This window comes from Paraplanobispora siamensis (assembly GCF_016863175.1).
GTDB classification, from domain to species: domain Bacteria; phylum Actinomycetota; class Actinomycetes; order Streptosporangiales; family Streptosporangiaceae; genus Planobispora; species Planobispora siamensis.
The window spans coordinates 111571-162919 of sequence record NZ_BOOJ01000023.1 but is presented as its reverse complement, the minus strand read 5'-3'; the positions used below and the strand labels follow the sequence as shown (position 1 = coordinate 162919).

Genomic DNA, 51349 nt, shown 5'->3' with positions numbered 1-51349 from the left:
GCCACAGCTCCTGCGCCTCCTTCGCCGGGATCCACGGCGACTCATGCACCACCACGCCCGCCGGCCCGCGATGCGTCCGCCGGATGAACATCAGCCCACCCGCCTGGCAGAGCTCGTAGAACGTCGCCTTGCAGTCACACGTGTGCTCCCTTATCCGCACCCGCGCCGCCCTGGCCTGCTCCCCTCTCCAGTCGATCCGTTCGTGCTCCGCCTGAAGAAGCCCCACGTGACGGCTGTGATGACGGCCCACCGCCATCACAGCCGCCTCGTGAGGTCCCATCTCCCGGCCGGTCACGAGACGACAATAGGCCACCCCGTCATCAATGGTCTACCACACGTATGTATTAGTTAAGAGGATGTACCTTTTACACTTACACGTACCTTTTGGTCTATCATTCGGGAATGCTCGACCGCGAAGGACCAATCCCGGTCTACAAACAGATCGCCGAGGAAATCCACGCGCGCATCCGGTCAGGCGAACTGGGCCCGGGCGAACCGGTGCCCAGCGAGGCGCAGTTGGAGATCCAGTACGACATCGCCCGGACCACCGCGCGGCGAGTCGCGAGAGAGCTTCGCGACCAGGGTCTCGTCTACACCGTCCAAGGCGAGGGTACGTTCGTCGGAGAGCCCGGCACACCCCGGCCCGACGATCAGATTCCGATATACCAGCAGATCGCGACGGGCCTCCGGGAACGCATCCTGCGCGGCGAACTGGTACCGAACCGGCGGGTGCCGAGCGAGAAGGACCTCATCAGGCAGTACGGCGTCGCGAAGGCCACCGTCCGTCAGGCCATGGAGTTCCTGCGGAACCAGGGCTGGGTGTTCACCATCCCTTATCGAGGCACATACGTCTCCCCCCGCGACAAGTGGCCTCAATCCCCATAAGTCAGCAGAAACGTCTCCGCTAGTACGGTATCCGTATCTTCTAGTTCCCCTCCCGTTCCCCTCGATCGATTTTTCACTTACCATGCGTAAGTGCTCGATCACGAAGGCGACACCCACCTCTACGTCCAGATCGCCGACATCATCAGGGAGCGGATCGCCAGAGAGATCCTCCTCGCCGGTCATGCCGTACCGAGCGAATCGGAGCTCCGCGAGGAGTTCGGCGTCGCCAGAACGACCGCCCGCCGAGCGATCCGGACGCTCCGCGACGAGGGACTCGTCCATGCCGTGCAGGGCGAGGGCACGTTCGTCGGACCGCCCGACGGAATCCGGCGCAGGAACCGGCCCACGCCGATGTACCGGGAGATCGCGGATGATCTGATGCGCACCATCCTGCGGGGCGAACTCCGGCCCCGTCGCCCGCTGCCGAGCGAAGCCGCGCTCGTCCATCGGCACGGTGTCGCCCGCGAGACGGTACGGCACGCGATCAGGATCCTGCGCGAGGAGGGCTGGATCTACACCGTTCCCCAGCGGGGCAGCTTCGTCTCCCCGCCCGAACGATGGCCTGCCGGGACGGGGCGATGAGGATCACCCGGTGAGAGGCGCGTGCCGGGACGCCTCCCGGTCTCCGTACGCCGTGGCGGAGGAGTCAGGACGACCGGGCGTGGAGGACTTGCAGGGCTCGGTCGGCGTGGATGTTCATGTTGGCCTCGTCGTGGATCACTTCGAGGATGCGGCGGTCGACGTCGATGACGAACGTCATCCGGCGGGTGAGGAAGGGGCCGACAGCGTAGCTGCGGCGGGCGCCGAGGCTGCGGGCGACGACGCCGTCGGGGTCGGACAGCAGCGGGAAGCCGAAGTCGTAGGTGTCGGCGAAGCGCTTCTGGCGCGGGACGACGTCGCGGCTGATGCCGACCGGGCGGGCGCCGACCTTGGCGAAGTCGCCGGCCAGGTCGCGGAAGTGGCAGCTCTCCAGCGTGCACCCCGAGGTCAGGGCCGCCGGATAGAAGAACAGCACCACCGGCCCGTCGGCCAGCAGGTCGCCGAGTTTGCGGGGTGTTCCGGTCTCGTCGAGCAGTTCGAAGTCCTCGACCACATCTCCGACCGCGACACTTCCGGCCACGACGTCCTCCCGGTGGTGCTCGAAACCCTCCGGCGGGCGCTTGTGGCGGATCTGGCCGGAGGGTCGGTGTCCTCGGATCCTGCCCCGGCGCCCGCGCTCGGCCCTGCGGCGGGGCGGGGTCCCGGAACAGGATCAAGGATGGTGCCCCGGGTTCAGTCGAGCAAGAGCTCCGCCACTATCTCTCCTTCGAACACCTGCCCGGTCGGCCGGAATCCGAGCTTGAGATAGAACTCCTCGGGACCGTACTCGTGCTGTTCCCAGAGCACGGTGACGCGCTTGGCGCCCCTGCGCCGGGCCTCCTCGCAGAGCTCCCGCACCGCGAAGCGCCCGTAGCCCTTGCCCTGGTGCTCGGCGGCGATGTTCAGCCGCCAGATGCCGCACTGGAAGAAGTCGATCGGGGAGTCGAACTCGAAGTTGCCCATGATGAACCCGACCACCTCGTCCCCGTCGCAGACCAGGCGGGGCCAGGCCGTCTCCCGGGAGGCGTAGGCCTCGGCCAGGGAGCGCTCGACCGGGGCGACGGTCCCCTCCTGCTCCGGCCGGATCCTGATCTTCAACGCGGCGCCGAGGTTGTCCCGGGTCACCTGTTCCAGGCGTAATGATGAGCTCATGCGGCGACGGTAGACCCCGTCACCGACATTCCCCGCACCCCGATCCGCCGCCACCTACGATCTCGGGGGACGGCGGGCGTCAGAACACCGGGATGATGTGTTCTTAGCGATCATGGGGCGCCCTGGCTGGAGTCGTATATTCAAGATCCTTCGGACGCCTGTGCGTCACTGGTGCGTCCGGAGTCCCCCAGACGCTTCTTCCACGCCTTCTTGATATCGGCGTGCGCATGCGGGTCATGATGCGAATACTGCTCGGTCGTCTTGATCGTCTCGTGCCCGAGGATGTTCTGCACCTGAAAGATCGGCACGCCCATCTGCACGAGCCGGCTGGCCGCGGTGTGCCGATTGGTGTGCGGCGGCGCGTACGCCACCCCGGCCGCCGCCACCGCCCGCGTCCAGTGCGAGTGGAACGTCTTGTAGTTCACCGGCCGCTCCGGGCCCGTCCGCGGGCGGAAGACCAGCGCGGCCGGATCCCGGCCCTCCATCAGGCGGGCCATCGCGCCCATCACGTGCGCGGGCACCGGGATGATCCGATCGGAGTGCTGGCTCTTCGGGTACGGCCGCAGGCCCTTCGGGGTGAGCACCCACCGGATCTCGATCAGCTCGCGCAGCCAGTCGACGTCCGAGCCGTGCAGGCCGGCCAGCTCCTCCCAGCGCAGCCCGGACCACTGCGACAGCTCGACCAGCGTCCGGTACGGCTCGAGGAGATGCTCCAAGATCCGAGCCTGCTCCTCATCGGTGAAGAAGCGACGCTTCTTCGCCGGCAGCGCGGGCAGCCGGACCCCGGTGCAGGGGTTGTTCATGATGATGGCCGGCGTCTCCTTGGTGGCCGCGCTCAGCATGGCGGAGAAGACCTTGTAGGCCAGGTGCACGGTCGGCGCACCGAGTGGCCCGCGGGAGCCGTCCCGCGCCTTGCCGCCCTCCTTGCTCAGGCGCTTGACCCAGCCCTCCACCTCCATGCGGGTGATGGAGTCCAACGGCCACTTACTCCAGTACGGCAGCACGTAGCGGTCGAGGTTCTTGCGGTCGCGCTCGGCGGTGGTGTCGGCCACGACCCGGGCCGCCCACCATCGCTCGTGCCACTCCTCGACGGTGGTGCGGCCGATGCGCGGATCGCGCCACTCCCCTCGCCGGAGCTCGGCCTCTTTCTCCTCAGCCCAGTTCTTGACGATGCGGCGCAGCTTGTCGGTCTTGGTGTAGCGCTTGCCGCCGGGCCCGCGCACGGTCGCCTGATACAGGCCGGACTTCAGCTTGCGGATGTAGGCCATGCGGCCTCCTGGGGGGTTATCGGGGGATGAGGTAGTGGCCGAGGTCGGAGCCGGCCACCGCGAGGGCGGCGGCGGCATCCTCGGACATGGCGGCGCGCACGACCTCGATGCACGCGACGCCGTCGATGTACTCGGCGGCGACCAGGCGCCCGCCGGGCAGGCGTCGGACGCGGTTGACGACGCCGATCGGTCCGGACCCGTGCCGCTCGGCGAGCTGGTGGAAGGGGGCCATCAGATCATCGGCCATGCGCTCGAGCTGACGGAGGAGATCGACCCCGGCCGCGATCTCTCGGGCGTCCACGCGGACGCGGATCCGGCCGGGGCGGTAGATGATCAGAGCGGGGGCCTCCAGGTCATCGAAGAGGTCAGGGTCGGCGAGTCGTCGGAAGCGGAATGTTCCGGGCATCCCTTGGTTCATAACGCATAATCACCGTTCGTACGCGTTCCGTATGCATCACCGAGTCTGCCTCATGTCGCGCCGATATTTGAGGATTCATCAGAAAGTCGGATTAGTCCCCTTCCTCGTCTTCCTCCGCCGCTAGTGCGGCCTCTGCTACCCGCCGGACCCGCCGGCGCGCGGCCTCGCTCAGGCCGTTCCGGACCGGCAGGATGATCACGTCGTCGCCGTGACGGATCTCCTCGACCTCATACTCCAGCCACTGCGCTGCAGCCATGCGCTTCAGCTCCTCCAGCTCACGGCTCCTGCCGGCCTTCAGCGCCTCAGGGTCTGCGCCCATCCCGGCCGCCAGGGCACGCAGGCGCCACAGCTCCGGCATCGGGCCGCGCCCATCGAGCAGGGCGTCCAGCCATTGCCCGTAGATCTGCTTCGTGGGATTGAGCGGATCAACGCAGCTGGTCACGAATCGGTTCTTGCTGACACCTCTACTCTCGGCGCGCTCCAGGTACGTCCGGACATGATCACTCAGGGGGGTTCGCAGCCCCTCGTCCTGCGGCGGCATCCAAGTGCCTCTCTACGTCGCCCTCGCCTCACGGGCCCCATGAGTTTCTGATGGATCATCAACTCGCGAGACCCATCGGTGTCCGCTAAATCGGACACCGATGAGGCCAATGAAACCAGAGCTGGGCGGTCACAGTCAGATCACCCGACCGAAATGCTGGACACCAGACAGGAGAGCGCCCTATTGTTTGTGATGAATCATCAAGGGGCACCATGCGACATCGTGAGGCGCTAGGCGACAAAGATCACCTGATGCCTCGATCCCCGAACCGAACAAGGGAGTACTTTTCCATGCCCGTGCTTTCTGATGAATCATCAAAAAGGAGGTCCGTTTTCATGACTCCCACTCGGCCGCTACTCCTCACGATTCCTGACGCCGCTGCGGAGATCGGGATCCATCGCAACACCCTGTACCGGAAGATCGCCGCGGGTGAGATCGAGGCGATCGACATCGCTCCCCCGGGCTCCAGCAAGACCAGGATCCGCGTTCCCCGCGCCGCCCTGGAGGCCTGGGCCGAGGGCCGGCCTCGCATCGTCGACACCTCTGACCGGCGCCCGTCCGGCCGCTGAGGGGGACAGGTGACCCCCCTCGCTGCCCTCGACCAGCGCCACGTCATCGCCGTCCTGGCCCGCATCGCCTCCCACGACGGCCTGCCGGTCATCGCCTGGTACGTCCCGCCCTACACGCCGGGCCAGCTCGAGGGCCGAGTGCCTGCCGATGACGACGACGCCAAGCGCGCCGCGATCGCCGCCTACGCCGACTTCCTCGGCACCGCGATCACCTCCCGCCCCTACGAGGGCCACATCCGCCTCGCCGTCACGGCCGCCTACCGCGGCGTCGAGGTGACCGTCTACGCCCACGTCGAGCAGCGCGAGACGGCCCCCGCCCCCCACACCTGACCTCCCCCTCACCGCGACCGCCCATCCACGAGAGGACACCGGACATGACGACCTCCACCTACGAGACCGACCGCCCCGCCGAGGCCCTGGCACAGCCCCAGATCAACGTCCCCCTGCTGCGGCGGGTGCTCGCCCAGATCGAGGCCCACCCGCAGACCTGGTATCAGCAGACGTGGCGCTGCGAGAGCGGCATGTGCGCCGCCGGCTGGGCCGTCGAGCTTGCCGACGGTGAGTGGGCGTTCTCCCTCCGCCATTTCGCCGCCGACGCGGTCATCGCCACCCCCGAGGAGATCAGCGCCGGTCTCAGCTACGACCTCGAGGGCAAGACCGTGGTCGACGCCTGGCTGCGCGCTGAGCGTCTGCTGGGCATCTCGCGTATCCAGGCGGCGGAGCTGTTCGAGGCGCGTAACTCCCTCGACGACCTCCGCCACATCGTCGGCAGGCTGATCGCCGAGGTGTCGCGGTGACGGCCGTCGCCGCCGGCCGCCGGGTCACGCCGACCGCCCGCCTCGTCCTGCCTGCGAGCGCCGATCGCGCCGACTGGCTGGCCGCCCGCCGCCGGGGCATCGGCTCCAGCGACGTCCCCGACGTCATGGAGGTCGGCTACAAGACCCCGCTGCACGTCTTCTACAACAAGACCGGCGCCCTGGCCGAGGAAGACCTCGGCGAGCCCGCCCTGTGGGGCACCCTCCACGAGGAGACCATCGCCCGCGAGTGGGCCCGCCGCAACCGCAGCGTGGTGCGCCGGGTCGGCCTCATCGCCCACGACGAGCACCCGTGGATGATGTGCACCCTCGACCGGCAGGTCGCCGAGTGCCCGCTGTCCCGCGACGTGCGCGAGCGCTGCGCTCTGGAGGTCAAGCACCGCAACGCCTGGGCCGCCTCCCGGTGGAAGCGCGCCGTACCCGATGACGTCCTCGCCCAGACCCTGTGGCAGATCGCCACCTCCGGCTACGACCACATCCACACCGCCGTCCTCATCGGCGGATCGGACTACCGGCAGAACGTCATCCGCCGCAAGGGTAACGAGCAGCTCATCGCCGACATCGCAACGGTCTGCGGCCAGATGTGGGACCGCATCCAGGCAGGCCGCCCGCCCGCACCGTCCGGCGATCCCGAGCGGCTCATCGAGCTGTGGGACCGCCTGCACCCGAACCGGGAAGGCTCCGTCGACCTGGCCGCGACCGACGCCCACGAGCAGCTGCTCGCCTACGAGGACGCCCGGCTGCGCGAGAAGGCCGCCAAGAAGGAGAAGGAGGCCGCGAAAGCCGAGCTGATCCGACTGCTCGGCGACGCCGCGATGGCCTCCTTCGGCAACGACTACGTCTACGGCCTCAAGCCGACCAGCAAGGCGAACGCGGACCTGGACCGCCTCGCCGAGGAGTTCCCCGAGGCCTACGCCGAGTGCGTCTCCGAGACCCACTCCACCCGCCTCGACATCGCCCGCGAGTACCGCCTGACGGAGTCCCTGACATGACCCTCGCCGAGAAGGCCGCCAAGATGGCCCGCCCCGACGACCAGCCGCCGGCCGACTGGCCCGAGCCCGCCGCCCCGGCGTCGCCCGGGTCCATGATCGTCGAGCCGCTGCCCGACGTCGACATCCCCGTACCCGAGGGCGGCCCCGAGCAGGTACCCGTGCAGGTCGCGTGGGCCAACGTCATGGGCGAGGTCCGTGCCATCACCAAGGGGCAGCAGACGACCGAAGGCCCCCGGTTCCACTACCGGGGCGTCGACGACGCGCTCAACGTGTTCGGCCCCGCCTGCCGCGCGCACGGCGTCCTCGTCCTGCCCCACCGCGTCGAGCCGTCCTACCGGGACACCAAGACCAGCAAGGGCAACGCCACCCGCGAGTGCACCGTCCTGGTCACCTACCGGATCTACGGGCCGAAGGGCGACTACCTGGAGGTGCAGGCCGCCGGCGAGTCGCTGGACTCCGGCGACAAGGGATCGGCCAAGGCTCAGGCGGTGGCGCTGCGGACCCTGCTCTATCACGCCGGTCTCGTGCCGACTCGCGATCCGGACCCGGACGCGAACACCATCGAGCGCGGCGAGGCGAACATCCGGCCCGCCTCCTCCTACGTCGAGGAGATCGCCGACCCGCGCACCAGCCCGGCCCGTCTCCGGCAGATCCACCACGAGCTGAAGTCCACGAGCCAGCTCGGCGCGATGGTCACGAATGAGGTCGGCGACGACGAGCCGATCGGCCAGATGGTCGTCCGGATCGGCAAGGAGCGCAGCGCGGCGGGCGGCGCGTGATGGCCCTCGTTCTGAACTCCGCGGACTCCGCCGCCCTGCACTACCTGCACTCCGGCGCCGTGACCGTCCTGTCAGCCAGCACCCCCGACGACGGGCCCCGCGCCCCGCTGTACGTCCACGCGCTCGTCGCCGGCCACCGCGTGTTCCTGCGCACCGGCCGCTGGTCGTGCTCCTGCCCCTACGAGGGGTGCGCCCACATCGCGCCGGTGGCCCTGATCACCGGCCACTCCACGTCCGTCCGCCCGACCCCGTAAAAAGCCCCCCGCCGAGGCCAAGTCGGCGGGGAGCCGCACCAGGAAAGAGCATCCCATGACCCCAGGAATCGACACGCCCCCGGTCACCGCCTCCGCCCGCCTGCCCCTGCGCGGCTACGCCGAGGTGCGGGGCATCCACCACCGGCCCGACGGCCCGCCCGTCGGCACCGTCAGCCTCTTCGGCGTCGAGCTGGACCTGCAGCTGGCCGGAGCCCGCGCGGTGCGCGACGCGATGGACGACCTCATCGCCGGCCTGGAGCGTGCCGAGACCGCGCCGACCGTCCGCGCGCCGGAGGCCGGGCAGTGACGGCCACCGTGACCGAGCTGGCCGTCATCACCGTCCTGGCGATCGTCCTGGCCGGCATCGGCATCTACATCCGCTGGGAGCGCGCCGCCGCGTCGCAGGATCCCGAGATCGCTGACCCGGAGGCTGGCCCCCTCGACACCCCGGTGCGCATGCCCGCCGGCCACCCCGAGATTCACCCCGAGCTCGACGTCTACGACTTCTGGCTCGCCGCCCTGCACGACGAGATCTGGCCGGACGCCGAGTGGCAGGCCGTCGAGGACTGCCCCCGCCTGCAGCTCGACCCGTACGAGAGCGAGGCCGCCGCCCGCGCCGCCGTCACCGGCCGCGGCCAGCGCGCCGTGCGCTGCGCCTGCGGCGACTGGCACATCCGCTACGGCTTGCGCCGCCGGCGGGGCCTGTGGCGCCCGCGCCGCCGCCCGGCCCGCACCCCCTGACCCCTCGCCTTCCCGAATACCTGGAGAGACCGTGAACCCGATCGACCAGTCCATCCTCGCCGACTACGCCGCCAGACTGCTGGACACCCGCACCGACTGGGACATCCCGCACGAGTTCCACACCCTGCACTGGGACGGCGAGCGGCTGCGCACCGGCACCCTGACCATGATTGACCCGTCCGTGCCGCCCAGCGCCTACCCGCACCTCATGGCCAGCACCTCCGGCAAGGAGGCCGCCGAGCAGTGCAAGGCCGGCGAACGCACCCTGTACGGCTACGCGCTGATCGTCGAGGCGCACAGCGTCAAGGAACCGGCCGACCCGTCCCCCGAAGAGGCGGCCCGCTTCACGCGCGACCGCATCGAGCGCCGCTTCCATGAGCGCCCCGACGCCGTCGAGATCGCCGGAGTCCACCTCGTCGACATCCACGACCGGATGTGGGTCGCGACGCGCGAGCGCGCCAGCGGCAAGGTCGAGCACCACTTCTACCCGGACAAGGACGGCGCCCCCGGGGGCCCGCTCATCGCCGGCCTGCGCATGGCCGCCTACGCCACCGCATCGATCGTGTGGGGGATCCGATGACCGACGCCCGCTGCACCGAGGCGCTGGACCGCCTGCGCGAGGCCGTACGCCGCGAGGGAGGCGAGTGGACCACCGGCCGCGTCGCAGGCGTCCTCGGCGGCTGGCCCCACCGCCGCCGCGCGCACGAACTCCTGGCCGCCCTCGCCGAGGAGCACGTGCTCGCCCAGCACCCGGAGCGCACCTTCGTCTGGATCCCGACCACGCAGCCGACCGACGAGCGCCCCGCCCCGGACGACCGGCCCGGCGAACCACCGGCACCACCTCACGGAGCACCACGCATGATCGTCATGACCGCCCGCACCACGGGCGACCCCGACCACACCGGCCACATCCGCGTCGACGTCTTCGCCGGCCCCGACCGTCAGCACTTGCACCTCATCGGCGGCCTGCGCATGTTCCCCGAGGACGCCACCGAGCTCATCGCCCGCCTCGAGGCGCCCGAGCGCGACGTCTGCGAGCGCATCACTCCCGAGATCGCCGCCCACGTCCTGCACCACCGAGGTGACCTCGCCGGCCGCCGCCCCGAGGACGAGTTCACACGGCAGCTCATCGCCACCCTCACGGCCGCGCCGCCCGAGGAGCTCATCGCCCTGGCCGCCCTCTACCCCGGGTACGTCGCCGCGGTCCGGCTCGCCGGCGGACTCGAGGGCACCGTGCAGATCCTGCGGCAGATCGCCGCCGACTCCCTGCCCGCCCCGCGCGCCGAGCGCCGTCAGGAGGACGAGGGCGAGGAGACCGCCGCCCTCGACGCCGTCGCCCTGGCTGACGCCGCCGGGGGTGCGTGATGGACCGCATCGTCATCGCCCTGCTCATGGCCAACGGCGGCCGTATCCGGCCGGTGTGCCGTACCGGTGACTGCGCCTGGCGAGGCGGGGCGTGGTCGAGCAGGTGGCTCGCCGAGCGCGAGCGCACCGTCCACCGCATCCACCACCTGACCGCCCGGGGCGGTGCGTGATGTCCGACAAGAGCACCATCGAGTGGACCGATGCCACGTGGAACCCGGTCACCGGCTGCACCGCGGTCAGTTCTGGCTGTGATCACTGCTACGCCGAGACGTTCGCCGAGCGCTGGCGCGGTACCAAGGGTCATCACTTCGAGCGCGGGTTCGACGTCCAGCTCCGCCCCGAGCGGCTGGACCAGCCGCTGAAGTGGAAGAAGCCTCGCCGGATCTTCGTCAACTCCATGAGCGACCTGTTCCACGAGAAGGTCCCGGACGCCTACATCGCCCAGGTGTTCGCCGTCATGGCCGCCGCCCCGCACCACACGTTCCAGCTACTCACCAAGCGGCACGGACGCATGAGGTCCCTGCTCAACTCGGTGGATTTCGACCTGGCCGTGGCGGACGCGTGGTCCCTCCTCGGCACCTCGGCAGGCTCCCGCGACGGCGGGGACTCCACCCCGCCTCTGCCCCTGCCGAACGTCTGGCTCGGCGTGTCCGTCGAGGACCAGAAGCGGGCCGATCTCCGCATCCCGGCCTTGCTAGAAACTCCGGCCGCCGTCCGGTTCCTGTCCTGCGAACCACTCCTCGGCCCGATCAACCTCAAGCTGGCCGTTCGGACCCTGGGCAGCGAACGCGGCCACGGCCTCACCGCGTCCTACGTCCACGCGGGGGGCTGCTGCGATCGCTTCCACGGCATCGACTGGGTCATCGTCGGCGGCGAGTCGGGCTCCGGCGCCCGGCCGATGCATCCGGACTGGGCGCGGTCCCTACGTGACCAGTGCCGAGGCGAGGGCGTGCCCTTCCTGTTCAAGCAGTGGGGCGAGTACCTGCCTGCCCTCGTTGAGGACGACCCGCAATTCGCCGGTGGCCGGGCGTACAACTACCCGCGAGGAGGAGCACGCTCAGCAGCAGTGATCCGATTTGCTGGGCCGAGCGGCACGTTCCGTGCCAGCGAGACACGCGCCATGCGCCCCGGCGAGAAGACCAAGGGCTCCGTGCTGCTGGACCGCGACACGATCGCCGTGCGCATCGGCAAGAAGGCTGCTGGCCGCGAGCTCGATGGCCGCACCTGGGACGAGTTCCCCGCCGCCCGCGAGTCGGTCAGGGGTGCCTGATGGACCAGACCGCCATCGCCCCGCCCTCGTCCGTCGACGCCGTACGGCTGGCGGAGCGCGCCACGCACGAGCCCTGCGCGGTCTGCCTCCAGTGCCTGGCCTGCACGATGGCCCGCGGGTGCCAGTACTGGTGCGCCCCGGAGCGACTGTCATGACCAGCAGGCAGCGCGCCACCCCGCGTCCCCACCCCGACGACCTCGTGACCCGCGAGCGACGGCCCGCCTGCCGTGGCCGTGACGCCGAGGAGTGGTTCTCGCTCGGGCCCCGAAGCGGAGCCAAAGCCGTGTGTGAGCGCTGCCCGCTCCGAGAGCCGCGCCTGGACTACGCCCTCGCCTACAACGTCTACGGCACCTGGGGCGGCACCAGCCGCGGCGAGCGCGAAGAGGTCCGCCGCGAGCTCGGGATCTCCCCGCTGCCGGTCCTGATACACAACGACCTCGAGACGCAGGCCCGGCCCCAACGGCGCAGCACGCCGCACCGGACCCGGGCCCCGCGGCCGAAGCCGGCGCCCGTCGTCGAGCAGCTGCCCGCCGCGCCCGAGCCGGCCCCGGAACCCGACGTGCCCCCGGTGCCGGAGCTCGTGATCGAGCAGCCTGCCCCGGCGCCCGAGCCCCCGGCCGCCGACGTCAAGCACTGCCCGCGCTGCCGTACCGACCGGGCCCGCACCGACTACTACGCCAACCGGGCCAACCCCGACCGCCTCGCCGTCTGGTGCAAGCCCTGCTTTCGAGAAAGGGGGTCGTTGGCATGACAGCCTTCGTCCTCCGCGGCGACGCCCGCCACCTCCCGCTTCCCGACGCCAGCGTGGACCTCATCGTCACCTCGCCGCCGTACTGGGGCCTGCGCGACTACCGCGACGGCGAGGCCTCGCTCACCGGCCAGATCGGCAACGAGCCCACCCCGCAGGACTACATCGCGGCCCTGCTGGAGTGCACCACCGAGTGGGCACGGGTGCTCAAGCCGACCGGCAGCATCTTCGTCAACCTCGGCGACAAGTACGCCAACCGCACCCGCGGCGCCTGGCGAGGATCCTCCGACGGCCACACCTGGCGGGCCGACAGCCCTCGCTACATCCGTCCCAAGGACTTCCCCGAGAAGTCCCTGCTCCTGCTGCCCGAGCGCTACCGCATCGGCGCCGTCGACGAGCTCGGCCTCATCGCCCGTGCCGTCATCGTCTGGGACAAGCCCAACGGCCTGCCCGAGTCCGTTACCGACCGCGTCCGCCGCTCCCACGAGGACTGGGTGCACCTCACCAAGCTGCCCCGCTACTACTCCGCCGTCGACGAGATCCGCGAACCCGCCAGCGACTACACCCGCAAGCCAGGCAACCGCCGATCCACCCCGCCCGGACAGCGACGGCGGGCCATGGCCGACACCGTCAACCCCCTCGGCTCCCTACCGGGCAGCGTCTGGGAGGTCCCCACCGAACCGCTGAAGGTCCCGGCCGAGCTCGGCGTCGACCACTTCGCCTCGTTCCCCACCGCGTGGCCACGCCGCATCATCACCGGCTGGTCCCCGCCCGGCATCTGCACCGCCTGCGGCGAAGGTCGCAGACCTGCGGTTCAGGTGGGCGAGAACTCATGGGAGCGGCGTAAGGCGGACGGCGACCCGATGCGATACGGCGACACCGGAACAGGATCGGCCACGCACTTGCAGCGTTCTCTCAGCGACCCTGCGGATCGCGCTTACGGCGGCTTCGGCCTACGGGCAGAGCGGCGCATCACCGGTTATGCCTGCGCCTGCCCCACCCCGGACGCGCCCACCCGGCCGGCCCTGGTCGTCGATCCGTTCGGCGGGACCGGCACCACCGCGCTCGTCGCCTCCGCCCTCGGACGCCGCGGCGTTACCGTCGATCGGTCCGCGGACTACTGCCGCATCGCTCAGTGGCGAACTGCGGACCCCCGCGAGCGGGCGCGAGCGCTCGACGTACCACCGCCTCCGCCTGTCCACGAAAGCCAGGGCTCACTGTTCGGCGAGGTGCCGTCATGATCCCGACCGGACGCTCCCGGACGCTGCTGGACGCCACCGGATGTCACCAGACACTGCCGGACGGCCGCGGCACCACGCTGACCCCCGCCGCACTGCACGCCGCGCTCGACAACCGCCGTCGCCAGCTCGGCCTGAAGTGGTGGCAGGTCGCCATCGAGGTGGACACCACCGAGACCCGGTTCCGCGAGATGCGCAACGGCACCGTCAGCCCCGCCCTCCGACAGCGCGCCGAGGCCTGGCTCGAGCGAAGACCCGTCCCGCCCCGGACCGAGTAACCCCAAGCACGACGGAGCACCGTGAACGAGCAGCAGCGCGGCATCGCCATCGATGAGGCCGGCCTTCCCGACTGGGCCCGGACGCACTTCAGCGCGGCCCAGCTCACCCTCAACGCCGCGCTGCTGTGGGTGCTCCTGATCTACATGAGCACGACCCTGGAGTCCTCCAGGCTGAACATCGCCCAGCGACTGTACGTCCACACCGTCGGCAAGAACCGCAAGGAGGCCAGCCCCAGCCAGGAGTCCCTCGCCCGGGACCTGAACCTCTCGCCCCAGACGGTCTCGGTAGCCCTGGATGACCTCGAACACCAGGGCTGGATCATCGTCCGGCGCCGCAGCACGCACTTCAACGTCTACCGCCTGGCCTGGCCGACCGCCGACGTCCTCAGCGACCGCAAGGAGGACGTCGCCACATGCGGCCGGCTGACCAAGAAGGGCGAGGCGTGCGGGCGCCGGGCCGGATGGGGGACGGACACGCCGGGCTCCGGGCCGTGCAAGCTGCACCCCGATCCGGAGCCGGAGCCCACCCTCGAGGACAGCAGTGGACTCCAACGATTGGAGTCCACTGAACCGGATTCGACTCCAACGGTTGGAAATTTCAACTCCAACCGTTGGAGCAATGAACTCCAACGGTTGGAGTTGAACACTCCAACCGTTGGAGTGGAGTACGTAGGTGCGTTACGGAGTTCGTTTCAGAGTTCGTCATCCGGGGTTCTGTCCGAAGGACAGCTAACGGACCGTAACGCGCGCGAGACCCCGGCGCCTCCGGCGCAACCGAAAGATCACTCATTCCCCGCCCGATCCCTCATCGCCGGCATCGAGCGCTACCGCAACGCCCCCGGATGGGCGCGCAAGCACCTGGTAGCCCTGACCGCCACCGCCCTCGAGGCCGGCCTCGGCCGCGACGCCATCACCCACTACGCCGCCATGGCCATCACCGAGGCCCGCTACGCCGAGCACCAGCACATCCCCGAACTCCGCGCCGCTCTGGCACGTCTCGGCCGCGACGTCGCCCTCGGCCACGCCTGCGCCACCTGCGCACGTGACCCCGGCGGGAGCTTCTGCTGCGCCACCGACCGGCCCTGGACCGACGACGACCAGGCCGCCCTCGAGGCAGCCCTCGACCACCTCGGCGTCACCCCCGACGACCTCGACACCGGGACCTCCTGATGGACATCTCCAAGACCCTCCGCGCCCTCCAAGACGACGTCGACCGCCTCGCCGACGAACTCGCCGCCGCCCGCCGCACCCTCAACTCCGCGGCCCGCGCCTACGACGACCGGCGGCGCTACGCCCCCAGCGGCACCGAGACCACCCGCGCCCACACCGCCTGGGCCCTGGCCCTCACCGAGTGGGCCCACACCCTCATCGCCCACGCCGCAGCCCGCGACCGGCTCGCCTCCGAGCGCCGCAACGTCGACCAGGCGGCCGCCGACCACTTCATGACCCCCACCCGGAGAGCCCGATGACCCCGTGCGCCCACGGCCACGCCGCCGACCCCCGCATGTGCCCCACCTGCCGTCGCGCTCCCGCGCCAGCCGAACCCGAGCCGCTCATCCGCGGAGTCATCCACGACGTCCTCGGCAACGCCCTGGCCCCCTACCTCGCCGACCACCTCACCCGCCGCCTCTTCGACGAGCTCGTCGCCTCCGGCCTGGAGATCCACCGGAGGCCGACGTGACCCGCCCGAACGCCAGACCGGCCGAACGGAGGAGGTGACCCGTGCTCCGCCCCAGCGACATCAAGCCGTGCTCCCGGTGCGGCGCCGACATCCGGTGGACCCTCACCGAGGCGCGTAAGCGCTTGGCCGTGAACGCCGAGCCCGACCCGGACGGGAACACCGCGGTCGTCCGGGACGTGGCCGGCACCCTCCGGTCCCGCGCGGTGACGGCCGAGCGGCCGCTTCTGCCTCACGAGCGTCTGATGAAGCCCCACGCGGCCACATGCGCCCCACCGGCCCCAGGGGCGGGCCGACGCCGGAGAAAGGCTCCACGGCCCGCACAGGCGCGGCAGGAGGCCCTCTACGACGTCCTGGGCGTGACGACCACCGCGACCCCCGCCGAGATCCGCTCGGCGTACCGGCGCCTCGCCCGCGAACTCCACCCCGACGTCAACCCGGCCAGCGGCGACCGCTTCAAGCAGGTCACCGCCGCCTACACCGTCCTGTCCAACCCCATCAGCCGCGCGACCTACGACCTGACCGGCCGCGCACCCCGACCCCGATGAGGAGAACCATGGAACCCGCTCCCGCTGACGAGCTCCAGGCCGCCGCCGCCCTGCTGCGCTGCGAGCACTCGTTCCCCGTCCAGCCGCCAGAGGGCACCCTGTGGGCGCCCGGCCCATGCACGCACTGCGGAACCCCCTCGGCCAACTATCCACGCGATATTCCCGAACGGCTCCACGAGCCCCTCGCCGCGGTGCTCGCCAAGGCCGCCGAGCAGGCCCGGAGGAACGAGCTCCTGGCGCCCCGGCACCGCCGGGATGTGACGACCGCCCTCGGTCTCGCCCGAGCCCTGAACGGAGGCGACCATGGCTGAGATCCGCACGCACGCCTGCGCCGCCGACCACTGCGACATCCAGGTCCCGTCGCACCTGCTCATGTGCCGCAAGGACTGGGCGCTCGTCCCCAGCGCCGTCAAGACGCAGGTCCTGCGCGCCTACCGCAACCGGCCGCGCACCGGATGGGGGCCGTACGCCGAGGCCGTAGCCGCCGCCAAGCAGGCCGTTGCCCACGCCCTGCGAGCGATCCGCGAGGGCATCCCGGACGACACCGAGCTGACCATCTGGACGGGCGACGAGGCGGCTGGCCGTGACTGAGACTCCGCGCCGCTACCTGCTCGCCGGCGAGCCCGTCACCGTGCTCATCCGCCCGTACCTCAAGCGCACGCACCTGCCGACGCCGGTCTCCCCGCTGCTGCGACTGCGGCCGTACCCGCCGAACAACGTGCTCGTGCAGCTCCCCGACGGCCGCCAGGTGGTCCGCCCGTTCCGCGGCCTCAGGAGGGTCCATGCCTGAGGTTTCGGCGGGCGCCGTCGACGACCGGCAGCTCCTGGTGATGCCCCTGCCCATCGACGTCGAGTTGTTCGCCGCCGTCATCAGCGCCGCGGCGCCCGCCTGGGAGGCCCGGTACGGCATGCGCCCCACGACCGCCCACCTCGTCCAGCGCGACACCCCGTGGGGCACCGCCGCGGTGCTCCTCCCGCCCACCCAAGGAGAAGCGTGATCATCGACACCGACGACATACGGAAGATCGTCGTCATCGACCACAGCACCGGCACCATCATCGTCCGCACCATGACCAGCCAGCAGGCCGACCTCACCTGGCAGCAGCTGCGCGCCGCCCAGCAGAGCGACCCCGGCCCCACGGCGCTCCGGTTCATCGACGTCACCGAGAACTGCGCCCTTGAGGTCGACGTCACCGCCGAGGCCGCCGCCGAGATCCTCGCCGACGTCCGCATCCGCCGCGCCCACCCTGCCCTGTGAAGGAACCGACATGACCTGTCACCGCGTCACCATCAACCCGAACACCCCCCCTCGGCAGCCATCAGCTCCTCGTCGACGGCCAGGACATCAGCCGCGGCGTCGCCTCCCTGCGCATGTCGCTGAACGCGGGCGAGGTCCCCGCGATGGAGCTGGAGATGCGCATCCTCGAGCTCGACCGGATCGAGTTGGAGGAGGCCGAGCTGTACATCCCGGACGACACCCGGGACGCGCTCATCGCGCTCGGCTGGACCCCGCCCGGCACCGCGCCTGCGGACGAGGCGCTGCGGGCCGCGACCTCCTGCGTCTCCTGCAACGACCAGCCCGCCCGGTCCGACTCGGACTTCTGTCCCGCCTGCACGCCCGCACTCTGAACCATCCCGACCAGCACAAGGAATCGGCCATGCATGATCCGCTAACTGTCGCATTCGAGATCCGTCGCCCATGGCCAAAGAAGCGCGACAAGAACGGCTGGCGCTACTGGCCGGCGCTCGTCACCGTGTGGCACCGGGAGCCGGGTAGCCGCGACTCCGGCGAGGTGTGCAAGCACCACAGCCGCGTCCAGGATCGAGACGGCAAGTGGCAGTGGAAGTTCCACCACGGATGGCGCTTCCATATCCACCACTGGAGGATTCAGGTCCATCCTCTACAGGAGTTGCGCCGTCGCCTGCTCACCCGCTGCACATGGTGCGGAGGACGCCACCGGAAGGGCGACGCGGTCAACGTCTCTCAGCAGTGGAACAGGCGGCGTGGCCACTGGTGGCAGGGCGAGATGGGCCTGTATCACCGGGACTGCTCATCCATCGCCCACGCCCACCGCTCCTGCCTGTGCGAGGACCCCATCACCGACCACGAAGGCTACGGCTCGTGCGCTCGCTGCGGACGATTCCGCGCCTACGGCCTGAAGCCGGAGAACCTCGCCCACATGCGGGATCTGCGACAGATCCCGACCGGAGCCCGCTCGCGACCCACCACGGAGAGCTGCCCGTGAGCAGCCTGCCCTGCCCCGTCCCGTACTGCGACCGCCTCATGCCCGCCCACCTGCACGTGTGCGGCGCCTGCGAGGCCCGCCTCATCCGGGACCTGGCCGCCGCACCCGACCTCGCCGACGAGCTCGACGTCACCCTCACCCGCCAGGCCCGCACCGGCGCCAGCGGAGCACGGGCCGACGCCGACGAGCTCGACCTCCACACCGGGCTCGCCGTACGGCGGGCGCCCCTGCCCTGGGTCGAGGCCGCCGCCGAGGCCCGGGACATCCTCAAGAGCGCGCTGGTCGGGTGGTGGCGCGAACTCGAGGGCGACGGCATCGGGCCGTACTGCGGAGCGTGCGAGCACCCATCGTGCGAGTGGGTGCACCTCGGCCGCACCCCGGACGACAGCATCGCGGGCATCGCGGCCTGGCTGGCCCGGCACGTCGCCAGGCTCGTCGCCCACCCGGCCGCCGAGGAAGCCGTCGACGAGCTCGCCGTCGCGGTCGCGACGGCGAGGCACGCGATCGACCGGGCCGCCGACCGCATCTACGCAGGGCCCTGCGACGCGTGCGGCCTCGACCTGTACGCCCGACCCGGCGCGGCCACCGTCGCGTGCGCGTGCGTCGATGCCACCGGCCGGCGCCGCGTCTACGATGTGGCCGCGCGGCGCGGGTGGATGCTCGACCAGGTGTCCGAGATGATCGGCAATGCGTCCTGGGTTGCCTCGGTGTCTACCGCGCTCGGCTACGTCGTCAGCCCGTCCACCGTGCGCACCTGGGGTGGGCGGGGCCGCCTCACCATCCGCGGGCATTCCGCCCCGCTCAACGCCGGCGCCGACCCGCACCCGCTGTACCGCGTGGGTGACGTCATCGAACGCGTCCGCCAGCACGCCGCCACCAAGGAGAAGGCTTCATAGAGATGGGCTACCAGATCATCAAGCAGCCCGACGGGCACTTCGCCGTCTTCTCGTCGGTCACCGACACGATCATCGTGTGGGATGCCACCGAAGACGAAGTCGTCGAGTGGTTCGCCGAGCAGGCAGCCGAGAGGGCCCGCCAGGACGCCCGCCGCGCCCTTGAGCACGTGGCCGCCGACGAACCACGCCGGGCATACTTCCAATTCGCCATGACCTGGGACGAGGCACTCGGCAGGGACCGTAAGCACGGCGGCGAGGTGTGGAGGGATGTTCGTGATGGATGATCTCCTCGCCCTGTACGCCGAGCAGGCCGGCCGCCCATACGGCATGACCGCCTCCGAGGTCCTCGCCTACATCGTCCTCGGCGACCGTCTGCACGATGACGCCCGGCCCGGCGAGTGTGGCGCCGTCGATCCGCGCGACGAAGCGCGCTGGTGTCGCGAGCCCGAAGGGCATGCCGGACCGCATTCGCCGGTCGCCTCGCCGCCCGGCATGTGCGGGGTTCTGCTGCCGCCCTATGACCCGTACACGTACTGCCGCCTGCCCGTCGCGCACCTCGGCAGCACACCGTGCTCAGCCACCCCCGAGACATCCGAGGAGGGGCGACTGTGAGGCTCGTCAAGGTCATCGAGACCTGCTCGGCCTGCCCGTCACAGTGGGACGCCTGGACCGACACCGGCCAGTACCTGTACCTGCGCTACCGATCCGGCGTCGGCACCGTCGAAGCACAGCCCGACCCGGACACCGACACCTGGACCGACGAACCGCCGCTCATCGAGTTCGGCGAACCCAGCTGGGACGGCGACATCAGCCTCACCGACTTCCTCGCCGCCGCCAGCCTGGAGCTCGCACCCGACGCCGAAGTGAGGCCGATGTGACCACATCACCCGCCGCCGCCTTCTATCGCCGCGCCGAGCAGGAACGCACCCGACGCGGCATGTCCAAGAGCGACGTCATCAGGCAGGCCGGCGTCGGCCGCAACACCTACACGCGACTCGCCGTCTCCCGCCCGCGGCCGGCCGCCGTCCTGGCGGTCGCCCGCGCGCTGGACATCGACGCCGACGAAGCCCTCGCGCTCGCTGGCCTCGCTGTGCCGTCGACCCGGGTGCAGCTCTCTGAGGTGGCCGATTCGTTCGCCAGGCTCGTCCGCCAGGAGGTGCCCGACGTGGACGGCGCGACCATTGCCCGAGTGTTGCGCGCGGCGGGGTTCGTGCTGACGGGCGCCGCGATCGAGCTCGACGACACGTGAGCGCGCACCACCCGTCACCTGCTTGACTCGCACACCTACTGTGACGCACCCTTGTGATCAGCTAAGACACGAAGGCCCGCCGAGCGCGGGCCTTATCCATGTCCGGCGTCAATCCTCCCGATGGCGGTCGGGTGGCTGAGGGATGAGGCGAGGGCGGCGGGAGATGCACCCGTCGCCCTCCTCCATGAACGCGCACCCGTGCCCATCGGGTGCGCTCGCTCCGGAGACAGCGGTGGCCTCCGTCGAGCCGCGGTCCGGTCCCGGCCGGGGGGTCTGGGACCGGACCGCATCAACCCCCCGAACACCCCCATGGAGATCACATGCGCATTCAGGTCCTGAACCTGCCCTCCGTCGTCGTCGGCGAGGACGTGCAGGAGCCGTTCGCCCTCATCGTCGACCAGGCCGGCACCGCGGCCGAGGTCGACCACAACCTTGCCAGGCTGACGACGTTCGCCACACAGATCGGCGCGCAGGGGCTGTTCGTGACCCAGGAGACGGTGGAGATCGTCGACCCGTACGCCGACGGCCGGGCCGAGGCTGACGACACTCCGGTGTCGGGATGACCGTGAAGCGGATGCTGGCTGCCTGGCTGCGGGACCTGGCCAACCGGCTCGACCCGCCGCCCAGGATCGTCCTGAATATCTCGCCCCCGCCGCCCGGCACGGAGGAGCGCATCGAGGCCGCCTTCCGTGAGGAGCTGCGGAGGGTGAGGCAGCGCGGATGGTTCATCTAAGGCGACGCCTGCGCCAGATCCGGATCAGCGTGGCCGTGGCCCTGCTCGCGCTCATGCTGATCGGACCGGAGCTCGGCTTCACCACGGAGGCGCTCGTCCTCGTCGGCAACCCGCTGGCCATCCTCGGCATCGGCGCAGGCCTGGCGGAGATGGCTCTGGCGATGGCCGAGCGTGTACGCCGAGGCCTGCGCCACGGACAAGGCGAGCGGAGGACGTGATGCGGCACCTGCGACGGTGGGGCGCCGTCTACCTCATCGCCGCCCTGTTCGTCGGGTCATGGATCGGCCAGGCCATCGCCATGCAGCCCGTCATCGCCGACCAGGGCTGGTCGGAGTTCTGGGCGTCCACCCTGGAGAACTGGCAGTCAGAGTTCCTCCAGCTCGTCGTCCAGGCCGCACTGCTGCTCGGCGCCAAGCACGTCATGTTCCGGGCCGACGCCGAGGACCTCGAGCGGATCGAGGCCAAGCTCGACCAGCTCCTCGACCGGAGCTGACCCAGACGCGCGCTCATCGACGGTGAGCGCGCTGGCTCCGCGGCAGCTCGCCCCCGTGATGCCGTGTCGAGCCGTGCGGCCCGGCCCCCTCGGGTCACAGGCCGGGCCGCACCAGACCACAGAGGGAAGACATGGCGACCAAGCTCCCCATCCAGTTCTTCGGCCTCGGGACTCCGAGAACCGGGCTGTGGTGTGAGCGCTGTGCGCTGCCGTCCGCTGTCGAGGTGGACGTCTACTTCATCGTGGGGAGCGGAGAGCCCATGGTCGCTGGTACTCACAGCACATGCCCCGGCTGCTCCCATGCCGAGGAGTAAGGGGCGCACGGGCCGGCCGTACCGAACCCTGCGCGAGCAGCTGCGCAACAGCCCGGCCGGACGGGTGTGCTGGATCTGCGGGCACGGCATCGACCTGCGCCTGCCTGCCCGGCACCCGCTGTCGTGGTCCCTGGACCATGTCGTGCCGCTCGACCGAGGCGGTGACGAGCTGAACCCGGCCAACGCCAGGGCTGCGCACTACGGGTGCAACTCCCGCAAGGGCAACCGGATGAGCGTGGTCAGACCGAAGACGTCGCGCGCCTGGTAGGGCTCTGGCCTGCGGAAACGTTTTTTGATCATGGGGGCTGGGAGACCCGCGCCCCAGTCTCCCCTTCCTCTCCCCACGCCTTGGGGGGGAGCCAGAGCGGGACAAACCGGATAAACGACCGTAGCTGATCACTGCGGTTCAGGAAGGCCCTCGCACTCCCAGGCGCGAGGGCCTTCCGCATGCCTGGGAGAGTCACATGGACAACGAATGGTTGCCGTTCGCTTGCGTGGACTGCGGAACCGAAGGGCGTCGACGAGCCGGGCGCGGGCGCCCGCGGCTGCGGTGCGACGAGTGCCGCCGCGCCCACAGGAACGCGGACCGACGGGCAGGCGCCAAGCCGGCGCGATCGTGCCCGGGGTGCGGCGGGCCCGTCGAGCGGGGGTCGCATCGAACCTATTGCTCTACGGGGTGCCGTACTGGGGCACCTTCGCGGGCGTGCGCCCACTGCGGAGGGGTGTTCGAGCCCTCCAAGTCGGATCAGACGTTCTGCTCCATCAAGTGCTGCTACGCCTCACGTAAGGGCATCCGGTCGCAGTGGCTGGTGGGCATGTGGGATCCGCGCCCCGTCCCGTGCGCCGAGTGCGGCGCTGAGGTCCTCACAAGGGGAACCGTCGTGGTCTGCAGCGCATGTAAGCCGAAGCGCGAGCGCGAGCAGTGGCAGCGCAAGAACCGGCGGCGCCGCGCGGCCAAGCGCGGTGCGCCCTCCGAACCGTACTCGCTCACCGAGATCGCAGCCCGAGACGGCTACCGATGTCAGCTGTGCCGCCGGAAAGTCAACATGAGCCTGAAGGTGCCAAACCGGATGGCACCGACCATCGACCATGTCATCCCCATCTTCCGCGGCGGCGACGACACCCGGGCGAACGTGCAGCTGGCGCACTTCGGCTGCAACTCGGCCAAGCGGGACCGCGGGGGCCAACAGCTGGCGCTGATCGGCTGAGGGGGTGACGTGGGACCTGTCGAGAGCCAGACACGCGCCGACATCGAGGCGCTGGGGCCGCTGACGAGGGTGCAGCCGTCGCTCGCTGAGACGGCGTACACCCTCGCGCGGGCGTTGGACGAAGGGGCCGGCCTGTCGACGGCGGCAATCGCCCGGGAGCTGCGATCGGTGCTGACGGAGATCGCGAAGGTCGTACCTGAGTCGCGGGAGGACACCGTTGACGATCTCGCCGCCCGCCGGGCTGCTCGGCGCGCAACGGCCGCGGATTCTGAGCCTGCCGCCTCGGGTGAGCAGCGCGGGGGCCGAAGCGGTGGAACTGGCCGAAAGCGCCGGGCTGATCCTTGATCCCTGGCAGGCGTTCATCCTGGACGGGGCCCTTGGCGAGCGCTCAGACGGCCGCTGGAGCGCGTTCGAGGTCGGCGTCATCGTGTCTCGCCAGAACGGCAAGGGGTCGATTCTGGAGGCGCGCGAGCTCGCCGGCCTGTTCCTGTTCGGCGAGGAGCTGATCCTGCACTCTGCCCACGAGTTCAAGACGGCGCAGGAGGCCTTCCGTCGAGTACTGGGCCTGATCCAGAACACGCCGGACCTGGACCGGCGGGTGATGCGGGTCCGCACCTCGCACGGCGAGGAGGGCGTCGAGCTGCGCAGTGGCGCCCGGCTGCGGTTCGTGGCCCGCTCGACCGGTTCCGGCCGAGGCTTCTCCGGCGACTGCGTGATCCTCGATGAGGCGTACAACCTCCCGGACGCCTCGGTGGACGCGCTCATGCCCACGATGTCCGCCCGCCCGAATCCGCAGCTCTGGTATGCCTCCAGTGCTCCGGACAAGGACATCGCACCATGTGACCAGCTGGCGCGGGTGCGGCGGCGCGGCATCAAGGGCCGGGACCGGTCGCTGTTCTACGCCGAATGGAGCATCGAACCGCACTCCGACCGGTGCCCCCGGGACGAGCGCGGCGTCATCGCCTGTACGGATCACGACGACATCGACGATCCGGCCAGCTGGGCGAAGGCGAATCCGGCGTTGGGGATTCGCATCTCCGAGGAGCACGTCGCGCGGGAGCTCGGGAGCATGGGCGAGAAGGGCTTCACCCGAGAGCGGCTCGGAGTCGGCGACTACCCGTCCGAAGGCGACGGCTGGGCAGTCATCGAGGAGGACGCCTGGATGGCTCTGGCCGACCCGGCTTCGCAGCCAGTCGACCCTGTGGCGTTCGCCCTGGATGTCACCCCCGATCGCAGCTGGGGCGCGATCGGCGTGGCGGGCCGGCGCGCTGACGGCCGCGAGCACGTCGAGGTGGTCGACCATCGTCCGGGCACCGGATGGATGGTGGCCCGAGTGCGCGATCTGGTGCAGCGCTGGCAGCCGTGCGCGCTGGTGGTCGACGGCGGCGGCCCGGCCGGATCGCTCATTGCCGAGCTGGAAGCGGCAGGCCTCGAGGTGGTCAAGCCCAGCGCGCGGGACTACGGCCAGGCGTGCGGCGCGTTCTACGACGCCGTCGTCCCCCGGGAGGGCAACGCGGCGACGCTTCGACACCTGGATCAGGCACCACTCACTGCCGCCCTCGCCGGAGCGGCGAAGCGGACGCTCGGCGACGCGTGGGCATGGGCCCGGCGCGGCGTGAGCACCGACATCAGCCCGCTGGTCGCCGTGACCCTGGCCCGGTGGGGGCACGCGACCCGGGCGCACCTGGCCGACACGAGCGACCCGATGGACAACATCTGGTGACGGGAGGGGGCTGGGTGTCTCGTCTCGCTGTCCGCCTCGCGGGCCCGGCCGGCAGCGCGGTGCGCGCCCTGCTGCAGGCGCTGCCCGGCCTGCTGGGTCTGGGCCTGGTGGCGTACGGGGCGTGGCTGGCGTGGCCGCCGGCGGGCTTCATCGCTGCGGGGGCGCTGCTGCTGGCGGACAGGGCCTGGGAGATGACGCGGGTGGACCGAAGGGATGAGCGGTGAGCCTGATCTTCGGCGCGCCCCGGCCGACCGAGCGGCGCTCATGGGCGACCGAGCCGCCGATCCCGCCGAATTCGGCGCTCGGCTCCTCATTCGCCCGGGTCGATCTGTCGACCGCCGAGGCGTCCCTGCAGAAGGTCGCCGTCTGGGCCTCGGTGGCGCTGCTCGCCGGCACCTCGTCGATGCTGCCGATCGACGTCTACACCGGCACCGGGTCGGACAAGCGCGAGCGGCCCAAGCCCCGATGGATGAACGACCCGGCCGGAGACGGCAACGGCCTGGAGGACTGGATCTGGCAGCTGATGTTCTCCTGGCTGCTGCGCGGCAACGTCTACGCCCTGGTCGGCGATCGGGATTCGCGGCTGGGGACGCCGACGCAGATCGTGCTGCAGCATCCGGATGAGGTCGCGGTCTGGCGGGACGCGAAAGACGGTAAGGCGCGCTACCGGATTCTGGGCCAGGAGGTCGACCAGGGGCAGATCTGGCACCGCCGGGTGTATCCGGTGCCCGGCCGGATCAAGGGCATGAGTCCGATCGCGCACCACGCGCTGACGATCGGCGTCGGCATCGCGGCCCTGCGGTTCGGCGAGCAGTGGTTCAGCGAGGGCGCGCACCCGACCGGGATCCTCAGCTCGGACAAGAACCTCGACCAGGGGCAGGCGGCCACCGCGAAAGAGCGGTTCCTGGCGGCGATCCAGGGCCGCCGCGAGCCGGTCGTCCTGGGCCAGGGCTGGCAGTACAACGCCATCCAGATCGCGCCCGGAGAGTCGCAGTTCTTGGAGACCAACGGGTTCACCTCCGCCGAGTGCTGCCGGATCTTCGGCGCGGGCCTGGCCGAGATCTTGGGATACGAGACGGGCTCGGCGATGACGTACCAGAACCTGGAGCACAGGAATCTGCAGTTGTTGATCTACGCGCTGGACCCGTGGCTGACCCGGATCGAGCGGCTGTTCACCGAGCTGTTGCCCCGCCCGCAGTACGCGAAGGTCAACAGGAACGCCCTGCTGCGCACGGATCTGCTGACCCGCTACCGGGCCTATCAGCTGATGATCCGAAACCGTTTCGGCACCCCCGATGAGGCGCGCGAGCTGGAGGACCGGCCGCCGCTCACCCCCGAGCAGATCACGCAGTTCACCGACATCCCGCCGGCCAGCGGGGCGTCCACGGACACCCAGGAGTAGAGATGAACCTCGCCGAGCGCGCGAACATCAAGGGCCCGGAGCGCCGCGCCTACCCGGTGCAACTGGAAGTGCGCGCTCAGGCCGGCGGCAAGACCCTCGTGACCGGCTACGCCTCCGTGACGGAGGAGCCGTACGAGATGTGGGACTGGTACGGCCCGTACACCGAGATCGTGCGGGCCGGCGCGTTCGCCAAGACCCTCGGCGAGTCCCCCCAGGTGCAGCTGCTGCTCAACCACGAGGGCCTGTCCATGGCCTACACCCGTTCCGGGACGCTGCGCCTGGCCGAGGACGAGCACGGCCTGCACATGGAGGCCGAGGTGAACCCGGCCCGCGGGGACGTGCGTGACATGCTCACCGCGCTGGAGGACGGCGACGTCGACGAGATGAGCTTCGCGTTCCGCGTGATCCGGCAGACCTGGAACCCCGACTACGACCAGCGCGACATCACCGAGGTCTCCCTGAACAGGGGGGACGTCAGCGTCGTGAACTTCGGGGCCAACCCGGCGACCAGCGTGGAGAAGCTCGCCCTGCGCGGCCTGGACCTCGACCGCATGGACGAGGAGCCCGCCCGGGCGCTCCTGAGCCGCCTGCAGCGGCGCCTCGGCGACCCGGCTCCCGCTGCGGCGGTCGAGCCCCCGGCGGGCTCGGCCGCCCCTGAGACCCGGCGACCGCGGAACCCGCTGTCGCTGTACGAGGCCGAGGCCGCACTCCTCGGCTGATTCCGCCTGACCCCTGACGCGCCGGAGCCCACGCCGGAGCGCTCTGCGGCATGCCCGCAGACCGCCACCACCTGGGCCACCACCCGGACGGACGACGGCACGACCCATCTACCGAAAGGAGGGACTCCGTGCTGGAGTTCCTGCGCCAGCAGCTGGCCAAGCTGCTGGAGGAGAGGGCCGCGCTGAAGACCGAGCTGGACGCCGTGCTGACGGCGCCCCGGGCCGAGCAGCGTGACCTGAGCGACGAAGAGACTGCGGCGTTCACCGAGAAGCGCGAGGCGATCAAGGCGAAGGACGCCGAGATCGAGGAGCGGCAGAAGCGCATCGCCGAGCTGGAGGAGGACGAGCGCCGCGAAGCTCGCGCCGCCGAGCTCGCGGTGCAGTACGGCCAGACCGGCGAGCAGCGCGAGCGGCAGACCGCCAGCGTGAGCGTCACCGGTGAACCGGAGACCTACCGCAAGGGCGGCCAGACCTCCTACTTCCGGGACCTCGTGCGTGCTCAGCTGCACGGCTCCCGGGACGCCATCGAGCGCCTCGCGCGCAACGACCGCGAGGTCGCCGCCGCGATGGAGAAGCGTGCACTCAGCACGACCGACGGCGCCGGCGGCGAGTGGGTGCCGCCGCTGTGGATGATCAACGATTACATCCGCCTGGCCCGCCCCAGCCGGATCGTCGCCAACCGGGTCCGGCAGATGGCCCTGCCGCCCGGTACCGACTCGATCAACCTGCCGCGCCTGGCTACCGGGACCGCCGTCGCGGAGCAGAGCACCCAGAACACGGCCCTGCAGAACACGGACGCGACGACCAGCTCGGTGACGGCCGCGGTCGCCACCATCGGCGGTCAGCAGGTGGTGAGCCTCCAGCTGATCGAGCAGTCGCCGATCAACATCGACGAGGTGCTGCTGCAGGACCTCGCGGCCGACTACGCGATCAAGCTCGACACGTTCGTCATCAGCAACAACGCCGCCAACAAGGTCGGCCTGCTCAACGTCTCGGGCCTGAACGCGGTCACCTACACCGACGCCTCGCCGACGGCGGGCGAGCTGTACGGCAAGATCGCGGACGCGATCCAGCAGATCCACACCGGGCGTTACATGCCGCCCACGGCGATCTTCATGCACCCCAGGCGCTGGGCGATGCTGCTGGCCGCCCTCGACACGGCGGGCCGCCCGCTGGTCACGCCCGCGGCCAACGCTCCGCAAAACGTGATCGCCGCCGTCGGCGACGTCAACAGCGAGGGGTTTGTCGGGTCGCTTCAGGGCCTGCCGGTCTTCGTCGACCCCAACATTCCGTCGAATCTGGGGGCCGGAACCAACGAGGACCGGATCATCATCGCCCGTACGGACGACGTAATCCTGTTCGAGGGCACGCCGCGCGCCGAGGCGTTCCGCGAGCCTCTCGCCGCCCAGCTCAGCGTGCTGCTTCGGTTCTACAACTACGCCGCGATCCACGCGAGCAGGTACGCCAAGAGCATTTCGGTCATTTCGGGCACTGGTCTGGCAACCCCGACATTCTGATCTTGAAAGGAGCTCAGCATGCCTGACGAGAAGGTCGACGACACGCAGCCGACCCCGGAGAAGGCCGTCGAGCAGCAGGGCCGTTCCGACTGGCCGCGGCCGGGCGAGGAGGGCTATGTCCACCCCGACGGCACTCCGCAGTCCGAGAAGCAGCTGGCCGACAACCGGCGCGCGGCGGCCGACCGTGCCGCCGCCGGCAGCACGGTTCACGGTGCGCCGCTGGCGACCCCGGGACCGGACCCGCAGGCCGAGAGGGACAAGGCGGTCGAGCGCGCCGAGAACTACGACGGCGTCACCACGGCCGAGGCCGAGGAGAAGCTGACCGCGTTCGTCGAGGACAAGCTCGAGGAGAAGGTCGGCGAGGCCGGCGAGGACACCGCGCAGTCGCGAACGACGACCCGCAGGACCTCGGCCTCCCGCACGGCCAAGGACACCGGGAAGTAGGAGGCGTCATGCCGGAGCAGATCCCGGTGCGCAGCGTGCGGACCGGCGGGATCGACCACATGTACGTCCCGACTCCCGAGGAGGCGCAGGTCGAGGCGCTGCGCCGCGAGCGGGACGGCTACGTGCGGCGCGGCCTGGACGATCGCGCCGAGCAGGTCGCCGCGGAGCTGCGCCGCCTCGGCGCTGAGGAGGCCGCTGGGGGCGAGGCCGAGCGCGTCGCGCCCGCCGCCCCGCCGCTGGAGAACGCTGCCGAAAACGCGCCGCGGCAGCGTACGGCGCGCGGCCGGAAGTAACACCCCACACGGAAGGGGCCCGCCCGGGCGGGCCCCTTCGCCATACCTGAAGGAGGGGCGATGGCCATCCGCCTGTCGACCGCGGCCCGCAACGCGGCATGCGACGCGATCGTGGACCTGCTCGATGCTGGCGCCGGTGCGGCGACGATCGAGGTCCGCACCGGGTCGCAGCCGGCCTCGGCCGAGGACGCCGCGTCCGGCACGCTGCTCTGCACTTTCACCTTGGCCGATCCCGCGTTCGGCGGCTCGGCAACCGGGACGGCGACGATGGCGGGCGCGCCGCGCTCGACGACCGGCGCCGCGGCGGGCACGGCCGGGTACTTCCGCGCCAAGGACTCAAGCGGCAACACTGTGATGGACGGCTCGGTGTCGGCCACCGGCGGCGGTGGCGACCTGCAGCTGAACACCACCACCATCTCGGTCGGGGTGAACGTGCAGATCACCTCGGGCACCGTGACGATGCCGGCGGGCTGAGATGGCACTCACCGCGGTGAACCGACAGCGCGTGGCGGCTCAGTGGGTGCGTGAGCTGCCCGCGGGTGAGCAACTGGGCGCAGTGTCCAAGGCCGACATCCTGGCTGCGGTGGTCGCGCTGGATGACTGGCTGGATGCCAACGTCTCCACGATCAACGCGGCCATCCCGCAGCCGGCCCGCGCCCAGCTGACCGCTGCCCAGAAGTATGCGCTGCTCGGCTACATCCTCATGCGCCGCTCCGGCAAGCTCTGGGCGGAGGGCGACTGATGGCGACCATCCTGCGCGAGCTGTACCCGCCGGAGACCCAGTACCGCGCGGCCACCGCCTTTCCGCAGCTGTTGCGGACCGATGGCACCAACGCTCCGGTGAGCTGGCTGGCCTACGACGCTGCGATTACGGAGTACGCGTTCTGGGAGCTGGGCGCACTCAACTACGGGGCCAGCACGCCGAACGTGACCGTGGACATCATCTGGTCCGCGGCCAGTGCGACCTCCGGTGCCGTGGTGTGGGAGGCCTCCATCATGGCCGGCACCCCGGAGACGGACGCGCTGAACTGGGAGACCGAAGCGTTCGGTACGGCCGTCTCCGTGACGGACACGCACCTGGGCACCACGGCCAAGCGGCTCATGCGCGCCACCATCACCCTGTCCGGAGCGGCGCTGGACGCGATGGCATCCGGGGACGAACTGATCCTTCGTATCGGCCGGGTCGGCGGGAATGCCGCCGACACCATGGCCGGTGACGCCTACCTGAAGAAGGTTCTGCTGTCCTGGTCGGACACGTAGGCGCCTGGCGATGGCGGTCCGGTTCTCAGCGGATGCCCAGGACTACACCCGGGCCCTGAGCCTGGGAGCGATCACCCAGCTGTCCATGTGCGGCTGGGTCAACATCCGCACTGACCGTAACGCTTTCAGCACCTTCCTGAACATCGATGGCGGTACGTCCTCCGTGGTCGGAGTTCAGACCGGTACCGATGGCGTCACCATGGAGGCCTACACCGCCGGCGGCGCTTTCCTCACCGGGTCGGCCCTGACGGTCGGCACGTGGTACTGGGTCGGTCTGACCTGGGTCTCCTCCGGCGCCTCCTTCCTGATCTGGCGGGCGGCCGGCTCGTCCACCTTCACCGTGGTGACCGGGACCGCTCCGGCCTCCGGCCTGACCGCCACCACGCTGAGGATCGGCGAGTCAGCGTGGAACGGCGAATGGCTGAACGGCAGCGTGGAGGCCGTCAAAGTCTGGACTGGCGCCACGTTGACTCAGGCGGAGCTGGAGCTGGAGTCCTGGACGGTCCGGCCGGTGCGCACCACCAACCTCCGCACCTGGTATCCCCTGCTGGCCCCGGAGGCGACCGACTACAGCGGGAACGGCCAGACCCTGTCCGGCGGAACCGGCGCCGCGGTGGACACCGCCCGGCCCCCGCTGGCCTGGACCTTCCGCACCCTCACCCGGAGCCCGCTCGCACCCCCGGACGACGGCACGCCCGTCACCGGCGACCTCGCCGCCACCCTGCCGGCCGCGACCTCGAGCATTGACGCCACGGCGACCGCCTCCGGCGCGCTGGCCGCCAGCCTCCCCGCGGCCAGTGCGGCGGCGGCCGGTACGGTCACCGCCTCCGGCGCACTATCGGCGTCCCTGCCTGCCGCCTCGGCGAGCGCTGCGGGCGCGGTCGCGGTCTCCGGCTCTGTGGCCGCCACGCTGCCCAGCGCAAGCGCGAGCGCCGCCGGTACGGCCACCGCGACCGGCGCCCTGGCCGCGACGCTGCCACAGGCGACGGCCACCGCCTCCGGGTCGGTCGCCGACGGCCAGCTCGCCGCCACCCTGCCCGCCGCGAGCGTGTCGGCCGCGGGCGTGGTCACCGTGACCGGGGCCATGGCGGCATCCCTACCTCCCGCGGAGGCAACGGCCGCCGGCCAGGTGAGCACCGACGGGGTGCTCGACGCGGACCTGCCCGCGGCCGTCGCCGCGGCGTCCGGCGCCGTCTCCTTCTCCGCCACCCTGGCCGCGAGCCTGCCCGCCCTCGAGGCCTCGGCCGCCGGCGCGGTCACGGCGGCCGGTGCGCTGGACGCCACGCTGCCGAGCCTGGAGAGCGAGGCGGCCGGTAGCGTCTTCGCGCTCGGCGTGCTGGATGTCGTCCTGCCTGCCGCGGTCGCGGAGATGGACGGGACCGCCGACTCCGGGCCGGGCGCCCTGATGGCCACTCTGCCCGCGGCCCGGGCCGCCGTCGAGGCCACGGTCACCGTCTCCGGGCCGGTCGCGGCCGGCCTGCCGTCTCTGACGGTCAGCGTGGCCGCTACGGCGACGGCGACGGGCGCGGCGGCCCTCACCCTGCCGGCCGCGCAGGCGCTGCTGGCCGGGTCGGCCTCCGGCGCTGACGGCGCGCTGGCGGCGCTGCTGCCGCCCGCCACGGTCACGGCGTCCGGTGCGGTGACCGTCGCCGGCGCCGCGGCGGTCCTGCTGCCCTCGCCGGTGGTCGAGCTGGCCGGCCTGCGCGCCCTTGAGGGGGATCTGGCCGCCGTCCTGCCGGTGGTCGTCGCCGAGCTCGCCGGCGTCTCGGAGGCGGTCGACCTGCCGCCGGTCGAGCTGCGCTCGGCCACGGCGCGCGTCGCGGTGCTGACCGCCTCGACGGAGGCGACGGCCGTGCTGTCGAGCTCAGCTGATCCGGTTGTGACGATCCATGGGGGTGACCAGTGACGACGTACCCGTACGGCGCGGCGATCCGGCTGACGACGCAGGTGCAGGGCGGCGTGACACCGGCGTCGGTGGCGGTGACGATCCTGCTGCCGGACGGCGCCACGTCGGGCCCGCACATGCCGGTCGACGACTCGGACGGCGCCTACCACTACGACTTCACGCCGTCGCAGGCCGGGCGGCACATCGCCCGCTGGGTGACCACCGTGCCGTCCGGCGTCGACGAGCGAGCGTTCGACGTGGCGGCGATGTGGAGCCAGTCGGGCATCGTGTCCATCGAGGACGCTCGGGTGCACTTGAACCTCACCAACACGGCCGAGGACGCCGAGCTGCGGGAGATGATCCGCGCGGTCACCGAGCCGATCGAGCGGCACACCGGGGTCGTGCTGCGGCGCACGGTCGTCGAGCAGCACCGCGGCGGCTACTCCCTGGTGCTGCACAAGACGCCCATCTTGTCGATCACGTCCGTGACCGGGATCGGCTCGGCGCTCGACCAGGACGTCGCCGAGCTGCTGCCGGGCGAGATGAGCGGGGTGGTGCGGCGCCGGGACGGGGCCTGGATCTCCGGGCCGGTCACGGTCACCTACACCGCGGGCCGTACCGACGTGCCGCCGCACATTCGCCTGGCCGCGCTGATGATCCTTCAGCACCTGTGGGAGACGCAGCGCGGAGCGGCAACGCCCCGGTTCGGGAGCGACGAGGCAGTGTGGGATCCCCGGTTCGGGTACGCGGTGCCGCGCCGGGCGCTCGAGCTGCTCGGCGAGCAGGTCTCGGGGATCGCATGATGCGCGTCGTCTCCACCGTGCCGGCGGTCCTGGCCGACCTCGTGATCCGCATCGCCGCCGCGCTGCCGGACGTCGAGGTGGTCGACGGCCACCCGATCACCGCCGCCAACGACATGGTCTGCGTGGGGTTCAGCGGGGAGAGCGGGGAGCCGGCCGTCGAGTCCGCGCGGTCCCGGGATCAGGTGACGCTCGACCCTCACCACGAGTCCTACAGCATCGCCTGCTGGGCGTACGCGCTGCGGGGCGACAAGGACCCCGTGCAGGTGCGGGAGCTCGTGTACGGCTACGTGAACACGGTCGCCGCCGTACTGGACGCCAATCCGATCTTGGGCGGCCTGGTCGGGCGGGTGCAGCTGGCCACCGAATCGCTGACGCAGGAACAGAACGACAAGGGCGCGCAGGCCGAGCTGCGCTTCTCCATCGCCGTGGACGCCTGGACGAGGTGAGCCCATGCCGCTGACCAAGGCCAAGACCGGCACCGACGACCTGCGCAAGCTCATCAGGGACCTCGGCAAGCTGCCCGCGGACATGCGGCGGGAGCTGCGGCCGGAGATGCGCAAGGCCGGACAGCGGGCCCTGGTCAAGGCGCGGGCGAACGCCGCCTGGTCGAGCCGGATCCCGGCCGCGACGAAGCTCAGTGTCTCGTTCGCCAAGAAGCGCCCCGGCGCCGTGATCCGCGTCGACAAGGGCCGGGCGCCGCACGCCCGGCCGCTGGAGAACCTCGGCCGGCGCGGGAGCTTCCGGCACCCGGTGTTCGGTGACCGTGACCGGTGGGTGGCTCAGCGGGCGCGGCCCTTCCTGTTCTCGGCGGCGGCAGAGGCGTGGCGGGCCATCGACGCCGACATCACCGCGGCGGTCGACCGGGCCGCGCGGCGCCACGGTTTCAAGTGATCGAGAGGATTCGTCATGCCCCTTAGTGCGCGGGCGCTGCTGCAGCTGTCGGCCGATCTGACTAGTTCGGGCGACCTGTTCAGCGGCACGGCGTCGACGCCGTTTTCCCGGCAGATCTCCTTCTCCGACGGTGCCGGGCTGAACCAGGCCAACCGGATCTGGTCGGACGAGCGCACCCTGGTCGCGAGCGCGAACGAGGACCTGGACCTCGCTGGCGTGCTGACCGATCCGTTCGGCGCGACCGTCACCTTCGCCCGGATCAAGGCCCTGATCGTCGCCGCGAGCTTGGCCAACGCCAACAACGTCGTGGTGGGCGGCGGAGCCAGCAACCCGTTCATCAACTGGGCATCGGGCACCACCCCGGCGGTCATCGTGCGGCCCGGCGGCCTGCTGGCCCTGTTCGCCCCGGACGCGACCGGCTACGTGGTCACCGGTGGCACCGGGGACCTGCTGCGGGTGGCGAACTCCGGGGCCGGCACCCCGGTCACCTACCAGATCGTCCTCATCGGCGCGGCGTCGTAAGGAGAGGCATGGCAGAGATCACCCGGGTGGCTATCCACCACCCGAAGATCGACGACGGCGAGCGGGTCATCCAGGTGCCCGAGGAGTCCCTCAGCCACTACATGCGATCGGGGTGGCAGCGCTACGAGCCCCCGACTGACGACGGCGAGCTGCCGCCGGGGACAGCGGTGGTCACGAACTCCACCGGCGAGCCCGAACCCGTGATCGAGCCCTCGACCGATGAGGGTGCGGACCCACCACCCCCCACCGGACAGGAAGCCCCCGAAGCCCCGGCCGAGCCCGGGGCTTCGTCGTCGGAGAAGCCGCGGCGTCAGCGCACGCAGAACAGGGATGGTGAGTAATGGCTGCCACGCCGATCGCGCCCGTGCAGAGGTACTACCCCAAGGGCACGCTGAAGTGGTACTGGGTGCCGACGATCGCGAACAAGAACGCGCCGACGAGGTCGGAGCTGAACGCCGGCGTGGACCTGACGGGCGAGGTCGCCGCCTATGACGGGTGGGGGGTGACGTCGAACTTCCTCGACGCCCCGGACGTCAACAGCCGGTTCACCTCCAAGGTTCCGGCGGATATCGAGGCGGAGGACTCCTCGCTGACGATGTACGCCGACCCGTCCGGCAACGACGCACGTACCGTCATGCCGCGCGACGAGGACGGCAACATCGTCCGGATGGGCGGCGGCGACATCCCCGGAAGGAAAATGGACGTCTTCCCCGTCACCGTCGGATCCATCTCCAAGCCGTTCGAGATGGACGCCGTTCCGGTGTGCGTCTTCCAGTTCGCCATCACCGACGAACCCGCCGAGGACATCACGATCCCGGCCTGACGAGTAAGGGAAACCCCCCATGAATCTGATCTCCAAGGACGAGCTGTGGCAGGTCGCCGCCGATTTGCCGTGGGAAGACGTCATGCTGCGCCGGCCGCCGAACGGCGATGTGATCGGCGTGATGCGCCTGCGCGGCCTGACGGGTGCCGAGGTCAACGAGTGGCAGGAACAGGCCACCGAGGGCAACGGCAAGCGCCGCAAGCAGTCCAAGCACGCGATGGCGCTGCTGGTCGTCAAGTCGACGATCAACGAGGACGGTTCGCAGTTCTTCGACGCGAAGGACGTGCTGAAGGTCTCTCAGATGCCGAGCTATGTGCTGCTGCAGCTGACGGAAGTGGCGATGACGCTGTCGGGCCTCGGCGATGACGATGAGGCCAAGGAGCTGATCGAGGGTTTCGTCGAAGGCCCGAGCGAGGGCTCCACTTCCGACTAGCACTCGCGCTGGGCTGCACGGTCGGCCAGCTCCTGCGCAGCATCTCCGGCCGGGAGCTGGCCGAGTGGCAGGCCTTCGAGGAGCTGTACGGGCCGATCGGCGTCGAGGCCCGCCTGGACCGCACGGCAGCGGTGATCGCCCAGCAGATCGTCAACATGATCGGCCGCCCGAAGAAGCCGTATTCGGTCGAGGACTTCATGCCGCGGTGGGACGCCCGGCCGCTCGAGGGATTCGAGGAAGAGGGGGGCGTCGATGCCGGGGGTGCTGCGTAACCTGCGGATCGTCCTCGGCGTCGACTTCAACGAATCCGGCCTACGCAAGGCCGACCGGGCATTGGCGCAGATCGACAAGCGGCTGAGCGCCATCGGCCGGCGGGCGATGATCGGCGGCGGCCTGGCGGCGGCGGCCGGTGGAGCGACCGCGCTGACCGGGGCGCTGGTCCCGGCGGCGGGTGCGATCGCTGCGCTGCCGGGGGTGATGGCCACCGCGGGAGCCGCCTCGGCATCCCTGCGCGTCGGCCTGGTCGGCATGGGCGAGGCAATGGAGGCGATCGCCACGGGCGACGCCGAGGCCCTGGAGGAGTCGCTGGCGAAGCTGTCGCCGGCGGCGCGGGGCGTGGTCAAGGAGACTGCCGCCCTCAAAGGCGCATGGACCGATCTGCAACAGTCGGTGCAGGAGACGCTGTTCGACGGGCTCGCTCGTGAGATGCGGCCGGTCGCCGAGAATCTGCTGCCGGACATCAAGACCGGCATGCTGGGCGTGGCCGCGGGGTTCAACACCGGCGCCAAGGAGGCGGCGAAGTTCGCGCAGACGCCGATGGCGCGCGGCGCGGTCAACCGCGTGTTCGCCTCCTCCAGCCGGATCATGGGCCAGCTGGCCGGGGCTACTCAACCCGCGCTGCAGGTCATCACCCGGCTCACCACGGCGTCGCTGCCGCTGGCCGAGCGGATGGCCGCGTGGGCGACCAACGGCGTCAAGTCCGCGGCGGCGTTCCTGAACTCCGAGCGCGGGGCGGCCGCCCTGGAGCGGACCGTCGATCGAGCCGGTGACACCCTCGGCCAGCTTGGGCGCATCGGCGGCAACGTCGGCCGCGGCCTGGTCGGCGTGTTCGGGTCGATGAACAGCTCCGGCGAGGGCGTGCTCGACACGATCGAGCGCCTGACCGCCCGATTCGCCACCTGGTCACGCTCGGTCGAGGGGCAGCAGCAGCTCACGCAGTTCTTCCGCGTGCTGCGCGAGACCGCCGCGGACGTGGGCGAGGTGCTGCCGCTGGTGCTCGGCCCGCTGGGGGCACTCGCCCGGCTGATCTCGGGACTGCCCGAACCGCTGCGGGGCGCGGTCACCCAGCTGATTGCGCTCGGCGTGGTGCTGGGCCCGCTGGCCAGCAAGGTCGCCCCGCTGGCCTCTGGCGTGCTGCACATGGTGGCGGCGTTCCGCAACGCCGAGGGGCCGGTCGGCCGGTTCCGCGACCGGCTCGCCGGCATGGACGGTGTCGCCGGCCGGGCGCGCGGCGCACTGTCCGGCATGGTCGGTGTGCTCGGCGGGCCGTGGGGCATCGCCCTGGCGGCGGGCGTGGGCGCGCTGGCGCTGTTCGCCACCCGCAACGGCGAGGCCGAGTCCCGGGTGCAGGACCTCACCGATGCGCTGATGCGCAACAAGGGCGCCCTGGATGAGAACTCGGCCGCCTCCATCCGGGGGCGCCTGGAGACCGAGGGCGTGCTGCAGGCGGCGCAGAAGCTGAAGCTGAGCCTCGTCGACGTCTCCGAGGCGGCGCTGGGCAACCGGGCCGCGATGGACCGGGTCAACGCCGGGATGGAGGCGGCCAAGGCGCGGGCCAAGGCGCTGGACGAGCAGTGGGGCGGCGGCATCGCCGCGGCGCAGGAATACTCCCACCAGGCTCTGAAGGTCCGCGGAGCGCTGGACGGTACGAACACCGAGCTGAAGGAGGCGCGCGAGCGCTACCAGCGGCTCACCGAGGCGACGCCGAAGACGACGGCCGCGGCCGATGCGACGGCCGATTCCTTCGACGGCATGGGCACCTCGGCCGACGGCGCGACCCGGAAGTTGTCCGGCCTGACCTCCCAGATGGCGCGCTTCCGGTCCCTGACCGGGGATGCGGACCTGGCCGCGATCAGCTTCCGCGACAGCATGGACGATCTGTCGGAGGCGATCAAGAAGAACGGCCTGCGGCTGGACGCGCGCACCGGCAAGTTCAACATCAACACCAAGGCCGGTCGTGAGAACAATCGCATGCTGATTGAGGCGATCCGGGCGGCCGTCGATCACGCCGACAAGCTCTACAAGGAGTCGAAGAACGTCGACGTCGCGAACGCGGCGTTCAAGCGGCACATGGACCGGCTGCGCGGCGTCATGGAGCGCGCCGGCCTGTCCCGCCAGGAGATCGACCGGCTCGTGCGCCGGTACGCCACGCTGCCGGGGCAGATCAACTCGGCGACGAACCGGATCAAGGACAAGACCGTCCGGATCCTGGTCAAGGCCAACGGCAGCGTGGTCGGCTACAAGATCCCCGGTCTGCAGGAAGCCCGCGCGGCCGGCGGCATCCTGCCCGGCTGGTCACCGGGCAAGGACATCCACACCTTCTACTCGCCGACCGCTGGCACCCTGGGCCTGTCCGGCGGCGAGGCCGTCATGCGGCCGGAGTGGACGCGCGCCGTCGGCCCGGCCGCGGTCGACGAGATGAACGCCGCGGCCCGTCGGGGCGGCGTGGAGGGCGTCCGGCGCCTGCTGGCCGACGGGGTCGGGCCGAAGCACCTGCGAGGCGAGGGCGCGTTCTTCGCCGGCGGCGGCATCATCGCCCGCCACTCCATCACCGGCATGGCCAACATCAACAAGACGGTCGCCTTCGCCGAGAAGCTCTACAACACCTTCGCTGGGCGCATCGGCGCGGACGTCGCCAAGAAGGTCTCAGCGGCCATGGGCGGGCCGGGCGCACAGCGAGGGCTGGCCTGGGCCAGGGCGCAGGCCGGCAAGCCGTACATCTGGGGTGGCGTCGGCCCGCGCGGCTACGACTGCTCGGGCTTGTGGTCGGCGCTGGTCAACGTGATCCGGGGCCGCAACCCTCACAGTCGGCTGTTCACCACCTGGTCGTTCGGCGGCAGCAGCGGGCCGGGCGGGTTCGTGCGTAACCTGCGATCCTCGGTGCGCGTCGGCGTCACCGATGCCGGTGTCGGGCACATGGCGGGCACGATCGGGCGGACCAACATTGAGTCGCGCGGCTCGCGCGGCGTGGTCGTCGGCTCGGCGGCGCGCGGCGCCGACAACGGTCTGTTCACCCGCCGGTATGGCCTGAAGTTCGACTCCGGCGGGGTGCTGCCGCCGGGGCACACGCCGGTCTACAACGGCACGAAGAAGCCCGAGTACGTGTTCACGCAGCGGCAGATGCAGCAGGGTATCGGCGGCACCACGAAGGTCGAGATCAACGTGAGCGTGCCGCCGACGGCGCAGCCTGCCGACGTCGGCCGGGAGGTCTACCGGGTGCTTAAGGAGTATCAGAAGCGGTCCTTCGCCGGGAAGCCGATGGGGCTGTAGATGGCCGCCTTTCCGACGATTGTCGTCGAGTGCATGTTCAACTCGCCCACTTGGACGGACATCTCCGCCTGGACGCGCGGGGTGTTCACTCGCCGCGGCGCTTCCCGGGTGGACGGACCGCTGCTGCGCTATGAGGCGGGCACGGCCACCGTGCGCCTGGACAACCGCGACAGGCGGTTCGACCCGACGAACCTGGCCGGACCGTACGTCAGCGGGTTTTCCAACACCACGCCTGACCTCGGGTTCACCGCCGACGACACGCAGTTCTTCGGCCACGGCGTCACCGTTGCGGTCAAGTCCGCAGCCGGGCAGACCGCGACCATTGCCGACGTCAAGTCCAACGCCTCCGGCTCGGTGTCGTTCACGGTGACCCGGCCCACCGGTACGGTCTCCGGCCGGGTCATGCTGGCGTTCCTGTCCTCCGACCTCGGCACCACGGCCGACCTGACGGTCTCCGGCGGCGCAGCTTGGACGCCGCTGGGCACGATCACCTCGGGTGAGGACGCGCTGCAGACCCGCGTCTGGCGCAAGGTCACCGGCGGCTCGGAACCGCCCACCTACACCTTCGGCCAGGCCAGCGGCGCGGACGGGGTGGCCTCGGTCGTCCTGGTGAACAACGCCGACACCGCGGCCGTGCCGATCCTCGCCAGCCTCGACAACCCCGAGTCGTCGTTCTTCATCACGCCGGGCGTCACCCCGGCCGGAGACAACGACGTCGAGCTGCGCTGGGTCGCCGGCACCGGCGGCGGCGCCGGCAACTCCTGGGAGAGCCCGGATGACTACGCCGAGCGCGTCGACGCCCAGTCGAATGCGTTCGTGACCGCGTCCCTGGCCACGCGCGAGCTGACCGGGTTCGGCCAGGGCACCGGCACCCGCGTCCTGCCCATGCGCCCCATCCGGGTGCGCGCCACCTGGAACTCGGTGACCTACGACCTGTTCCGCGGCTACGTCGATACCTGGGACATCGACTGGGAGGGCGACTACGAGTCCGAGGCGAACGTCCCGGCGACCGACGCGTTCAAGATTTTCGGTGCCGACAGTCGTACCGCGCTGGGTGCGCCGGTCGGCGCCGGCGAGCTGTCCGGCGCCCGGGTGAACCGCATCCTCGACAGCCTCGGCTGGTCGGCCCTCGACCGGGTCATCTCGACTGGCAACTCGGCGATGCAGGGCACGACGCTCGAGGGCGACGGCCTGTCCGAGCTGCAGACGGTGGCCGATTCGGAGATCGGCGAGCTGTATATCGACGGCGCGGGCCGGGTGGTGTTCCGCAATCGGCAGGCCCTGGTGAGCGAGACCAGGAGCACGACGGTGCAGGCGACGTTCGGCGGCGACCCGGGCGAGCTGCCGTACTACAAGGTCGGCATCTCCTACGACGACACGATGATGGCGAACCGCGTGAAGGCCACCCGCGAGGGCGGCGCCGAGCAGGTCGCCGAGGACACCGACTCGATCGACGAGTTCGAGGCGCACACCTTCGAGAGATCGGGTCTGGCGCACGTCTCTGACGGCGAGACGCTGAGCTGGGCGCAGTGGCTCCTGCACCTCGGCAAGGAGCCCGAGCTCCGCTTCGACGAGATCACCATCCGGCCCATCAAGGACGAGACCAGCCTCTTCCCGCAGGTGCTGTCGAGGGAGATCGGTGACCGGATCGCGATCACACGGCGGCCGCCCGGCGGCGGGGACGTCGTCTACCGCGAGGTGTTCATCCGCGGCATCGAACACACCATCGAGGGCGGGCATCGCTGGGAGACGCGCTGGATCCTGCAGTCCGCCACGCAGGTCGGCAGCTTCTTCACGCTCGGCCACGCCACGCTCGGCGTCCTCGGCCAGAACGCGCTCGTCTACTGAGGGGAGGTCCGGGTGCCGTTCAAGACCTTCACCGACGGCGCGGTGCTGCAGGCCGATGCCGACGTGGACAGGTTCTTCATCCAGCAGGTGCACGCCCTCAAGACGGCGGACGAGTCCATCACGAGCTCGACCACGCTGCAGAACGACGACCAGCTGCTCGTCCCGCTGCTCGCGAACTCGCAGTACTGGATCGAGCTGTTCGCGATCTACAACGCGGCCACCGCGTCGGACATGTCGATCACCTTCTCGGTGCCGGCCGGGGCGGCGCTGTACTGGTCGCATGGCGGCCTGGCCGGCGGCGCCACCTCGAGCGTCGACCGCATCTCCCGGAACTTCTTGGACGAGACGGGCTCGGGCTGGATCGGCGGCACGGGCGGCGACGCCGTGGTGATGGGCGAGGGCCGGGTCGCCACCGGCGCCACCGCGGGCAACCTGCAGCTGCGGTGGGCGCAGAACACCTCGGGGGCGACGGCGACGATCGTGAAGGCGGGCAGCATCCTGATCGCGCAGAGGCTGACGGTCTGATGCCGCTGAAGGACTTCACGCACCTCGAGCGACTGTCGGCCGCCGACATGAACCGCTACTTCATGCAGCAGGCCCACGTCATCAAGGGCTCGGACGAGTCGCTGGCCTCGAGCACGACCCTGCAGAACGACAACGAGCTGCTGCTGCCGGTTGCGGCTGGAACGTCCTACTGGGTCCAGGGGTTCATCATCTACTCGGCGCTCGCCGCGGCCGACCTGAAAATCAGCTTCGCGGGCCCGGCCGGAAGCACGTTCGACTACGTCTCTGATGCGGTCGGCTCCGGCGCCACGGCCGGGGTGTCCACCGTGTCCCGGTCGCTGCAGTCGCTCGGGTCCGCGCCGGCGCCCGGCGGTATCGGCTCGGGCCTGGGCAACGCGCTGGCGTTCCTGCCGAAGGGCGTCATGACGGTGGGCGGCACGGCCGGGAACCTGCAGCTGCAGTGGGCGCAGCTGGCGGCCTCGGCGACCGCGACGGTCGTGCACGCCCGCAGCGTGCTCATCATCCGAAGGCTCACGGACTGATGCCGATCACGAACTTCGTCGCCGGGCAGACCCTGACCGCGGCCGACCTCAACCGGTACCTGATGCAGCAGGCGCACGTCATCAAGCCGGGCATCGAGTCGGTCACCAGCAGCACGACCCCGCAGAACGATGATCACCTGTTCCTCAACGTCAGCGCGAACACCGACTACTGGGTGCAGGCGTTCATCATCTACAACGGCGCCACGGCCGGGGACATCCAGATCGGATGGACCGCACCCAGCGGGAGCACGTTCGACTGGGTCTCCGACGGCCTGTCGACGGCGGCCACCACGAGCACGGACGAGGTGTCCCGCACCGCCCAGGGCCTGACGAACCTACCGAACGTCGGCGCGGTCGGCTCCGGCAACAACTGCACGGTGAGCCCGAAGGGCCTGCTGCGGGTCGGCGCGAACTCCGGCGTGCTGCGGTTCCGCTGGGCGCAGGCCGTCTCCTCGGCGACCGCCACGCAGGTCACCACCAACAGCTTCCTGATGGCCCGCCGGCTCACCTACTGAGGAGACCTGATGCCCCCACGTCAGCGGCTGCGGGATGCCGCCGCCCTCCGTAAGCGCCGCGTCCAGATCGAGCGCGACGAGAGCGCCGTCATCCGGCACATCTACAAGCACGGCTTCCGCGAGGGCACACCGGAAGAGCAGGCTCTGGTCACCGCCCGCCGCGGCGCCCAGCAGCTGTACCCGCAAGGAGAGATCCTGTCGGAGGAGATCCTGCAGACGCCCGAGCACACGGCCGCCGGCGAGTACCTCGTCGTCATCAACCTCGGCACGCGCGAGCCGGCCGAGGCCGCGCCCGCGGCCTCCTGACGGGGGTCACGGGTGGAGTGGGCGCAGATCCCGGTCATCCAGCTCGGCGCGGTCGGCGTGCTGTTCGCGGTGCTCTGGCTGGTGTTCACCGGCCGCCTGGTGCCGCGCAGCACGCTGGACGACGTCCGGGCCGACCGGGACGCCCGCATCGCTGAGGCCGCCGCGGACGCCGATGCCTGGCGGGAGCTGTACGTCGGCGAGCGTGAGGCGCACCAGACGACCCGGCAGGCGCACGCCGAGGAGGTCCGGGCGGCACTGGTGGCGTCCACGGAGGGCGCGGCCGTGGCCGCCGCGCTGCTGACCGAGATCAGATCCCGGCAGATCGGGGCGATCAGTGACACGTGATGACCGGGACATCGAGCAGGCCGAGCAGGAGGCCGAGGCGTCGCGGCGGCGGGCCGAGGCTGATCTGGCGCACGCTCGGGAGCGGGCTCTGCGGTCGCTGACGCTGGCTGAGCGGCTGCGCCGCCTGCGAGAGGCCAACCACTTCGGGGAGTTGCTGTCGGAGGCGTTCAGGGGGAGACGTGGATGACGTCATGGTGCTGATCGGCAACGTGCTGATCTACCTGTCTCTCGCTCCGGCCCTGGCGTTCGTCGCGATCTATTTCCTGCGGGTGGACTGGCGGCGCAGCGAGATGTCCCGGCATGTGATGGCGTTCATGGCCGTGATCACGGCGTTGCTGATGGTGGCGGCGTTCCGGCAGGTCGCTGGCGAGGCGACGTGGTTCAAGGTCTTGCGCCTGGTGGTGTTCTCAGCCCTGCCGTACGTGCTGATCCAGAGGCTGTGGTTGCTGATCAAGGCGCAGGGCGAGGCGCGGCGGGAGCGCCAGAGAGAGGGGGGCGACCGTGCCTGACATCGTGTGCTCGCTGAAGGCCGACGCGCAGACCATCCCGGTGACCGGTGGCGACTACTACGTGGTCAGATTCCCGTACGGCACCGAGTCCTACGACGCGCACGGCATGCACAACCCGCTCCAGCCGGACGGCGTCACCACGGCCTACCCGGACCCGCGCTCCGGCCTGATCTGGCCGGCCCACGACGCGTGGGCGGAGGTGTACGCGCTCCTGTACTGGGAGGACGGCGACTACACCGAGCTGCGCGACCGGATCGTCCGCGACCCGCTCGGCCTGTTCGGAGAGCCGGACTCCACCTGCACCGAGGACCGCGCCATCACCCCGGGCGGCCAGTTCATCGCCAAGAGCTGGGGCATGTTCGTGCACCCGAAGGTCCCGCTCGCCGTGGCGGTCCGTCACAACTCCCCCCGGCCGGTCCGTCTCGCGCTGGCCGAGTTCAAAATCGCCTACCGCACCTGAGAGGCACCCATGCCCATCGACCTCATCCCGCGCGCCGACTGGGGTGCCCGGGCGCCCCGCGGTGACTACTCCCGGCTGTCCTCCACGCGCGGCGTGAAGATCCACTACACGGGCGGCCGAGTCGACCCGGCGATCGTCGACGACCACCGCCGGTGCGCCGCCGCCGTGCGCGGCATCCAGAACGGCCACATGGACGGCAACGGGTGGATGGACATCGGCTACACGGCCTGCGTCTGTCCGCACAGGTGCGTGTTCGTCGGCCGCGGTCCCGGCCGGGTGCCGGCGGCCAACGGCTCCGGGCTCAACAGCGGCCACTATGCCGTCCTCGGCCTGGTCGGCAACTCCGGCCTGATCATCCCGCCCAACGACATGCTGCTCGGCATCCTGGATGCGATCGACTGGCTGCGCGAAAAGGGCGGCGCGGGCGACCAGATCAAGGGCCACCGCGACGGCTACGCCACCTCGTGCCCCGGGGAGCCGCTGTACGCGTGGATCCGGCGCGGCTGCCCCCGGCCCGGCGAGACGGCCGCCCCCACCCCGACGAGCTCCTGGACGGAGAGCACCGTGAACGACCTGCCCCTGCTCGAGCCCGGCGCCACGGGCCGCCACGTCAAGACCGCGTTCTACCTGCTCAAGGCGCGCGGCTACGCCAAGGAGCTGGACCCGAAGGTGATCGACCCGACCGTGTACTCGCCGAAGTTCGTCGACGAGGTCAAGAAGCTCCAGGAGGACAAGGGCCTGGACAAGGACGGCCGGATCGGTCGCAAGACCTGGCCCAAGCTCCTCGGCCTGTAGGTCCAGCCCGGAAAGATTTCCCTACTCGACCTACACCCCCTGTGACCAGCCCTGATGTGGCTGGTCTTCCTGTTTTCCGCCCAGACCTGAGGGCGGCGTCCCTGAAGGAGGGGCACATGGTGCACGAACCCATCGCTTACGGCCGGGCGAAGGTAGAGGCAAAGGTCAAGGCGTCCACCGTCGCCACGTACCTCAGCCTGCTCGCTGTTCTGACGGTGCTGCAGGCGGTCAACGCGCGGCTGGACCTGATCGCGTTCCTGCCGGACGTGGTCGAGACGCTGGTGGTCCCGCTGCTGCCGGGCCTGATCACGTACGTGGCCGGGTACATGGCCAAGCACGAGCCGCGGCCGGATCTGCCGATGGCTCAGCGGTAGGCTGATCTGCGGAGCCCTGGGACGTGTGGCCACGACCAGGGGCTCCGCCTACGCTGAGCGCCCCGCTCGTCTCCCTCGTGGAGACGGGCGGGGCGCTTCGTCGTGCCCGGGGCTTGCCCCCTAGGATCGCTCCCGCACAAGGCACCACCCGGGGGAGCACCACATGGCTGACTACGACTTTCCGACCGATCTCATCGCCCTGCAGCACGCATACTGGCAGGCCGACGCCGAGGTGCAGCGGGTGACGGACGCCCTGCCGCCGTCCACCGACATCCTCGGGGGGAGCGTGAGTGACGAGCAGTGGAGCGAGCTCGCCCGCGTCCGGACCGCCCGGATGGAGGCGCTGGAGGCCTTGGACCGCCACAGCTGGTGGAGTGAGGTCGGCGACCGGTACGCCGCCCGGCAGTCGCTGCGCAAGGCCGCCCGCGAGGCCCTGGCCGGAGCCGCCTCGTAACGCCGTCTGGAACGACTTGGCCCCGCTCACCGTGAGGTGGGCGGGGCCAGTTGTGTGTGCCTAGGTCTGCCTGATAGGTGGCGTGGCTTGCCCGGGCCGTGCAGTGAAGGACCTCGTGACGATCTGATCGCTTATTTCGAACCGCCATTGGTAGCGCCCAGGCTTCAGCGGTAGCGGGGGGATGCTCAGGGAGAACGCCGCATCCAGCATTGTCCCAGGTGCCAGTCCAGCTGGCCGGCCAACCTCTATGCCGCCCTGGTGGAACAGCTTGGCAGCGTTCCCGTCTGCGGCCTCGATCTCAACGGGACGGCCATCATCGTCACACAGCTCAAGCTTCAACGGGATCCGTATGTTGGCGCGATCCCATGGGATGCCGAGCAGGACGGCAACGGCGTGTGGGGCGGTGGGGGCTCCAGTGATGGACCAGCCAGCGCCGAGCATGTGAACTTTTCCGCTCGGGTCGGAGACCGCGGCGTCGCACAAGATGAGCTGGATATCGATCGGTGATGCCATCAGCAGACGTGGGTGACGGTGTATCCGGCAGGGCTGGTCTCGCCGACGGAGGTAGTGCCAGCCAGGTTGAGGTGCTCGTTGAAGCCTCGGGTGGGTTGCTTCGTGAGCCGCTTTTCGCCCCGTTCGAACGCTGCCACGATCTTCTCGACAGGTTCGTCATCCTCGTAGAAATCGTTGGCGTTCATGCTCGTCATCATGCCTCCCTTTGTCCTGTTTGCCAATGATGATCAGCTGTTGACCGGATAGGCGCTTCCGAGGTTGTATTCGTCCTCGAATGAGTCATCGGCTGGGTAGAGAACAATCAGCACTTTTCGGGAGCGGATGTGTGTCTCGACGATGGCTCGCAGTCCTCGCTCTGGGTCGTCGTCCCATGTGTAGGTCAGGTTCTCCGTGCAGACGACTGCGTCTCGAACCTCATCTTCAGTTAGGCGATGAAGGTGCTGGATCTTCTCTGCTGTGCGCTCGCTGACGTTCAGCCATGCCACCCAGAGGTCTCGCTCCATGCTGCTCCGTCATCCGCTTAATACCCGCTCGTGGTGATCCTGTCACTGCGCGTGTATGACGGTTGAGTGAATACCTGGGTTGACAGAGATTTTAAAGATTCCATTCCAGGGTCAGCGGAGCCCCTCTGGCCCCTACTGTTGATCATTGAATGCACAGCAATCGTCACTGCGCAGGGGCGTACAGACCATGCGCGGACCGGATGGCGTGTCCGGCGTCGACGAGTGCGCCCAGGGTGGTGCGGACGCCGCCGAGCGAGACCTTCTTGCCGCCGTCGGCGAGGACAGCTTCCCGGACCTCATCGGCTGTCATCGGCTCCTCTGCGCTGATCAGGGCAGTCCATACGCGGTCCTGCAGCAGCACCGCTCCCTGCCTGCCGCTCCCAACCGGGATGACCTTCTTCGACTCCTTCTCTTTCTCCTCCTGCAGCTCCTGGCACAGCGCGGCCATAACCTCGGGGTCGTGCCGGGCGGCATAGGCCGGGCCGGCGGCTTTCCAGGAGGCTTCCTCCAAGTGGACGGGCTCCTCCGGGCCGTACAGCTCCAGGATCTCCGGGTCCAGGCCAGCGACGGGCGCGATGGAGCCGACGCGGAAGTGCCTCATCAGCGAGGTCGGGTGCGGCCCCGACAGCACATAGCCCATGCCCTGCGTGCCGGGAGCATCGTCGTCGTCCTCGTCGAGGTCCGGGTCGAACTGCGAGCGCAGGGTAACCGTCCGGAGAACCTTGGGAATCGGCATGAGCTGCGCGCCGTCCGGCAGTAGCCCGTCGCTGACCAGCTGGCGCATCATCGACGCCGACCAGCGCAGCAGGGTGACCTCGCCCTCCTTGAACATGCCTCTGAGAGTGTCGGAGCCGCCCAGCTCTTCCAGGTGGGCCGCCTGGGCGGCCAGGCCGGCACCGACGCCGACGCTGCGGCCGGTGCGCCCCAGCTCCTTGACCAGGTAGGCGCCCTCGTCTCGGTAGGGGGCGCCGGCCTCCAGCAGTCGATTGATCTCGTCGAGGTGGATGTGGAACAGGGGATCGAGGCCGAGTGCGAAGGAGTTCCGCCCGGCGGCGCTGTAGCGGCGCATCCGCTCGTGGGCGACGGCCACTCCCGAGCGCAGCATCAGGATCGCGCCCTCTGGGGTGTGCACGTGGAAGTCGACCTGGTCTTTGGCCTCGGGTACCGACTGGCCGAACTTCAGGTCACCCAGCCAGCTGCAGATCCCGTTGATCTTCTCGGCGATCAACTGGAGCTGTAGCGCCTTGGACTTGCCGGCGCCGGTGGTGCCGAACAGCAGGAAGCGCTGCGCTGAGCCCGTGCTCGGGTCGTACAGGCGCCGCCGCACGGGCCGGCCGTTGTGGTAGACGCCGACGATGATACGGCCGTGGCGGTCCATCGCCAGGTCCTCGCGGGTGACCGCGCGCACCTGCGTCAACGGGTTGGACGGGTAGATCGTGACGATCGCCCGCCGCAGCCCGTCGGTCTCCACCGTGAGGCGATCCGGCGGCACACCCAAGGCCGAGCACAGGGCAGGCATGTCGTAGCGGAGGACCTGGCCCTGGGGGACCTCCAGCATGAGCTCGACCACCTCGCCGGCGGCGGCCAGGGTGGAACCTCTCACGCGCCACCCTCCCCGCCGGGGACACCGAGGCGGCCAGTACGGACACCGGTGAGCACGGTGCCGGGCATCGCGGCCGGGGCGATCCGCTGCGCCCACACGGTGGCGGGATCGGCCGCCGCCGCGGCGGCCGTGCCGATCGTCAGGCAGCGCACGCCGGCGCCCCGGCCGGGCACCGGGCCGATACCGATGAGCTCCTCGGGCACGTCCATGAGTGCGCTCAGGCGCCGGATGGAGATGTCGGGGACCGGCTGCCCGGCGGCGGCCGAACGGATCGTGGCGCGGATCGAGGCCTCGCCGATCTGCTCGATGTTCTCCAGCAGGGTGCCGGGGCCGGCCCCGCTGTCGACGGCGACGTTCGCCGCCCACCAGCGGGCGGCCGGGTGGTCACAGGCCACCTCCGCCGACGGCGCGGGTTTCGGCGCCGGCGGGGGCGGGGGCGGCGGGCACATCATCAGGCGCGCGGTGCGGGCCGGGCGCAGGAACGGCACCACCGTCGTCCAGACCATCAGCAACAAGGCCTCGACCCAGTGCGGGCCCGGCACGAGCTGCTCGACGATCAGCAGGACGGCCAGGCCCACGCCGGGCGCCAGGTACAGCACGGTCGCGGTCGCCCGCTGGTGCCCCTCCGGCCGCCAGAACCGCAGCGTGAGCAGCCCGAGGAAGGTGAGCACCGCGGTCGCACCCAGCGCCACCCCGGCAAACAAGGGCGTGAACAGTCCGGCCGCCGCAGCGAGGAACCCCGCGGCGGTCGCCACGTAGCCGCTCGCGCTGCGTGCCGCGTCGACGTGGCGGCGCCACCGGTCCACCACCGGCCAGTCCGGCAGCTCAACGGTGACCTTCGCTAGAGGCAGCGGGGACGACGTCACGGTCTTCTCCTTCCTGATCAGCGGTTGCTGTAGAACTCGGCCTCGGCCATCGGCACGTTCATCTCGGCGGCGGCCTCGGCGACCGAGCCGTAATCGGCCTGGTGGGCGATGGCGGTCTGGCGGAACATGGTCGACAGGTCCTCACTCGCTTCGGCCATCGCCTCGGCCTCGGCCAGCGCTCCCCGCATGACGGTCGCGGCGTCGTGGTGTTCACCCACGGTGTCGCGGTCGACGGTCAAGCGCGCCATCTGGTCGGCCAGCCGGTCGGTCCCGGTCGCGCAGCCCTCGACGTAGCGGTAGGTGCCGCGGACCTGCTCCGACAGTCCGCGCAGCTTGATCCCGGCGGTCACGAGCCTGACGATGACGACGGCGTAGTACACCACCGTCGTCAGGACGCCACCGGCCGCCGCGATTGCTCCGCCTGTGCTCTCGGATCTCTCCATCTCGTTCATCGCGTTCTCCCTTCTCAGGCGTGGTGGTAGTCGCGCTCGGCGGGCCGGACGTGGCCGGCGTCGCGGACGGCATCAGCCAGCGGCTTGTGCCGGGCCGCGGCGTTGCTGCCCGCGGTGGCGATGGCTTCGGAGGCGCTCGGCAGTTTCGCGGCGAGGGCCTCGGCCGTGGCCTTGAGCTTGAAGGTCTTGTCGATGAGCGTGACCAGCATCCCCTCCAGGACGCCGGGCACCTTCTTCCTGATGACCTCGGCGCGCAGAGCCTCCAGCCCGCTCATCAGGTCCTCGCATCCTCGGGCGGTCGCTCGCGCCTCGTCGACGCCGGCGAGGATCTGCTCGGCCATGTCGGCGTCGGCGTCGATGACGTCATGGATCGTCAGATCCGCGTCGTGGTACTGCGTGTTCGTCGTCCTGGGCGTGCTCACGAAGCGGGCCCCCTGCCTGTGTCGATGTGCTGATAGCGGCGGCGTCACGGCGCGCGTGCTGGCCTGGCCCACGGGCAGCGCGGGCCGTCCCGAGATGGGCGTCCCGGTGAGGGTCGGCGTCGCGGGCGCCGGCGGTTCGGGCCGGGCGCGGCGGGGCGGCTCGTCGACGCGCTCGACGCGCACCCAGGTTCTGCGGTCGGCGCCCGGCGGTGGCCGCATCCCCCAGCCGGGGGGCGGAGGAGGCGGGGGCGGGGACGTCCTGCGCGCCTGCTCTTGGTCCTGGCTCGGCTGGGTGCCCGCGTCGGCGCCGACGTTGCTCGCGCCCTGCGGCGCCGAGGGTGGGCGGCGGGCCTTCCACCGCTTCCACCACGCGGTTCCGCCCTGCCGGCTCCGGGACTTGCGGCGCTTGGGTGGTGCTGTGTCCTTGGGCTTCTTGCGGCCGGACGTCCAGCGCTTCGGCCCCGTGGGCTCCTCCGTGGATCTCGTGGGCCCCTTCTCCTTGGGGTCCTTCTTCGGTGCCTTCCACGTCAGCTCGCGCCGGGCCGGGGCGGCGGGACGCGGTGTGGCCTTGGCCTTGTCCTTGCCGCGCTTGGTGCCCGCCGCGGCGGCATCCGCCTTGGGCACCTTGGGCTTGGCCGTCGAGTCGGGGCCGCCCTTGGATCCGGCCAGCGCGGGCGGCTGCTTCTTGGAGGCGGCGTCGCGGCGCTTGCGGCGCAGCAGCCCTCTGACCCCGCCGTCCTTGTCAGCGGCGCGTCTGCGCTTCTTCGGCCACGCCGGCTCCTTGCGCTTGCCGTCCGGGGTCGCGCGGGGCGCCCGG

Annotated in this window: 85 protein-coding genes (2 of these 85 running past the window's edge); 72 read left to right on the top strand and 13 right to left on the bottom strand. The window is 70.6% G+C overall.

All coding sequences use genetic code 11. From position 1 onward, the window contains the following. A protein-coding gene (locus Psi01_RS13080) for a hypothetical protein (RefSeq protein WP_204064246.1) crosses the window boundary here: on the bottom strand, positions 1-226 show its 5' portion. It extends 29 nt beyond the left edge of the window; 226 of the gene's 255 nt are visible here — the first part of the coding sequence; the start codon lies at positions 224-226; the stop codon falls past the left edge of the window. Positions 227-402: 176 nt separating this feature from the next. On the opposite strand from Psi01_RS13080, the gene Psi01_RS13075 reads away from it, so the two are divergent. Next, positions 403-885: a GntR family transcriptional regulator gene (locus Psi01_RS13075; protein ID WP_204064245.1), complete on the top strand. Its 483-nt coding sequence runs from the start codon at positions 403-405 to the stop codon at positions 883-885. Between the two features lie 90 nt (positions 886-975). Further along, on the top strand, positions 976-1467 hold the full coding sequence (locus Psi01_RS13070) for a GntR family transcriptional regulator (RefSeq protein ID WP_204064244.1): 492 nt from the start codon (positions 976-978) through the stop codon (positions 1465-1467). A 64-nt stretch (positions 1468-1531) separates the two neighbouring features. Here Psi01_RS13070 and Psi01_RS13065 read toward each other — a convergent pair whose 3' ends face one another. The 5 genes from Psi01_RS13065 to Psi01_RS13045 all read right to left on the bottom strand — a co-directional run bounded on the left by Psi01_RS13065 (position 1532) and on the right by Psi01_RS13045 (position 4843). Next, positions 1532-2005 carry a peroxiredoxin gene (locus Psi01_RS13065; protein WP_204064243.1) on the bottom strand — a complete coding sequence of 158 codons (474 nt, stop codon included), beginning with the start codon at positions 2003-2005 and terminating at the stop codon, positions 1532-1534. Between the two features lie 152 nt (positions 2006-2157). Further along, positions 2158-2616 (bottom strand): GNAT family N-acetyltransferase, encoded by a 459-nt coding sequence (locus tag Psi01_RS13060; RefSeq protein WP_204064242.1) that lies wholly within the window; start codon positions 2614-2616, stop codon positions 2158-2160. 140 nt (positions 2617-2756) lie between these two features. Next, on the bottom strand, positions 2757-3884 hold the full coding sequence (locus tag Psi01_RS13055; RefSeq protein ID WP_204064241.1) for a tyrosine-type recombinase/integrase: 1128 nt from the start codon (positions 3882-3884) through the stop codon (positions 2757-2759). 16 nt (positions 3885-3900) lie between these two features. Further along, positions 3901-4290 carry a hypothetical protein gene (locus Psi01_RS13050; protein ID WP_204064240.1) on the bottom strand — a complete coding sequence of 130 codons (390 nt, stop codon included), beginning with the start codon at positions 4288-4290 and terminating at the stop codon, positions 3901-3903. A 103-nt stretch (positions 4291-4393) separates the two neighbouring features. Continuing rightward, complete coding sequence (locus Psi01_RS13045) at positions 4394-4843, bottom strand: hypothetical protein (protein WP_204064239.1); 450 nt, start codon at positions 4841-4843, stop codon at positions 4394-4396. 335 nt (positions 4844-5178) lie between these two features. Here Psi01_RS13045 and Psi01_RS13040 point away from each other — a divergent pair, with 335 nt between their 5' ends. The 70 genes from Psi01_RS13040 (at position 5179) to Psi01_RS12695 (ending at position 46173) form a co-directional block, all read left to right on the top strand. Continuing rightward, the gene (locus tag Psi01_RS13040; RefSeq protein ID WP_204064238.1) at positions 5179-5412 is read left to right on the top strand and encodes a helix-turn-helix domain-containing protein; all 234 of its coding nucleotides are present in this window, start codon (positions 5179-5181) and stop codon (positions 5410-5412) included. A 9-nt stretch (positions 5413-5421) separates the two neighbouring features. Further along, positions 5422-5742, top strand: a complete 321-nt coding sequence (locus tag Psi01_RS13035; protein ID WP_204064237.1) for a hypothetical protein — start codon at positions 5422-5424, stop codon at positions 5740-5742. Between the two features lie 44 nt (positions 5743-5786). Then, a complete protein-coding gene (locus Psi01_RS13030) occupies positions 5787-6209 on the top strand; it encodes a hypothetical protein (protein WP_204064236.1) in 423 nt (140 codons plus the stop codon). Next, positions 6206-7219, top strand: a complete 1014-nt coding sequence (locus Psi01_RS13025) for a YqaJ viral recombinase family nuclease (protein WP_204064235.1) — start codon at positions 6206-6208, stop codon at positions 7217-7219. The genes Psi01_RS13030 and Psi01_RS13025 overlap by 4 nt, the downstream gene beginning before the upstream one ends. Further along, positions 7216-7998, top strand: coding sequence for an ERF family protein (locus tag Psi01_RS13020; protein WP_204064234.1), 783 nt, complete (start codon positions 7216-7218; stop codon positions 7996-7998). The genes Psi01_RS13025 and Psi01_RS13020 overlap by 4 nt, the downstream gene beginning before the upstream one ends. Continuing rightward, on the top strand, positions 7998-8252 hold the full coding sequence (locus tag Psi01_RS13015; RefSeq protein ID WP_204064233.1) for a hypothetical protein: 255 nt from the start codon (positions 7998-8000) through the stop codon (positions 8250-8252). The genes Psi01_RS13020 and Psi01_RS13015 overlap by 1 nt, the downstream gene beginning before the upstream one ends. A 55-nt stretch (positions 8253-8307) precedes the next feature. Continuing rightward, positions 8308-8559 carry a hypothetical protein gene (locus Psi01_RS13010; RefSeq protein ID WP_204064232.1) on the top strand — a complete coding sequence of 84 codons (252 nt, stop codon included), beginning with the start codon at positions 8308-8310 and terminating at the stop codon, positions 8557-8559. After that, on the top strand, positions 8556-8993 hold the full coding sequence (locus Psi01_RS13005) for a hypothetical protein (protein WP_204064231.1): 438 nt from the start codon (positions 8556-8558) through the stop codon (positions 8991-8993). The genes Psi01_RS13010 and Psi01_RS13005 overlap by 4 nt, the downstream gene beginning before the upstream one ends. 31 nt (positions 8994-9024) lie before the next feature. Next, positions 9025-9573: a hypothetical protein gene (locus tag Psi01_RS13000; RefSeq protein ID WP_204064230.1), complete on the top strand. Its 549-nt coding sequence runs from the start codon at positions 9025-9027 to the stop codon at positions 9571-9573. Next, positions 9570-10358, top strand: a complete 789-nt coding sequence (locus tag Psi01_RS12995; protein ID WP_204064229.1) for a hypothetical protein — start codon at positions 9570-9572, stop codon at positions 10356-10358. The genes Psi01_RS13000 and Psi01_RS12995 overlap by 4 nt, the downstream gene beginning before the upstream one ends. Beyond that, the gene (locus tag Psi01_RS12990; RefSeq protein ID WP_204064228.1) at positions 10358-10528 is read left to right on the top strand and encodes a hypothetical protein; all 171 of its coding nucleotides are present in this window, start codon (positions 10358-10360) and stop codon (positions 10526-10528) included. The genes Psi01_RS12995 and Psi01_RS12990 overlap by 1 nt, the downstream gene beginning before the upstream one ends. Continuing rightward, entirely contained in the window at positions 10528-11628 is a 1101-nt protein-coding gene (locus tag Psi01_RS12985; RefSeq protein WP_204064227.1) for a DUF5131 family protein, read from the top strand. Before Psi01_RS12990 ends, Psi01_RS12985 begins: the two co-directional genes overlap by 1 nt. Further along, positions 11628-11783: a hypothetical protein gene (locus tag Psi01_RS12980; protein ID WP_204064226.1), complete on the top strand. Its 156-nt coding sequence runs from the start codon at positions 11628-11630 to the stop codon at positions 11781-11783. The genes Psi01_RS12985 and Psi01_RS12980 overlap by 1 nt, the downstream gene beginning before the upstream one ends. Further along, positions 11780-12379: a WhiB family transcriptional regulator gene (locus tag Psi01_RS12975; RefSeq protein WP_204064225.1), complete on the top strand. Its 600-nt coding sequence runs from the start codon at positions 11780-11782 to the stop codon at positions 12377-12379. Before Psi01_RS12980 ends, Psi01_RS12975 begins: the two co-directional genes overlap by 4 nt. Next, positions 12376-13617, top strand: coding sequence for a DNA-methyltransferase (locus Psi01_RS12970; RefSeq protein ID WP_204064224.1), 1242 nt, complete (start codon positions 12376-12378; stop codon positions 13615-13617). Before Psi01_RS12975 ends, Psi01_RS12970 begins: the two co-directional genes overlap by 4 nt. Continuing rightward, positions 13614-13892 (top strand): hypothetical protein, encoded by a 279-nt coding sequence (locus Psi01_RS12965; protein ID WP_204064223.1) that lies wholly within the window; start codon positions 13614-13616, stop codon positions 13890-13892. Before Psi01_RS12970 ends, Psi01_RS12965 begins: the two co-directional genes overlap by 4 nt. Before the next feature lie 21 nt (positions 13893-13913). Further along, positions 13914-15062, top strand: a complete 1149-nt coding sequence (locus tag Psi01_RS12960) for a MarR family transcriptional regulator (RefSeq protein ID WP_204064222.1) — start codon at positions 13914-13916, stop codon at positions 15060-15062. Next, positions 15062-15361 (top strand): hypothetical protein, encoded by a 300-nt coding sequence (locus Psi01_RS12955; protein WP_204064221.1) that lies wholly within the window; start codon positions 15062-15064, stop codon positions 15359-15361. Before Psi01_RS12960 ends, Psi01_RS12955 begins: the two co-directional genes overlap by 1 nt. Continuing rightward, positions 15358-15573 (top strand): hypothetical protein, encoded by a 216-nt coding sequence (locus Psi01_RS12950; RefSeq protein WP_204064220.1) that lies wholly within the window; start codon positions 15358-15360, stop codon positions 15571-15573. Before Psi01_RS12955 ends, Psi01_RS12950 begins: the two co-directional genes overlap by 4 nt. A 41-nt stretch (positions 15574-15614) precedes the next feature. Further along, positions 15615-16118, top strand: coding sequence for a J domain-containing protein (locus Psi01_RS44555; RefSeq protein WP_373872487.1), 504 nt, complete (start codon positions 15615-15617; stop codon positions 16116-16118). Between the two features lie 8 nt (positions 16119-16126). Then, on the top strand, positions 16127-16429 hold the full coding sequence (locus tag Psi01_RS12940) for a hypothetical protein (RefSeq protein WP_204064219.1): 303 nt from the start codon (positions 16127-16129) through the stop codon (positions 16427-16429). After that, complete coding sequence (locus tag Psi01_RS12935) at positions 16422-16709, top strand: hypothetical protein (protein WP_204064218.1); 288 nt, start codon at positions 16422-16424, stop codon at positions 16707-16709. The genes Psi01_RS12940 and Psi01_RS12935 overlap by 8 nt, the downstream gene beginning before the upstream one ends. Then, positions 16702-16908, top strand: coding sequence for a hypothetical protein (locus tag Psi01_RS12930; protein ID WP_204064217.1), 207 nt, complete (start codon positions 16702-16704; stop codon positions 16906-16908). Before Psi01_RS12935 ends, Psi01_RS12930 begins: the two co-directional genes overlap by 8 nt. After that, positions 16901-17116, top strand: a complete 216-nt coding sequence (locus Psi01_RS12925) for a hypothetical protein (protein ID WP_204064216.1) — start codon at positions 16901-16903, stop codon at positions 17114-17116. Before Psi01_RS12930 ends, Psi01_RS12925 begins: the two co-directional genes overlap by 8 nt. Continuing rightward, positions 17113-17376, top strand: coding sequence for a hypothetical protein (locus Psi01_RS12920; RefSeq protein ID WP_204064215.1), 264 nt, complete (start codon positions 17113-17115; stop codon positions 17374-17376). The genes Psi01_RS12925 and Psi01_RS12920 overlap by 4 nt, the downstream gene beginning before the upstream one ends. A 113-nt stretch (positions 17377-17489) precedes the next feature. Further along, the gene (locus tag Psi01_RS12915; protein WP_204064214.1) at positions 17490-17747 is read left to right on the top strand and encodes a hypothetical protein; all 258 of its coding nucleotides are present in this window, start codon (positions 17490-17492) and stop codon (positions 17745-17747) included. Between the two features lie 29 nt (positions 17748-17776). Next, positions 17777-18364 (top strand): hypothetical protein, encoded by a 588-nt coding sequence (locus Psi01_RS12910; protein ID WP_204064213.1) that lies wholly within the window; start codon positions 17777-17779, stop codon positions 18362-18364. Beyond that, positions 18361-19260, top strand: coding sequence for a hypothetical protein (locus Psi01_RS12905; RefSeq protein WP_204064212.1), 900 nt, complete (start codon positions 18361-18363; stop codon positions 19258-19260). Before Psi01_RS12910 ends, Psi01_RS12905 begins: the two co-directional genes overlap by 4 nt. Before the next feature lie 2 nt (positions 19261-19262). Further along, on the top strand, positions 19263-19544 hold the full coding sequence (locus Psi01_RS12900; protein WP_204064211.1) for a hypothetical protein: 282 nt from the start codon (positions 19263-19265) through the stop codon (positions 19542-19544). Next, entirely contained in the window at positions 19528-19872 is a 345-nt protein-coding gene (locus Psi01_RS12895; protein WP_204064210.1) for a hypothetical protein, read from the top strand. The genes Psi01_RS12900 and Psi01_RS12895 overlap by 17 nt, the downstream gene beginning before the upstream one ends. Further along, positions 19869-20138 (top strand): hypothetical protein, encoded by a 270-nt coding sequence (locus Psi01_RS12890; protein ID WP_204064209.1) that lies wholly within the window; start codon positions 19869-19871, stop codon positions 20136-20138. The genes Psi01_RS12895 and Psi01_RS12890 overlap by 4 nt, the downstream gene beginning before the upstream one ends. Then, positions 20135-20509, top strand: coding sequence for a helix-turn-helix domain-containing protein (locus Psi01_RS12885; protein ID WP_204064208.1), 375 nt, complete (start codon positions 20135-20137; stop codon positions 20507-20509). The genes Psi01_RS12890 and Psi01_RS12885 overlap by 4 nt, the downstream gene beginning before the upstream one ends. A gap of 320 nt (positions 20510-20829) precedes the next feature. Further along, positions 20830-21072: a hypothetical protein gene (locus tag Psi01_RS12880; RefSeq protein ID WP_204064207.1), complete on the top strand. Its 243-nt coding sequence runs from the start codon at positions 20830-20832 to the stop codon at positions 21070-21072. After that, positions 21069-21242, top strand: a complete 174-nt coding sequence (locus Psi01_RS12875; RefSeq protein WP_204064206.1) for a hypothetical protein — start codon at positions 21069-21071, stop codon at positions 21240-21242. Before Psi01_RS12880 ends, Psi01_RS12875 begins: the two co-directional genes overlap by 4 nt. Beyond that, a complete protein-coding gene (locus tag Psi01_RS12870) occupies positions 21230-21460 on the top strand; it encodes a hypothetical protein (protein WP_204064205.1) in 231 nt (76 codons plus the stop codon). The genes Psi01_RS12875 and Psi01_RS12870 overlap by 13 nt, the downstream gene beginning before the upstream one ends. Then, positions 21460-21735: a hypothetical protein gene (locus Psi01_RS12865; protein WP_204064204.1), complete on the top strand. Its 276-nt coding sequence runs from the start codon at positions 21460-21462 to the stop codon at positions 21733-21735. The genes Psi01_RS12870 and Psi01_RS12865 overlap by 1 nt, the downstream gene beginning before the upstream one ends. A gap of 300 nt (positions 21736-22035) precedes the next feature. Continuing rightward, entirely contained in the window at positions 22036-22317 is a 282-nt protein-coding gene (locus Psi01_RS12860; protein WP_204064203.1) for an HNH endonuclease, read from the top strand. Positions 22318-22771: 454 nt separating this feature from the next. Next, entirely contained in the window at positions 22772-23257 is a 486-nt protein-coding gene (locus Psi01_RS12855; protein WP_204064202.1) for an HNH endonuclease, read from the top strand. A 217-nt stretch (positions 23258-23474) separates the two neighbouring features. Beyond that, positions 23475-24980 (top strand): terminase large subunit domain-containing protein, encoded by a 1506-nt coding sequence (locus Psi01_RS12850; protein WP_204064201.1) that lies wholly within the window; start codon positions 23475-23477, stop codon positions 24978-24980. A gap of 14 nt (positions 24981-24994) precedes the next feature. After that, positions 24995-25204, top strand: coding sequence for a hypothetical protein (locus tag Psi01_RS12845; protein WP_068925012.1), 210 nt, complete (start codon positions 24995-24997; stop codon positions 25202-25204). After that, a complete protein-coding gene (locus Psi01_RS12840; RefSeq protein WP_204064200.1) occupies positions 25201-26382 on the top strand; it encodes a phage portal protein in 1182 nt (393 codons plus the stop codon). Before Psi01_RS12845 ends, Psi01_RS12840 begins: the two co-directional genes overlap by 4 nt. Before the next feature lie 2 nt (positions 26383-26384). Further along, positions 26385-27101: an HK97 family phage prohead protease gene (locus tag Psi01_RS12835; RefSeq protein ID WP_204064199.1), complete on the top strand. Its 717-nt coding sequence runs from the start codon at positions 26385-26387 to the stop codon at positions 27099-27101. 128 nt (positions 27102-27229) lie between these two features. After that, positions 27230-28618 (top strand): phage major capsid protein, encoded by a 1389-nt coding sequence (locus Psi01_RS12830; protein ID WP_204064198.1) that lies wholly within the window; start codon positions 27230-27232, stop codon positions 28616-28618. An 18-nt stretch (positions 28619-28636) separates the two neighbouring features. Continuing rightward, positions 28637-29062, top strand: a complete 426-nt coding sequence (locus tag Psi01_RS12825) for a hypothetical protein (protein WP_204064197.1) — start codon at positions 28637-28639, stop codon at positions 29060-29062. 8 nt (positions 29063-29070) lie between these two features. Next, positions 29071-29355 carry a hypothetical protein gene (locus Psi01_RS12820; protein WP_204064196.1) on the top strand — a complete coding sequence of 95 codons (285 nt, stop codon included), beginning with the start codon at positions 29071-29073 and terminating at the stop codon, positions 29353-29355. 60 nt (positions 29356-29415) lie between these two features. Beyond that, complete coding sequence (locus Psi01_RS12815; RefSeq protein ID WP_204064195.1) at positions 29416-29829, top strand: hypothetical protein; 414 nt, start codon at positions 29416-29418, stop codon at positions 29827-29829. A 16-nt stretch (positions 29830-29845) separates the two neighbouring features. Beyond that, positions 29846-30097, top strand: coding sequence for a hypothetical protein (locus Psi01_RS12810; RefSeq protein ID WP_204064194.1), 252 nt, complete (start codon positions 29846-29848; stop codon positions 30095-30097). Beyond that, positions 30097-30615, top strand: coding sequence for a hypothetical protein (locus Psi01_RS12805; protein WP_204064193.1), 519 nt, complete (start codon positions 30097-30099; stop codon positions 30613-30615). Before Psi01_RS12810 ends, Psi01_RS12805 begins: the two co-directional genes overlap by 1 nt. 10 nt (positions 30616-30625) lie before the next feature. Further along, entirely contained in the window at positions 30626-32521 is a 1896-nt protein-coding gene (locus tag Psi01_RS12800; RefSeq protein ID WP_204064192.1) for a LamG domain-containing protein, read from the top strand. Continuing rightward, positions 32518-33303, top strand: coding sequence for a head-tail connector protein (locus Psi01_RS12795; protein WP_204064191.1), 786 nt, complete (start codon positions 32518-32520; stop codon positions 33301-33303). The genes Psi01_RS12800 and Psi01_RS12795 overlap by 4 nt, the downstream gene beginning before the upstream one ends. Beyond that, a complete protein-coding gene (locus Psi01_RS12790; RefSeq protein ID WP_204064190.1) occupies positions 33300-33749 on the top strand; it encodes a hypothetical protein in 450 nt (149 codons plus the stop codon). The genes Psi01_RS12795 and Psi01_RS12790 overlap by 4 nt, the downstream gene beginning before the upstream one ends. 4 nt (positions 33750-33753) lie before the next feature. Beyond that, positions 33754-34194: an HK97 gp10 family phage protein gene (locus Psi01_RS12785; protein ID WP_204064189.1), complete on the top strand. Its 441-nt coding sequence runs from the start codon at positions 33754-33756 to the stop codon at positions 34192-34194. Between the two features lie 15 nt (positions 34195-34209). Further along, positions 34210-34716, top strand: a complete 507-nt coding sequence (locus tag Psi01_RS12780) for a hypothetical protein (RefSeq protein WP_204064188.1) — start codon at positions 34210-34212, stop codon at positions 34714-34716. Between the two features lie 8 nt (positions 34717-34724). Beyond that, the gene (locus Psi01_RS12775) at positions 34725-35057 is read left to right on the top strand and encodes a hypothetical protein (protein WP_204064187.1); all 333 of its coding nucleotides are present in this window, start codon (positions 34725-34727) and stop codon (positions 35055-35057) included. After that, a complete protein-coding gene (locus tag Psi01_RS12770) occupies positions 35057-35539 on the top strand; it encodes a phage tail tube protein (RefSeq protein ID WP_204064186.1) in 483 nt (160 codons plus the stop codon). Before Psi01_RS12775 ends, Psi01_RS12770 begins: the two co-directional genes overlap by 1 nt. A 19-nt stretch (positions 35540-35558) precedes the next feature. Beyond that, complete coding sequence (locus tag Psi01_RS12765; RefSeq protein ID WP_204064185.1) at positions 35559-35972, top strand: hypothetical protein; 414 nt, start codon at positions 35559-35561, stop codon at positions 35970-35972. 8 nt (positions 35973-35980) lie between these two features. Then, positions 35981-36244: a phage tail assembly protein T gene (locus Psi01_RS44710; RefSeq protein WP_444980715.1), complete on the top strand. Its 264-nt coding sequence runs from the start codon at positions 35981-35983 to the stop codon at positions 36242-36244. Further along, positions 36225-39521, top strand: coding sequence for a hypothetical protein (locus Psi01_RS44405; RefSeq protein ID WP_307819232.1), 3297 nt, complete (start codon positions 36225-36227; stop codon positions 39519-39521). The genes Psi01_RS44710 and Psi01_RS44405 overlap by 20 nt, the downstream gene beginning before the upstream one ends. A gap of 33 nt (positions 39522-39554) precedes the next feature. Continuing rightward, positions 39555-41369 carry a hypothetical protein gene (locus tag Psi01_RS12750; RefSeq protein WP_204064183.1) on the top strand — a complete coding sequence of 605 codons (1815 nt, stop codon included), beginning with the start codon at positions 39555-39557 and terminating at the stop codon, positions 41367-41369. A 12-nt stretch (positions 41370-41381) separates the two neighbouring features. Further along, on the top strand, positions 41382-41894 hold the full coding sequence (locus tag Psi01_RS12745; protein WP_204064182.1) for a hypothetical protein: 513 nt from the start codon (positions 41382-41384) through the stop codon (positions 41892-41894). Next, positions 41894-42415, top strand: a complete 522-nt coding sequence (locus Psi01_RS12740; protein WP_204064181.1) for a hypothetical protein — start codon at positions 41894-41896, stop codon at positions 42413-42415. The genes Psi01_RS12745 and Psi01_RS12740 overlap by 1 nt, the downstream gene beginning before the upstream one ends. Further along, the gene (locus Psi01_RS12735) at positions 42415-42930 is read left to right on the top strand and encodes a hypothetical protein (protein ID WP_204064180.1); all 516 of its coding nucleotides are present in this window, start codon (positions 42415-42417) and stop codon (positions 42928-42930) included. The genes Psi01_RS12740 and Psi01_RS12735 overlap by 1 nt, the downstream gene beginning before the upstream one ends. Before the next feature lie 9 nt (positions 42931-42939). Then, complete coding sequence (locus Psi01_RS12730) at positions 42940-43236, top strand: hypothetical protein (RefSeq protein WP_204064179.1); 297 nt, start codon at positions 42940-42942, stop codon at positions 43234-43236. A gap of 12 nt (positions 43237-43248) precedes the next feature. Continuing rightward, positions 43249-43581, top strand: coding sequence for a hypothetical protein (locus Psi01_RS12725; protein ID WP_204064178.1), 333 nt, complete (start codon positions 43249-43251; stop codon positions 43579-43581). Then, positions 43571-43768, top strand: a complete 198-nt coding sequence (locus Psi01_RS12720; protein ID WP_204064177.1) for a DUF7620 family protein — start codon at positions 43571-43573, stop codon at positions 43766-43768. The genes Psi01_RS12725 and Psi01_RS12720 overlap by 11 nt, the downstream gene beginning before the upstream one ends. Next, a complete protein-coding gene (locus Psi01_RS12715) occupies positions 43761-44090 on the top strand; it encodes a putative phage holin (RefSeq protein WP_204064176.1) in 330 nt (109 codons plus the stop codon). The genes Psi01_RS12720 and Psi01_RS12715 overlap by 8 nt, the downstream gene beginning before the upstream one ends. Then, entirely contained in the window at positions 44083-44550 is a 468-nt protein-coding gene (locus Psi01_RS12710) for a hypothetical protein (protein WP_204064175.1), read from the top strand. Before Psi01_RS12715 ends, Psi01_RS12710 begins: the two co-directional genes overlap by 8 nt. A 9-nt stretch (positions 44551-44559) precedes the next feature. Further along, the gene (locus Psi01_RS12705; protein ID WP_204064174.1) at positions 44560-45345 is read left to right on the top strand and encodes a peptidoglycan recognition protein family protein; all 786 of its coding nucleotides are present in this window, start codon (positions 44560-44562) and stop codon (positions 45343-45345) included. Between the two features lie 116 nt (positions 45346-45461). Continuing rightward, a complete protein-coding gene (locus Psi01_RS12700) occupies positions 45462-45719 on the top strand; it encodes a hypothetical protein (RefSeq protein ID WP_204064173.1) in 258 nt (85 codons plus the stop codon). Between the two features lie 163 nt (positions 45720-45882). Continuing rightward, on the top strand, positions 45883-46173 hold the full coding sequence (locus Psi01_RS12695; RefSeq protein ID WP_204064172.1) for a DUF8825 domain-containing protein: 291 nt from the start codon (positions 45883-45885) through the stop codon (positions 46171-46173). A 60-nt stretch (positions 46174-46233) separates the two neighbouring features. Here the strand turns inward: Psi01_RS12695 and Psi01_RS44550 are convergent, their stop codons facing one another. From Psi01_RS44550 to Psi01_RS12660, 7 genes are all read right to left on the bottom strand, one after another. Next, positions 46234-46614 carry a hypothetical protein gene (locus tag Psi01_RS44550; protein ID WP_373872488.1) on the bottom strand — a complete coding sequence of 127 codons (381 nt, stop codon included), beginning with the start codon at positions 46612-46614 and terminating at the stop codon, positions 46234-46236. Positions 46615-46685: 71 nt separating this feature from the next. After that, positions 46686-46871, bottom strand: a complete 186-nt coding sequence (locus tag Psi01_RS12685; protein WP_239127574.1) for a hypothetical protein — start codon at positions 46869-46871, stop codon at positions 46686-46688. A gap of 42 nt (positions 46872-46913) precedes the next feature. Further along, entirely contained in the window at positions 46914-47189 is a 276-nt protein-coding gene (locus Psi01_RS12680) for a hypothetical protein (protein ID WP_204064169.1), read from the bottom strand. Between the two features lie 163 nt (positions 47190-47352). Continuing rightward, positions 47353-48792, bottom strand: a complete 1440-nt coding sequence (locus tag Psi01_RS12675) for a hypothetical protein (protein WP_204064168.1) — start codon at positions 48790-48792, stop codon at positions 47353-47355. Continuing rightward, a complete protein-coding gene (locus Psi01_RS12670) occupies positions 48789-49658 on the bottom strand; it encodes a hypothetical protein (RefSeq protein WP_204064167.1) in 870 nt (289 codons plus the stop codon). The genes Psi01_RS12675 and Psi01_RS12670 overlap by 4 nt, the downstream gene beginning before the upstream one ends. A 17-nt stretch (positions 49659-49675) precedes the next feature. Continuing rightward, the gene (locus tag Psi01_RS12665) at positions 49676-50110 is read right to left on the bottom strand and encodes a hypothetical protein (protein ID WP_204064166.1); all 435 of its coding nucleotides are present in this window, start codon (positions 50108-50110) and stop codon (positions 49676-49678) included. A 14-nt stretch (positions 50111-50124) separates the two neighbouring features. After that, a protein-coding gene (locus tag Psi01_RS12660; RefSeq protein ID WP_204064165.1) for a hypothetical protein crosses the window boundary here: on the bottom strand, positions 50125-51349 show its 3' portion. It continues 665 nt past the right edge of the window; only the last 1225 of its 1890 coding nucleotides appear in the window; its start codon lies beyond the right edge, outside the window; it ends in the stop codon at positions 50125-50127.

Excerpts from the sequence above, each read along its gene's own strand:
- Psi01_RS12815 (WP_204064195.1), top strand. The coding sequence starts at position 29,416 with ATGGCCATCCGCCTGTCGACCGCGGCCCGCAACGCGGCATGCGACGCG.
- Psi01_RS44405 (WP_307819232.1), top strand. The coding sequence starts at position 36,225 with ATGCCGGGGGTGCTGCGTAACCTGCGGATCGTCCTCGGCGTCGACTTC.
- Psi01_RS12975 (WP_204064225.1), top strand. The coding sequence starts at position 11,780 with ATGACCAGCAGGCAGCGCGCCACCCCGCGTCCCCACCCCGACGACCTC.
- Psi01_RS13075 (WP_204064245.1), top strand. The coding sequence starts at position 403 with ATGCTCGACCGCGAAGGACCAATCCCGGTCTACAAACAGATCGCCGAG.
- Psi01_RS12705 (WP_204064174.1), top strand. The coding sequence starts at position 44,560 with ATGCCCATCGACCTCATCCCGCGCGCCGACTGGGGTGCCCGGGCGCCC.
- Psi01_RS12950 (WP_204064220.1), top strand. The coding sequence starts at position 15,358 with ATGACCCCGTGCGCCCACGGCCACGCCGCCGACCCCCGCATGTGCCCC.
- Psi01_RS13045 (WP_204064239.1), bottom strand. The coding sequence starts at position 4,843 with ATGCCGCCGCAGGACGAGGGGCTGCGAACCCCCCTGAGTGATCATGTC.
- Psi01_RS12865 (WP_204064204.1), top strand. The coding sequence starts at position 21,460 with ATGCGGCACCTGCGACGGTGGGGCGCCGTCTACCTCATCGCCGCCCTG.
- Psi01_RS13040 (WP_204064238.1), top strand. The coding sequence starts at position 5,179 with ATGACTCCCACTCGGCCGCTACTCCTCACGATTCCTGACGCCGCTGCG.
- Psi01_RS12800 (WP_204064192.1), top strand. The coding sequence starts at position 30,626 with ATGGCGGTCCGGTTCTCAGCGGATGCCCAGGACTACACCCGGGCCCTG.
- Psi01_RS12910 (WP_204064213.1), top strand. The coding sequence starts at position 17,777 with ATGCATGATCCGCTAACTGTCGCATTCGAGATCCGTCGCCCATGGCCA.
- Psi01_RS12820 (WP_204064196.1), top strand. The coding sequence starts at position 29,071 with ATGCCGGAGCAGATCCCGGTGCGCAGCGTGCGGACCGGCGGGATCGAC.
- Psi01_RS12750 (WP_204064183.1), top strand. The coding sequence starts at position 39,555 with ATGTTCAACTCGCCCACTTGGACGGACATCTCCGCCTGGACGCGCGGG.
- Psi01_RS12785 (WP_204064189.1), top strand. The coding sequence starts at position 33,754 with ATGCCGCTGACCAAGGCCAAGACCGGCACCGACGACCTGCGCAAGCTC.
- Psi01_RS12825 (WP_204064197.1), top strand. The coding sequence starts at position 28,637 with ATGCCTGACGAGAAGGTCGACGACACGCAGCCGACCCCGGAGAAGGCC.
- Psi01_RS12940 (WP_204064219.1), top strand. The coding sequence starts at position 16,127 with ATGGAACCCGCTCCCGCTGACGAGCTCCAGGCCGCCGCCGCCCTGCTG.
- Psi01_RS12900 (WP_204064211.1), top strand. The coding sequence starts at position 19,263 with ATGGGCTACCAGATCATCAAGCAGCCCGACGGGCACTTCGCCGTCTTC.
- Psi01_RS12970 (WP_204064224.1), top strand. The coding sequence starts at position 12,376 with ATGACAGCCTTCGTCCTCCGCGGCGACGCCCGCCACCTCCCGCTTCCC.
- Psi01_RS12995 (WP_204064229.1), top strand. The coding sequence starts at position 9,570 with ATGACCGACGCCCGCTGCACCGAGGCGCTGGACCGCCTGCGCGAGGCC.
- Psi01_RS12875 (WP_204064206.1), top strand. The coding sequence starts at position 21,069 with ATGACCGTGAAGCGGATGCTGGCTGCCTGGCTGCGGGACCTGGCCAAC.
- Psi01_RS13010 (WP_204064232.1), top strand. The coding sequence starts at position 8,308 with ATGACCCCAGGAATCGACACGCCCCCGGTCACCGCCTCCGCCCGCCTG.
- Psi01_RS44550 (WP_373872488.1), bottom strand. The coding sequence starts at position 46,614 with ATGCTCGGCGCTGGCTGGTCCATCACTGGAGCCCCCACCGCCCCACAC.
- Psi01_RS12925 (WP_204064216.1), top strand. The coding sequence starts at position 16,901 with ATGCCTGAGGTTTCGGCGGGCGCCGTCGACGACCGGCAGCTCCTGGTG.
- Psi01_RS13050 (WP_204064240.1), bottom strand. The coding sequence starts at position 4,290 with ATGCCCGGAACATTCCGCTTCCGACGACTCGCCGACCCTGACCTCTTC.
- Psi01_RS12695 (WP_204064172.1), top strand. The coding sequence starts at position 45,883 with ATGGCTGACTACGACTTTCCGACCGATCTCATCGCCCTGCAGCACGCA.
- Psi01_RS13015 (WP_204064233.1), top strand. The coding sequence starts at position 7,998 with ATGGCCCTCGTTCTGAACTCCGCGGACTCCGCCGCCCTGCACTACCTG.
- Psi01_RS12955 (WP_204064221.1), top strand. The coding sequence starts at position 15,062 with ATGGACATCTCCAAGACCCTCCGCGCCCTCCAAGACGACGTCGACCGC.
- Psi01_RS12680 (WP_204064169.1), bottom strand. The coding sequence starts at position 47,189 with ATGGAGCGAGACCTCTGGGTGGCATGGCTGAACGTCAGCGAGCGCACA.
- Psi01_RS12665 (WP_204064166.1), bottom strand. The coding sequence starts at position 50,110 with ATGAACGAGATGGAGAGATCCGAGAGCACAGGCGGAGCAATCGCGGCG.
- Psi01_RS12790 (WP_204064190.1), top strand. The coding sequence starts at position 33,300 with ATGATGCGCGTCGTCTCCACCGTGCCGGCGGTCCTGGCCGACCTCGTG.
- Psi01_RS12730 (WP_204064179.1), top strand. The coding sequence starts at position 42,940 with ATGCCCCCACGTCAGCGGCTGCGGGATGCCGCCGCCCTCCGTAAGCGC.
- Psi01_RS13060 (WP_204064242.1), bottom strand. The coding sequence starts at position 2,616 with ATGAGCTCATCATTACGCCTGGAACAGGTGACCCGGGACAACCTCGGC.
- Psi01_RS12880 (WP_204064207.1), top strand. The coding sequence starts at position 20,830 with ATGCGCATTCAGGTCCTGAACCTGCCCTCCGTCGTCGTCGGCGAGGAC.
- Psi01_RS12915 (WP_204064214.1), top strand. The coding sequence starts at position 17,490 with ATGTCGCTGAACGCGGGCGAGGTCCCCGCGATGGAGCTGGAGATGCGC.
- Psi01_RS12965 (WP_204064223.1), top strand. The coding sequence starts at position 13,614 with ATGATCCCGACCGGACGCTCCCGGACGCTGCTGGACGCCACCGGATGT.
- Psi01_RS12780 (WP_204064188.1), top strand. The coding sequence starts at position 34,210 with ATGCCCCTTAGTGCGCGGGCGCTGCTGCAGCTGTCGGCCGATCTGACT.
- Psi01_RS12985 (WP_204064227.1), top strand. The coding sequence starts at position 10,528 with ATGTCCGACAAGAGCACCATCGAGTGGACCGATGCCACGTGGAACCCG.
- Psi01_RS12870 (WP_204064205.1), top strand. The coding sequence starts at position 21,230 with ATGGTTCATCTAAGGCGACGCCTGCGCCAGATCCGGATCAGCGTGGCC.
- Psi01_RS12805 (WP_204064193.1), top strand. The coding sequence starts at position 30,097 with ATGGCGACCATCCTGCGCGAGCTGTACCCGCCGGAGACCCAGTACCGC.
- Psi01_RS13020 (WP_204064234.1), top strand. The coding sequence starts at position 7,216 with ATGACCCTCGCCGAGAAGGCCGCCAAGATGGCCCGCCCCGACGACCAG.
- Psi01_RS12765 (WP_204064185.1), top strand. The coding sequence starts at position 35,559 with ATGAATCTGATCTCCAAGGACGAGCTGTGGCAGGTCGCCGCCGATTTG.
- Psi01_RS12770 (WP_204064186.1), top strand. The coding sequence starts at position 35,057 with ATGGCTGCCACGCCGATCGCGCCCGTGCAGAGGTACTACCCCAAGGGC.
- Psi01_RS12740 (WP_204064181.1), top strand. The coding sequence starts at position 41,894 with ATGCCGCTGAAGGACTTCACGCACCTCGAGCGACTGTCGGCCGCCGAC.
- Psi01_RS13055 (WP_204064241.1), bottom strand. The coding sequence starts at position 3,884 with ATGGCCTACATCCGCAAGCTGAAGTCCGGCCTGTATCAGGCGACCGTG.
- Psi01_RS12775 (WP_204064187.1), top strand. The coding sequence starts at position 34,725 with ATGGCAGAGATCACCCGGGTGGCTATCCACCACCCGAAGATCGACGAC.
- Psi01_RS12895 (WP_204064210.1), top strand. The coding sequence starts at position 19,528 with ATGTTCGTGATGGATGATCTCCTCGCCCTGTACGCCGAGCAGGCCGGC.
- Psi01_RS12935 (WP_204064218.1), top strand. The coding sequence starts at position 16,422 with ATGGCTGAGATCCGCACGCACGCCTGCGCCGCCGACCACTGCGACATC.
- Psi01_RS12735 (WP_204064180.1), top strand. The coding sequence starts at position 42,415 with ATGCCGATCACGAACTTCGTCGCCGGGCAGACCCTGACCGCGGCCGAC.
- Psi01_RS12685 (WP_239127574.1), bottom strand. The coding sequence starts at position 46,871 with ATGAACGCCAACGATTTCTACGAGGATGACGAACCTGTCGAGAAGATC.
- Psi01_RS12990 (WP_204064228.1), top strand. The coding sequence starts at position 10,358 with ATGGACCGCATCGTCATCGCCCTGCTCATGGCCAACGGCGGCCGTATC.
- Psi01_RS12835 (WP_204064199.1), top strand. The coding sequence starts at position 26,385 with ATGAACCTCGCCGAGCGCGCGAACATCAAGGGCCCGGAGCGCCGCGCC.
- Psi01_RS12860 (WP_204064203.1), top strand. The coding sequence starts at position 22,036 with ATGCCGAGGAGTAAGGGGCGCACGGGCCGGCCGTACCGAACCCTGCGC.
- Psi01_RS12700 (WP_204064173.1), top strand. The coding sequence starts at position 45,462 with ATGGTGCACGAACCCATCGCTTACGGCCGGGCGAAGGTAGAGGCAAAG.
- Psi01_RS13030 (WP_204064236.1), top strand. The coding sequence starts at position 5,787 with ATGACGACCTCCACCTACGAGACCGACCGCCCCGCCGAGGCCCTGGCA.
- Psi01_RS12980 (WP_204064226.1), top strand. The coding sequence starts at position 11,628 with ATGGACCAGACCGCCATCGCCCCGCCCTCGTCCGTCGACGCCGTACGG.